This is a genomic window from Kitasatospora sp. NPDC058218, assembly GCF_042882445.1.
Classification (GTDB): Bacteria; Actinomycetota; Actinomycetes; order Streptomycetales; family Streptomycetaceae; genus Kitasatospora.
The window spans coordinates 1-51,807 of sequence record NZ_JBHVWC010000073.1 but is presented as its reverse complement, the minus strand read 5'-3'; the positions used below and the strand labels follow the sequence as shown (position 1 = coordinate 51,807).

40 protein-coding genes and 5 pseudogenes are annotated in these 51,807 nt (G+C 72.3%); 23 read left to right on the top strand and 22 right to left on the bottom strand.

Translation table 11 applies throughout. The features are described 5' to 3' along the window. Positions 1-101: 101 nt before the first annotated feature. Positions 102-1,341: pseudogene (locus tag ACFVYI_RS35710) on the bottom strand (IS110 family transposase). Between the two features lie 1,009 nt (positions 1,342-2,350). Here ACFVYI_RS35710 and ACFVYI_RS35705 point away from each other — a divergent pair. After that, entirely contained in the window at positions 2,351-2,488 is a 138-nt protein-coding gene (locus ACFVYI_RS35705; RefSeq protein ID WP_387893340.1) for a hypothetical protein, read from the top strand. 33 nt (positions 2,489-2,521) lie between these two features. Then, positions 2,522-2,887 (top strand): hypothetical protein, encoded by a 366-nt coding sequence (locus tag ACFVYI_RS35700; RefSeq protein ID WP_387893339.1) that lies wholly within the window; start codon positions 2,522-2,524, stop codon positions 2,885-2,887. Between the two features lie 281 nt (positions 2,888-3,168). Here the strand turns inward: ACFVYI_RS35700 and ACFVYI_RS35695 are convergent. Next, positions 3,169-4,249: pseudogene (locus ACFVYI_RS35695) on the bottom strand (serine hydrolase domain-containing protein). A 209-nt stretch (positions 4,250-4,458) separates the two neighbouring features. Between ACFVYI_RS35695 and ACFVYI_RS35690 the strand changes: the two are divergent. Continuing rightward, a complete protein-coding gene (locus ACFVYI_RS35690) occupies positions 4,459-5,178 on the top strand; it encodes a TetR/AcrR family transcriptional regulator (protein ID WP_387893337.1) in 720 nt (239 codons plus the stop codon). 370 nt (positions 5,179-5,548) lie between these two features. Here the strand turns inward: ACFVYI_RS35690 and ACFVYI_RS35685 are convergent, their stop codons facing one another. Then, positions 5,549-6,064: a hypothetical protein gene (locus ACFVYI_RS35685; RefSeq protein ID WP_387893335.1), complete on the bottom strand. Its 516-nt coding sequence runs from the start codon at positions 6,062-6,064 to the stop codon at positions 5,549-5,551. Positions 6,065-6,162: 98 nt separating this feature from the next. Continuing rightward, positions 6,163-6,663 (bottom strand): hypothetical protein, encoded by a 501-nt coding sequence (locus ACFVYI_RS35680; protein ID WP_387893334.1) that lies wholly within the window; start codon positions 6,661-6,663, stop codon positions 6,163-6,165. A gap of 315 nt (positions 6,664-6,978) precedes the next feature. On the opposite strand from ACFVYI_RS35680, the gene ACFVYI_RS35675 reads away from it, so the two are divergent. Together ACFVYI_RS35675 and ACFVYI_RS35670 are read left to right on the top strand one after the other, a co-directional pair. Then, entirely contained in the window at positions 6,979-11,238 is a 4,260-nt protein-coding gene (locus tag ACFVYI_RS35675; protein WP_387893333.1) for a polymorphic toxin-type HINT domain-containing protein, read from the top strand. A 32-nt stretch (positions 11,239-11,270) separates the two neighbouring features. Continuing rightward, positions 11,271-11,591 (top strand): hypothetical protein, encoded by a 321-nt coding sequence (locus ACFVYI_RS35670; protein ID WP_387893332.1) that lies wholly within the window; start codon positions 11,271-11,273, stop codon positions 11,589-11,591. Positions 11,592-11,697: 106 nt separating this feature from the next. Here ACFVYI_RS35670 and ACFVYI_RS35665 read toward each other — a convergent pair whose 3' ends face one another. Then, positions 11,698-12,156, bottom strand: coding sequence for a hydrolase (locus ACFVYI_RS35665; protein ID WP_387893331.1), 459 nt, complete (start codon positions 12,154-12,156; stop codon positions 11,698-11,700). Between the two features lie 1,377 nt (positions 12,157-13,533). Here ACFVYI_RS35665 and ACFVYI_RS35660 point away from each other — a divergent pair. Continuing rightward, entirely contained in the window at positions 13,534-13,680 is a 147-nt protein-coding gene (locus ACFVYI_RS35660; RefSeq protein WP_387893330.1) for a hypothetical protein, read from the top strand. Here the strand turns inward: ACFVYI_RS35660 and ACFVYI_RS35655 are convergent. Further along, positions 13,674-13,907, bottom strand: coding sequence for a hypothetical protein (locus tag ACFVYI_RS35655; RefSeq protein WP_387893328.1), 234 nt, complete (start codon positions 13,905-13,907; stop codon positions 13,674-13,676). The two genes, ACFVYI_RS35660 and ACFVYI_RS35655, sit on opposite strands and share 7 nt — an antisense overlap. 6 nt (positions 13,908-13,913) lie before the next feature. Here ACFVYI_RS35655 and ACFVYI_RS35650 point away from each other — a divergent pair, with 6 nt between their 5' ends. Beyond that, positions 13,914-14,495 carry a hypothetical protein gene (locus ACFVYI_RS35650; RefSeq protein WP_387893326.1) on the top strand — a complete coding sequence of 194 codons (582 nt, stop codon included), beginning with the start codon at positions 13,914-13,916 and terminating at the stop codon, positions 14,493-14,495. 122 nt (positions 14,496-14,617) lie between these two features. Here the strand turns inward: ACFVYI_RS35650 and ACFVYI_RS35645 are convergent, their stop codons facing one another. Continuing rightward, complete coding sequence (locus tag ACFVYI_RS35645) at positions 14,618-14,755, bottom strand: hypothetical protein (protein ID WP_387893324.1); 138 nt, start codon at positions 14,753-14,755, stop codon at positions 14,618-14,620. Positions 14,756-15,033: 278 nt separating this feature from the next. On the opposite strand from ACFVYI_RS35645, the gene ACFVYI_RS35640 reads away from it, so the two are divergent. After that, entirely contained in the window at positions 15,034-15,354 is a 321-nt protein-coding gene (locus tag ACFVYI_RS35640) for a hypothetical protein (protein WP_387893322.1), read from the top strand. Positions 15,355-15,416: 62 nt separating this feature from the next. On the opposite strand, the gene ACFVYI_RS35635 is transcribed toward ACFVYI_RS35640, so the two are convergent. The 5 genes from ACFVYI_RS35635 to ACFVYI_RS35615 form a co-directional block, all read right to left on the bottom strand. Then, positions 15,417-16,874, bottom strand: coding sequence for an RNA-guided endonuclease InsQ/TnpB family protein (locus ACFVYI_RS35635; protein WP_387893320.1), 1,458 nt, complete (start codon positions 16,872-16,874; stop codon positions 15,417-15,419). 476 nt (positions 16,875-17,350) lie between these two features. Next, a complete protein-coding gene (locus tag ACFVYI_RS35630; protein WP_387893319.1) occupies positions 17,351-17,815 on the bottom strand; it encodes a GNAT family N-acetyltransferase in 465 nt (154 codons plus the stop codon). A 263-nt stretch (positions 17,816-18,078) separates the two neighbouring features. Beyond that, positions 18,079-20,178, bottom strand: a complete 2,100-nt coding sequence (locus ACFVYI_RS35625; protein WP_387893317.1) for a hypothetical protein — start codon at positions 20,176-20,178, stop codon at positions 18,079-18,081. 56 nt (positions 20,179-20,234) lie between these two features. Further along, positions 20,235-20,894: a hypothetical protein gene (locus ACFVYI_RS35620; protein ID WP_387893315.1), complete on the bottom strand. Its 660-nt coding sequence runs from the start codon at positions 20,892-20,894 to the stop codon at positions 20,235-20,237. A 62-nt stretch (positions 20,895-20,956) separates the two neighbouring features. Continuing rightward, a complete protein-coding gene (locus ACFVYI_RS35615; protein ID WP_387893314.1) occupies positions 20,957-21,544 on the bottom strand; it encodes a hypothetical protein in 588 nt (195 codons plus the stop codon). 479 nt (positions 21,545-22,023) lie between these two features. Between ACFVYI_RS35615 and ACFVYI_RS35610 the strand changes: the two genes are divergently transcribed. From ACFVYI_RS35610 to ACFVYI_RS35600, 3 genes are all read left to right on the top strand, one after another. Then, complete coding sequence (locus tag ACFVYI_RS35610; RefSeq protein WP_387893313.1) at positions 22,024-23,253, top strand: MFS transporter; 1,230 nt, start codon at positions 22,024-22,026, stop codon at positions 23,251-23,253. A gap of 377 nt (positions 23,254-23,630) precedes the next feature. After that, positions 23,631-24,890 carry a pyroglutamyl peptidase gene (locus tag ACFVYI_RS35605; RefSeq protein WP_387893312.1) on the top strand — a complete coding sequence of 420 codons (1,260 nt, stop codon included), beginning with the start codon at positions 23,631-23,633 and terminating at the stop codon, positions 24,888-24,890. Between the two features lie 501 nt (positions 24,891-25,391). Beyond that, positions 25,392-26,768, top strand: a complete 1,377-nt coding sequence (locus tag ACFVYI_RS35600; protein ID WP_387893311.1) for a glucose-6-phosphate dehydrogenase — start codon at positions 25,392-25,394, stop codon at positions 26,766-26,768. A 365-nt stretch (positions 26,769-27,133) separates the two neighbouring features. On the opposite strand, the gene ACFVYI_RS35595 is transcribed toward ACFVYI_RS35600, so the two are convergent. From ACFVYI_RS35595 to ACFVYI_RS35585, 3 genes and pseudogenes are all read right to left on the bottom strand, one after another. Beyond that, complete coding sequence (locus tag ACFVYI_RS35595; RefSeq protein ID WP_387893341.1) at positions 27,134-27,949, bottom strand: class I SAM-dependent methyltransferase; 816 nt, start codon at positions 27,947-27,949, stop codon at positions 27,134-27,136. Positions 27,950-28,242: 293 nt separating this feature from the next. Next, positions 28,243-29,649, bottom strand: a pseudogene (locus ACFVYI_RS35590) (IS1380 family transposase). A gap of 386 nt (positions 29,650-30,035) precedes the next feature. After that, positions 30,036-30,596 carry a uridine kinase gene (locus ACFVYI_RS35585; protein ID WP_387893309.1) on the bottom strand — a complete coding sequence of 187 codons (561 nt, stop codon included), beginning with the start codon at positions 30,594-30,596 and terminating at the stop codon, positions 30,036-30,038. A 369-nt stretch (positions 30,597-30,965) separates the two neighbouring features. Here ACFVYI_RS35585 and ACFVYI_RS35580 point away from each other — a divergent pair, with 369 nt between their 5' ends. Next, on the top strand, positions 30,966-31,286 hold the full coding sequence (locus tag ACFVYI_RS35580) for a hypothetical protein (protein ID WP_387893307.1): 321 nt from the start codon (positions 30,966-30,968) through the stop codon (positions 31,284-31,286). Here ACFVYI_RS35580 and ACFVYI_RS35575 read toward each other — a convergent pair. The 3 genes from ACFVYI_RS35575 to ACFVYI_RS35565 are packed head-to-tail and all read right to left on the bottom strand — an operon-like array spanning position 31,279 to position 33,881. Beyond that, complete coding sequence (locus ACFVYI_RS35575) at positions 31,279-32,292, bottom strand: NAD(P)/FAD-dependent oxidoreductase (RefSeq protein ID WP_387893305.1); 1,014 nt, start codon at positions 32,290-32,292, stop codon at positions 31,279-31,281. The genes ACFVYI_RS35580 and ACFVYI_RS35575 overlap by 8 nt on opposite strands. After that, a complete protein-coding gene (locus tag ACFVYI_RS35570) occupies positions 32,289-32,810 on the bottom strand; it encodes an isoprenylcysteine carboxyl methyltransferase family protein (RefSeq protein WP_387893302.1) in 522 nt (173 codons plus the stop codon). Before ACFVYI_RS35570 ends, ACFVYI_RS35575 begins: the two co-directional genes overlap by 4 nt. 6 nt (positions 32,811-32,816) lie before the next feature. Further along, complete coding sequence (locus ACFVYI_RS35565) at positions 32,817-33,881, bottom strand: type III polyketide synthase (RefSeq protein WP_387893300.1); 1,065 nt, start codon at positions 33,879-33,881, stop codon at positions 32,817-32,819. Positions 33,882-33,960: 79 nt separating this feature from the next. On the opposite strand from ACFVYI_RS35565, the gene ACFVYI_RS35560 reads away from it, so the two are divergent. The 4 genes from ACFVYI_RS35560 to ACFVYI_RS35545 all read left to right on the top strand — a co-directional run bounded on the left by ACFVYI_RS35560 (position 33,961) and on the right by ACFVYI_RS35545 (position 37,357). After that, positions 33,961-34,851: a UbiA family prenyltransferase gene (locus tag ACFVYI_RS35560; protein WP_387893298.1), complete on the top strand. Its 891-nt coding sequence runs from the start codon at positions 33,961-33,963 to the stop codon at positions 34,849-34,851. Positions 34,852-35,066: 215 nt separating this feature from the next. Beyond that, positions 35,067-35,732 (top strand): hypothetical protein, encoded by a 666-nt coding sequence (locus ACFVYI_RS35555; RefSeq protein WP_387893296.1) that lies wholly within the window; start codon positions 35,067-35,069, stop codon positions 35,730-35,732. Further along, positions 35,729-36,976, top strand: a complete 1,248-nt coding sequence (locus tag ACFVYI_RS35550; RefSeq protein ID WP_387893295.1) for a PrsW family intramembrane metalloprotease — start codon at positions 35,729-35,731, stop codon at positions 36,974-36,976. The genes ACFVYI_RS35555 and ACFVYI_RS35550 overlap by 4 nt, the downstream gene beginning before the upstream one ends. A gap of 210 nt (positions 36,977-37,186) precedes the next feature. Beyond that, positions 37,187-37,357: a hypothetical protein gene (locus ACFVYI_RS35545; protein WP_387893293.1), complete on the top strand. Its 171-nt coding sequence runs from the start codon at positions 37,187-37,189 to the stop codon at positions 37,355-37,357. Positions 37,358-37,915: 558 nt separating this feature from the next. Here the strand turns inward: ACFVYI_RS35545 and ACFVYI_RS35540 are convergent. After that, the gene (locus ACFVYI_RS35540) at positions 37,916-38,779 is read right to left on the bottom strand and encodes a hypothetical protein (protein ID WP_387893291.1); all 864 of its coding nucleotides are present in this window, start codon (positions 38,777-38,779) and stop codon (positions 37,916-37,918) included. Positions 38,780-39,730: 951 nt separating this feature from the next. Between ACFVYI_RS35540 and ACFVYI_RS35535 the strand changes: the two genes are divergently transcribed. Continuing rightward, positions 39,731-40,984 (top strand): alpha/beta hydrolase family protein, encoded by a 1,254-nt coding sequence (locus tag ACFVYI_RS35535; RefSeq protein ID WP_387893289.1) that lies wholly within the window; start codon positions 39,731-39,733, stop codon positions 40,982-40,984. A gap of 63 nt (positions 40,985-41,047) precedes the next feature. On the opposite strand, the pseudogene ACFVYI_RS35530 reads toward ACFVYI_RS35535, so the two are convergent. After that, positions 41,048-41,554 (bottom strand): annotated as a pseudogene (locus tag ACFVYI_RS35530) (alpha/beta fold hydrolase); the annotation flags it as partial. Positions 41,555-42,004: 450 nt separating this feature from the next. On the opposite strand from ACFVYI_RS35530, the gene ACFVYI_RS35525 reads away from it, so the two are divergent. Further along, complete coding sequence (locus tag ACFVYI_RS35525) at positions 42,005-42,562, top strand: hypothetical protein (protein WP_387893287.1); 558 nt, start codon at positions 42,005-42,007, stop codon at positions 42,560-42,562. A gap of 435 nt (positions 42,563-42,997) precedes the next feature. Here the strand turns inward: ACFVYI_RS35525 and ACFVYI_RS35520 are convergent, their stop codons facing one another. Both ACFVYI_RS35520 and ACFVYI_RS35515 read right to left on the bottom strand, forming a co-directional pair. After that, positions 42,998-47,221, bottom strand: coding sequence for a hypothetical protein (locus ACFVYI_RS35520; RefSeq protein WP_387893286.1), 4,224 nt, complete (start codon positions 47,219-47,221; stop codon positions 42,998-43,000). Positions 47,222-47,265: 44 nt separating this feature from the next. Further along, the gene (locus ACFVYI_RS35515) at positions 47,266-47,580 is read right to left on the bottom strand and encodes a CU044_2847 family protein (RefSeq protein WP_387893284.1); all 315 of its coding nucleotides are present in this window, start codon (positions 47,578-47,580) and stop codon (positions 47,266-47,268) included. A 724-nt stretch (positions 47,581-48,304) separates the two neighbouring features. On the opposite strand from ACFVYI_RS35515, the gene ACFVYI_RS35510 reads away from it, so the two are divergent. From ACFVYI_RS35510 to ACFVYI_RS35490, 5 genes and pseudogenes are all read left to right on the top strand, one after another. After that, entirely contained in the window at positions 48,305-48,949 is a 645-nt protein-coding gene (locus tag ACFVYI_RS35510; protein WP_387893282.1) for a dihydrofolate reductase family protein, read from the top strand. A gap of 113 nt (positions 48,950-49,062) precedes the next feature. Further along, positions 49,063-49,905, top strand: a complete 843-nt coding sequence (locus tag ACFVYI_RS35505) for a MerR family transcriptional regulator (RefSeq protein ID WP_387893280.1) — start codon at positions 49,063-49,065, stop codon at positions 49,903-49,905. A 180-nt stretch (positions 49,906-50,085) separates the two neighbouring features. After that, positions 50,086-50,508 carry a cupredoxin domain-containing protein gene (locus ACFVYI_RS35500; RefSeq protein ID WP_387893279.1) on the top strand — a complete coding sequence of 141 codons (423 nt, stop codon included), beginning with the start codon at positions 50,086-50,088 and terminating at the stop codon, positions 50,506-50,508. A gap of 27 nt (positions 50,509-50,535) precedes the next feature. Further along, on the top strand, positions 50,536-51,006 hold the full coding sequence (locus tag ACFVYI_RS35495) for a hypothetical protein (RefSeq protein WP_387893277.1): 471 nt from the start codon (positions 50,536-50,538) through the stop codon (positions 51,004-51,006). 415 nt (positions 51,007-51,421) lie between these two features. Further along, positions 51,422-51,807, top strand: a pseudogene (locus ACFVYI_RS35490) (transposase); the annotation flags it as partial.

Here is a 51,807-nt window from a genome sequence, read left to right as displayed (position 1 = left end):
CCACGGCATGAGTATCGCCGAGCGGTAAGCAGGTCTGCATCGAACAAGAGCGGTTCAACGAGCCAGTTCGAGCAAGTGCTCACGAAACGCCCTCTAAGAAGTCAAGCCGCAACGGCCAGAGCCGCTGGTGAGGAGGTGAATGCATCGTGCTCGTCGAAGAGTCGTCTGGTCTGCAGGCAGTGGTAGAGCTGGCCGATCATGCGGTTGAACAGATGCCGCTGGGCCTGCGCGTGCCAGTCTCCCCGCTCGCGCCGGCGACGGTAGTGTGCGTCTGCTCCGGGCGAGGCCCTGAGGGCGGAGAAGGCCCACAGGAATCCCGCGTTGATCAGCCGGTCGTTCTTGATGAAGCGGCGTCCGACGTACCTCTTCTTGCCCGAGGCGCGGGTGATGGGAGCCGATCCCGCGTACGCCTTCAGCGCACGGGCGTCCGCGAAGCGGTCCCGGTCGTCTCCGGCCTCGGCGAGCACCCGGGCGGCGAGCTGCACTCCCAGGCCGGGGAAGCTGAGGAGGATCTCAGCATCCGGGTGCCGACGAAAGTGCTCCTCGACCGCCATGGCGAGTTCCTCGGCGGCCAGGCATGCCGCATCCAACTTCCTTATCAAGGACAAGCAGTTGATGGCCCATAGCGTCTTCTACGGCCTGTGGCTGATGGGCGTATTCACCGCGGAGAACTGTCCGCAGGCGATCGGCCTCGGCATCGATGCCACGGGTGCGGCCTGCGCGTTTGAGCGCCGCCCGCAGCTGGACCGGGGTGAGCTTGGCGGCCTTGGCCGGGGTCGGTGCCGCGGTCAGCACCGCGCGGGCTTCGGGCCGGGCCAGGCCGAACTGCTTGCCCAGGAAGGCGTCCAGGGCGGCAGGGAAGTAGTCACGCAGCAGCGAGCGGACCTGGTTGACCAGTTGCTGTCGGCTCCAGACCGCGTCCTGCTGGGCGCGGGCGAGGACGGTGATGGCCCTGGCGAGATCACTGTCGGCGGGAAGCGGCCGATGGGCGTGCAGGTCGGTGCGCAGGATGTTCGCCAGGACCAGGGCATCGCCGGGGTCGGACTTCTTGCGCGAGACGCTGTGCCGGTCGCGGTAGCGGGCGGCCGCGAGCGGGTTGATGGCGTAGACCGGCCGCGTTCCGGTACGCAGAGCAGCCACCAGCAGTCCGCGTCCGGTCTCGATGGCCACCGGTATCGGCTCGTCGGCGGTGTCGCCGTGCTCGGCGAGCAGGTCCAGCAGCAGCCGGTATCCGGCCGCGTCGTCGGTGATGCGGCGCTTGGCCAGCAGCTGGCCGGCGTCGTCGACCAGAGGTACGTCATGGTGGCTCTCGGCCCAGTCGATCCCGCAGAACACGATCACTCAGTTCTCCCATTCCTTGCCGTTCTCGCAGGTGGTGAGCCTGTGCGGGCCACGCGGCGACCTAATCCCAGGACTCTTCGGTCCGCCATCTCACCAGCCGTTCGCGGCACCAGCGCACCGCGGGGGCTCCGTCTTGCACAGAGCTCAACGGCTCGGGACCAAGCGAAGAGGTCGCCCTGCGGCGGACTCACACCACGAAGATCAACTCTTCAGAGCAGGGGTTGGGTTCCGTGGCGGCCCGAAGACGCCGGGCACTACCGGTCTCTCTCAAGGCCTCGACGGGCCGGGACACAACAGGAGTCCGCCCGGCGCCCACGTAACCACCACGAACCCCAACCCACTTCGACAGTCCAGCAGCCCACCCACGGGCTGACCTGGAACCACCTACTCACGGATTAGGACGAGTCGCCGTGGAAGTCGGTGCAATCGCGGTGTCCCCTGGTGAGGACTGCGGACATGGCGGCCTCGGACGAGTCGAGAGTCCGGCGCGCGGGTTCGCGGCGCGAGGTGGGGCGTTGATGCCGAAGGGACAGGTTCGTCCCTGCCGCCCTGAGGTGCAGCCTGGGGCCGGCCACGCCGGGGCGATTCGGGGGAGGCGGCAAGGGGTGGGGTGGGACGGGGCTGAGAGAGTTCTCGGCCGGGTGCGGACGGCTGTTCGCCGGGCTCCGTGGTGGAGTCCTCTGTTCCCGGCGGCGTCCGGGTGTGCGGTGCTGCGGGTGGCCGGCCCGTGGCAGGGCTGGGAGCCGGGCCTGTGGGCCGCCCTCATGTCCACCCTGGTCGTTGCGGCCCGGCAGTCGACAGCCGGACGCGCCGCCATGGACGCCGTGGTGCTCCTGGAGGCCCCGCGGTGGAGGGCCTTCGCCGAGCTGGACACCGACCTCACCGGGATCCCGGCCGCCCGACGCCACCACGCGATGCGCGAGGCTGCCGACCGGGTGCGCGAGTTCGCCGGGCTGCAAGGCTTCGACCAGGTGAGCGTCGGTATCCCTACCCGTCCGCGTCCGGGTACGTGGAGGCTTCCGCGATCCAGCACGGCCGCGGCCGGCATGTCTCGATCGGCCTCACCTGGCTGAACCGGGACGCCGAGCACCTGGCGATCGTGCTGGAGCACGAACTGGCCCACCTACGGCGCGCGCACGGCCCATGACGGCGGCTGCGGCGCGCCGCGGGCGCGGCCCCCATGGTAGCCGCGGCCTGGTACCTGCCCCCGCTGGAGGCCGCGCTTCTGGGTATCGCGCTGCTTGCATCCGGCACGGTGTGGAGCTGGGCGGAGGAGCTCGCCTGCGACCTCGACGCCCGGCGGCACTGCGGCGCGGCCGCCCAGGCCGCGATGTGGCGGGCGCAGATCGTCCGCGACCGCACCACGCCTCGGCTGCGGCGCTGGTGGGACGCTCTGGCCAGCACCCGCTCCCATCCGCCTGGGCGTCTGCGGATGCTGCTCGGCAGCGTGGCAGCGTTCAGCCCATCGCCCGGAGTTGGGGCAGAGAAGGACCCGGCCCGGGTGACACCAGGCCGCGCTCCGCAGGACGGCACGCTGTCGCCGTAGCGGGTTCACGTGAGGACGCCGCTGCCCGGCCCCCGAGACGATCGGCTCACGTGCTGAACGGATCCCTCCATTGTGTACTCGTACGGCAGCCGGGCAAGGAGCCCCGGGCACCCCGTACGAGGGCCGGCCACGCTCGGGGCCGATCGCTCAAGGCGCCCCTGGTCATGGACTAGGGCGTCCTCCCGTCCCGCCGGGCGCTCCGGTTCCTCGGGCTGGACGCGCCCCGGCGGGCAGCGGGCGGTGGGGCCGACCACACTCAACGGGTTCGGCAGGCGGCTCGGTCAGCCGTACATCGCCACGCGGTAGAGAGTCGCAAGCGCGTCGTCGATGGGGTGGGGCTGCGGCTTGCCGGAGGAGTCGAGCCTGTTCCACCTCTGCAGGTTCACCGCGACGGACATCTGCCGCTTGCCGTCGGCGCGGGTCATGGCCAGCGCTCCACCGCCCCAGACCGTGCCGCCATGGCCCCAGAAGGTACCCAGACCGGGATCCCCCATCGGGTACAGGCCGAGGCCGTAGTCGATCATCTTTCCCTCTTGGGAGATGATCGGGACGGTGCGTTGCATCTGCGCCAGCGACGACCGGCTGACGATCTCTCCGGCCAGCAGCAGGCCGAAGAAGCGGTTGAGGTCCGTGACGGTCGATATCAGCGAGGCCGACGGCCCCACCCATGACATGTCGTAGACGCTGTAGTCGCGCGGTGGGTCGATCATTCCGAACCACGCCTCGTAGAGCCGCGAGTGCGGCCCGTCGACGTACGGTCCGGCGGGGAGTTCGGTGTCCCGGAGCCCGGCGCGCTCGATGACGTTCCGGGTGATGTACCGCTCGGCCGTGGTGCCGGTCACCTGTTCCAGGAGTTCGCAGAGGAGCAGGTAGTTGGTGTTGGAGTACCCCCCCCGGAGCACCGCCCGGAGTGCCGACGGCAGGTGCGGTGACCCCCATCTCGATCAGTTCGGCGGGGTCGAACCGCGTGAGCCGGTGGTCGTCCAGGCTCTGGGGCCCGGTGTTCGCGAGGTCGGGGAACGCCTTGAGGGAGGGGTAGGCGTACGGGAGATACTCGGTGAGGCCGCTGGTGTGGTTGATCAGCATCCGGACCGTGATCGCGTCACCGCGTTCTCCGGGCACCAGCTTCGGAAGGTACCGGCCGATCGGTGTGTCGAGACCGATCCGACCGCTCTCGACCTGCTGCAGAACCGCGGCGGCGGTGAAGGTCTTGGTGATGCTGCCGACTCGGTGCCGCATGTCGGCGGTGACGGGACGACCGGTGACGACATCGGCGACCCCGGCGGCGCCGCGCCAGGCCTGGTCGCCGTCCCGCACCTCGGCGAACAGGCCCGGCATCCCGGCGCGGTGGACGTTCTCCATGGCGGCGTTCAGTGCCGCGCAATCCAGTGAGCTCTTCACGTCATGAGTCCCTTCGTCTTCCCCGGGTGAGTTCCGCGACGGTCGCCGACCCGGACACCAGGGCGCGAGTGGCATGGCGGCCCGCCCGGCGTACTCATGTCCTCATTATGCACGCAGTGCGTGCAACGCCAAGTGCATAGGTTAGGCTGAGATCCTGCGAGAGGAGCAAGATGGCAGGCCGAAGGCGTTGGTCAACCGAGGAGATCCTGGACACGGCAGCGGAACTGCTGCGCACGAGCGACGCGGATTCGTTCAGCGTGCGCAAGCTGGCCGCGGCCCTCGGGACGGATTCCTCCAGCCTCTACCGCCACTTCCGCAGCAAGACCGAGCTGCTGCGCGAGGTCGCCGACCGGATCCTCCTGGCCGCGATGGACGGCTACCGCCCCGAGGGCGACTGGAAGCAGCGAATCACCTCCCTGGCCCTGCGCGTGAGAGAGGCCTTCGGGCAGCAGCCCCAGCTCGCCGCGGTCTGGGGACGCTACGCATCAAGCGGCACCGGTTCCCGGCTGGTCATGGAAGAGGTGCTGCAGGCCCTGCGCGCGTCGGGGCTGCCCGACGAGGAGATCCCGACGCGCTACCACCGGATCGCGGTCCTCATCGCCGCGTTGATCGCCTCCGAGGCCGGGGTCAGCACCGTCACCCCCGGAGAGTACGAACAGGGCATGGAGCTGTTCCGCGTGGCGGTTCTGGGCGCCGACCCCGAACGCTTCCCGGCCCTGGCCCACTTCGCCCGCGACGTCCGTCCCCTCGGGGTGGATCGCCGCGCCGCGTTCGAAGAGATCCTCGCCGCCCAACTGGCCCACATCGAGGCCTCGGTCCGCCCGAGCCGGCCGACCGGCTCGGGAGTGTCGGCAGACGATCGAATGACGGACGCGACGGGCGACCGATAGAACAGGACCCTTCGGATCCTGCCGGTGCCGGAGCGCGGTTCAGGTGGCGTCGGCAGGGTGCGCAGGAGTGCATGTGATCTTCCCGTGCTGCCGGGGGCCGGCTCACGCCGGGCGTCGTCGCTCGCCGCCGGCCCGCGCACTTCGTCGTGCGCGTGCGGAACCTAGGCAGCCCGGCCGCGGGGCTCCACACCGCGCTGTGAGGCTTCTGGAGAGATGCCGCGTCAGCCGCCGAGGCGTCGCCGCACGGCGGGGCCGGGAGGCGTGCGACCGTACGGCCGATGCGCGCGGTCCGGTGCAAGCGGGCCGCCTCCCGCGCGGACACGACGGCCGGCCGGGGACACTCCCCCGGCCGGCCGGATCGTCCCGGGCGTCAGCCCGTGGCGCGGAGCTCGACCAGGACGGCGGGCGTGCCGCCCGTGCCCTCGCCGACGCCCTGGAAGCCGTCCTTGGCCACCTCCACGGTCTGGCTCGCGCCCTCGGCGGATATACCGGCGCGCACCGCCACGCCCACCGTCTGGACGGCGTACACGTCGGACAGCTCGACCGTGAGGAGCCCGCTGCTCCCGGTGACCCGGAAGCAGAAACGGCCGAAGGGGTTGACGGCGGACCGGCTCCACACCTGGATCTGGGTCTGGCCGGAGCAGTCGGCGAGGATGATCCGGCCGTCGCCGTGCTTCAGCTTGATCCCGGTGACGCCGTCGGCACCAGGGTGCTCGAAGTCCTCGACGGCGGGCGGGGCCGCCGCCGGATCGCCGGCCGGCGGGGTGTCGGCCGAGGCCAGTGCCCCGCCGGCGAACAGCGCGCCGGCCGCCGCCAGGGCGCCGGCCGCGAGCGCGGCGGGGAGCAGTCCGGACCGCCGGGCGCGCGGAGCGGGTGAGCGGGGCATGATGGTCGGTTCCTCGCTGTGAGTGCGGGACGGGGAGGAGGTGCGGTGCGCGCGGGGCGGACGGCCCCCGGCCCCGGACCGGCCGGGGCGGGGCCGGATCAGCCGGTGACGCGCAGCTCGACCAGGGTGGTCGCCTTCTGGCCCAGCCCCTCGCCGACGTTCCGGAAGCCGTCCTTGGCGATCTCCACCGTCTGGGTGACGCCCTCGGAGGTGACGCTCGCCTGAACAGCGCGGTCATCGGTCTGGATCATGAACGTCTGCGGGAGTTCCAGCGCGAGGTAGCCGGTCGTACCGGTGACCCGGAAGCAGACCGTGGGCCCACCGGTGGTGTTGGGGATCGCGCGGCTGAACACCTGGATCTGGGTGGCCGTGTTGCAGTCGGCGAGCTGGATGTGGCCGTCCCCGCGCAGCAGCTTCAGCGCCGGATGGGGCGAGTTCGGCGGGTGCACGAAGTCCTCGACGGCGGGCGGCGCGGTGTCCGCGTCACCTGCGGCCGCGGGCGGCACGGGAGCCTCGGCGGCGGCGAGCGAGGAACCGCCGAGAACGGCGGCCGTCGCGAACGAACCCGCCGCAATCCAGAGGGAAAGACGTTTAGTCATCTTCCGTTCCTTCGTGGTTGAACCGTGATTCCCCTCGGGAATCCTGGCAGATCAATACCGCACCCTAGGGCATGCCCCCACATCCCTGGGAAGGGATTTCCGGAAATCTTCCCAGCCGTCGACGGAGCGTCAACTCGGGCGTTCCGGGCTGGGATGACGAGGTTGTGAAGCGTCGCCCTATGTCCGACATGAGGGGGATTCGGCAGTCGAGAATGCGCCGCCGGGAATGGCTTGACCCAGTGCCTCATCCAATTCTCCGACAGATATGCTCCCGAACACCGGTGTTGGTCGTGAACGACTGGTGGAGGGGATTCGATGGGTGACATATCGTTCGGCCGGACACGGCGAGGGAGGTGGTGGCGCGACTCCGTCCTCGGTTCGGCGAGTCTGCGGCTGCTGCCGCTCGCGCTGGTGGCCGGCCTGGTGGGTGCGGTGGGCCCGGCGATGGCGGACGAACCGGCCGCCGAGCTGGTCCCGACGGAACGGGCCATGGTGCTCCGCCACTGGGAGAACGGCGGACCCGCGGTCAAGGCCGCCGCGGCCGCGGCGCTGCTCGCCGGTGACGCGGAGGTCACCGCCTTCCTCGCGTCGGGCCGACTGCCGGCCGAGGTGCAGGACAACCAGGTGCAGGTGGCGCGGATCCAGGCCGCGGCCGGCCCCGGGGTCCAGGAGGCCGCGCACGCGGCACTCAACGGCACCGCCGAGGACCTGCGGTACTTCCTTGGCGGGGGCTGGGAACAGGCCCTGGTGGGTGACCAGCAGCTCCAGGTGTCACAGATGCTGAACGGCGCCGACCCCGGCCTTCAGGCGGCCGGACGCAAGGCGCTCAACGGCAGTGTCGAGGAGCTGCGGAAGTTCCTGGCCGAGGGCCAGTTCGCGGCGCGCGACGCCGACGACCGGGTCAAGCTGGTCCAGCTCTTCAGCATCGGCGGGCCCAACACCCAGGCGGCCGCCAGGCTGGCGCTCAACGGCACCATCGACGACGTCCGCGAGTTCCTGAAGGTCGGCCAGCACGTCGCACGCGCCCGGGACGCCGAACGGACGAGCGTCGCGCAGCTCGTGCAGCAGGCCAAGGAGGCGTCGGCGCAGGCGGTCCGCGAGAACGAGGCCGCGAAGGCCGCCTCCGCGCAGGCCGTGGCCGCCGCGAAGCAGGCCAAGGAGGACGCGGCACTCGCCGCGGCCGAGACCCAGGCCGCGCAGCAGGACACCTCCAAGGCAGGCGCCGCCGCCGAGCGGGCCGCCGAGGCGTCCACCCGGGCGGCCGGGGCCGCCCAGACGGCGATCCAGGCGGCCCGGGCGGCCGGCAACACCGCCCGGACGGCGGCGAGTGCGGCCGCCCAGGCGGCGTACGCGGCCGGTGGCGCGGAGCAGGCGGCCGCACGGGCCCGCCGGGCCGCCGCAGCTGCGGCCACCGACCGCAGCAAGGCGGCGCTCGCGGCCGAGGCGGCCCGGGACGCCGAGGCCGTGGCGATCGCGGTCGAGACCGCCGGGAAGGCACTCGACGAGGCCGTCACGGCCAGTGCTCGCAGCGAGGACGCGGCGGACGCGGCGTACAACGCGGGCAGCCACGCCCTCGCGGCGGCCGGATCGGCCGAGCAGGCAGGAGGGTTCGCCTCGCAGGCGACCTCCCAGTCGGCGAAGGCCAAGCAGGCGGCGGCGGCGACGCGTCGGCACGCCCAGGAGGCGACCCGCTCCGCGACCGCGGCGAAGGCGCTGGCGAAGGACGCCGGGCAGGCCGCGGCCGAGTCGAAGACGTACGCGGTTTCGGCCGCGGCGCACGCGCGGGCCGCCGCTCAGGCGGCCGCCGACGCCGCCCAGCACGCGACGGAGGCCGGCCAGGCCGCGGCGGTGGCCAACGCCCATGCCACGGAGGCGAAGAACGCGGCGGCCAAGGCCAAGGAGGCCACCGAGCGAGCCACCCAGATCCAGGACCTCGCGCGGCGCGCCGAGGCGGAGGAGCTGGCGAGCCGCACGGCCGCCGCGGTCGAGAAGGCACGGGACGCCAAGGCCGCGTTCGAGGACGAGCGGGCCCGGGCCGGGCAGGCCGTCCAGGAGGTCCGCCAGGTCTCCGACGAGGCCGCCCGGCTCGCGGCGGCGCTGGCACAGCCGAACCCGGACAACGCCCGGATCGTCACCGACGGGCGCAAGCTGGCGCTGCTGTCGATGCAGATCGCCGGCACCTGGGAGGCCGCGGCCGCCCGGACCGCGTTGTCGGGTACGGACGCGGCGGTGCTGGAGTTCGTCCGCACCGGCCGCCAGAAGGGCATCGCCCTCGACGAGCGCGCCAGGGTGGCGTCGCTGGCGGGCGAGTCCGAGATGCCGGCGGTGCGTTCGGCCGCGGCGACCGCGCTGCAGGGCGACGGCGCGGCGGTCAGGACGTTCCTGGCGACCGGCCAGTACGCGGCGGCGACCGCCGACTACCAGGTGACCGTCGCACAGTCGATGAACGACGCCGGACCGGGCGTGCAGGCGGCGGCGCGGGCCGCGCTCAACGCGGGCACGGTGGACGCGCTGCGGGAGTACCTCGGCGGCGGCCGGTTCGCCGCGCAGATCGCCGACGACCAGGTCACGGCGGCCCAGCTGCGCAACGGCGCGGGCCCGGAACTGGACGCGGCCGCCCGGGTCGCGCTGGAGAGCCCGCCGCAGGCGCTGCACGCCTTCACCGCCACCGGGCAGTACATCGCCAACCGCAAGGACCAGCTCGCCGCCACGCACGTCGCGGACGTCCAGCGGCTGATCGCCGAGGGCGCGGCGGCGACGGCGCTGGCCGAGCAGGCCGCGGCGGAGGCCGCGTACGCGGCGGCGGAGGCCGACAACGCGCACCAGGAGGCGGCGAACTGGGCCGCCCAGGCCCAGCAGTCGGCGCAGACGGCGGCGACGTACTCGACCCAGGCGCAGGAGAAGGCCAGGCAGGCCGAGACCAGCGCGAACCAGGCCGCCCAGGCGGCCAAGTCGGCGACGGCGGCGCAGGAGTCGGCTCAGAAGGACGCGGCCAGGGCGGACTACTCGTCGTTCAAGGCCGAGAAGTCGGCGCAGGCCGCGCGTGGCTCCGCGAAGTCGGCTTACTCGGCCGCGGCCGCGGCCCGGGCCTCGGCCGCCGCGGCGGGCCAGGACGCGAAGGCCGCCGCGGAGGCGGCCATCGGCGCGTACGAGGCGTACGGCGCCAAGGCGCTGGCCGAGTACGTCGCGCAGATGCTGGCGCGCGAGCTGGAGCTGCGGGACCCGGTGAAGCAGGCCCAGCAGGAGGCGGACGACAAGAAGACCGTCGACGACGCCGCCAAGGGCAAGGGACGCCCGGGCGACAAGGACGGCTGGGACTGGAACGCCGACTGGGACTGGCTGTCACCGGTCCAGCGGGTGCTCGAGTTCTACGGCAACGCCTACCAGTGGATGTTCGACAAGTACACCGACTTCTACGGCACCCTCTTCCCCCTCCTCGGCTCGGTCGGTTCCTTCTTCTCGACGCTCGTCCTCGACACCGCCCCGACCCTCTTCGCCGAAGGCTCCCAGTGCCTCTGGGGCAAGATCACGGGTGACGCCAAGTCGAAGGCGCCGCAGTGCCAGAACGCCCGGGACGCGGTGGGCGAACAGATCGACAAGTTCCTCGACATCGGGGTGGGCGACAAGAGCGTCCGCGGCCTGATCGACAAGTTCGGGAAGTTCCTGAACGACCACCTCCCGGACGCGATCCGGTGCAGGATCCCGCACAGCTTCCCGGCCGGCACCGAGGTCCTGCTGGCCGACGGCTCCACCAGGCCGATCGAACTGGTCAGGACCGGCGACGAGGTCCTGGCGACCGACCCGGAGTCCGGCCGGACCGGGGGCAACCGGGTCGAGGCCACCATCCTGACCCCCGACGACCGCGACTTCACGGAACTGACGGTCCGCTCGCCCGGCCGCACGACCGGCACCCTCACCGCGACCGACAACCACCCGTTCTGGTCGGACAGCCGGAAGGCGTGGCTGGCCGCGGCCGACCTGAAGCCGGGCGACAGCCTCCGGACCACCGGCGGCCGGACCGCGACGGTCGACGGCGCCACCCACCGGCAGGCGCTCCAGCCCGCCTACAACCTGACCGTCCAGGACATCCACACGTACTACGTGCTGGCCGGCGGCACCCCGGTCCTGGTCCACAACCAGGGGCCGCCCCCGCCCCAGTGCGGCCCCCACTGGTACCGCCAGCCGTACGGGGGCAACCTCATGGAGCAGGGAACCACGGCGACGATCAACGACGACGGCGTGGTCGAGATGACGATCCGTGCACCGGACCGCCCCGGCGTGCCGGCGGGTGGCGACCAGTTCACGGCGGCCATGCAGTTCTTCGGCGACCAGGTGAAGGGCGTCCGGGGCCTCTGGGACGGCTCGCGCGACCTCCGGTCCAACCTGGACAAGTTCAACGAGCTGCTACGGAGCAATCCGCTCCTGTCCAACGGGGAAGCGGCGCGCGGTACGTTCACGGGCAAGATGGCGGGACGCGACGGCTGGCCGCACAAGTTCACGCGGGTCGAGGTCGTGGAACTCGTCGGCACCAGGGGCAACTACACCTCCGTCGAGGTGATCTTCTGGCCGGAATGACAAGTGACGGACCCATAGGAAGGAGCCACATCATGCCCGCGTTCCACGAGCCCGGTTTCGACCGCCGGGAGTTCATCCTGCGGCTGCGGGACCACGGCAGGGAGAGCGGATCGACGCTCGACACGCTGTGGTGGCTGTCCTCCGAGCTGGGCGCCGACGACGGCACCCCCCGGAAGACGTACTTCATGTTCGACATCCTCTACGAGGCATTCGAGATGAGGATCTCGGGTGCCTCGGCCGCGACAGCGTGGCACCGCCTCGACCTCGGGGGCTCGCTGTCGGACGAGCGTGTCCTGGCCCGGCTCGGGCCTCGGCTCGTGCCCAGGACGGTGGACATCGTCTTCGAGTCCTGAGCACGACCGGGTACTCGGCACGGAAAGGGGGCGCCCCTGCGGACATCGTCCGCGGGGGCGCCCCCTTCGCAACGCCCGCCGCCGTCCGGGCCCGGCGGGACCGCGGTCAGCCTCGCGCGGCGTCCGGACGCGGGCCCCGTACCCGCTTCACGCCGACCAGTACCCGGTAGCGCTCGCGCGCCGCGAACTCCGTCTGGTGCCACACCGCCGGGCGGCCGACCTCCTTGCACAGGTGCAGGACGGTGTCCGCGCCCGCGCAGACGCCGACGTGCGCCCCGTAGGCGTCGTCGGTGGCGTTGAACAGGAACAGGTCCAACGGGCGCGGGCTGGTCACCCGCAGGGTGACGTCCCGGTCCTCCCACAGGTCGCTGGAGCGCAGCGGGGGGACGGCGCAACCGAAGTGGGCGAGCACCGCGTAGGCGTAGAGCTGGCAGTTCGCCCCGGCCGCGAGACCGGGCCGCTCGGCGACGGCCGGTGAGCCGGGGTAACGGGCTCCGGCGTACGGGACGTCCCACAGGGACTCGGGGAGGGCGAACGCCGGCAGCGACGACGAGGCAGGGGGCACGGCGCACCAGCCTAGCCACCGCGTCACGCGGCGCGGGCGCCGACCGGGGTGGGCACCGGCCCGCCAACAGCCTCACGAAGGCCTGGCACCTCACCGAGCAGGGCGCGGCCACCGCCGCGACCTTCCCCGAGGCCCGCTGCCCGGACGGGCCGGCCGCACCCGAGCGGGTCACCCTGCGGTACGGGCGCGGCCACCTGCTCGACCTCGGCCGCGCGCACACCGCCTTCGTCAACGACGCCCGCGCCCGCGGCGAGAGCTGCGGGCCTCTCGACCTCGTCCCCGCCCCCGAGCACTCCACCGGCCCGAACGACGAGGCGCACCGGCCCGCCGCCGAGCTCGCGTACACCGCGACCGCCGACAGCCCGCGGGTGGTCAGCACGGAGCCGTGCCGTCCTCGCCGTCGGGCAGGACCGGCAGCGGCCAGGCCGGGTCGGGTGACCAGGCGGTCCAGGGGTCGGCGAACGGGCCGGCCCGTTCCGGGAGGAGGCCGAGCGCGCGCTGACGGGCCCGCTCGACCAGGGCGTGGAGGTCGTCGCCGACCAGGCCCAGGGCGCCGGCCTTGCGCGTACTCGTCCTCGTCCTTCCACGACCAGGCGCAGTCCAGGTTCGAGGTGGTGGCGCTGTAGGTCCAGCCGCGGGGGACGTCGCACGCCCACATGCCGTTGACCGGCGTGCGGAGGTGGAACTGCGGCGAGTTCCAGCTGCCGCCGCCACTACAGGTGCGGTCCGTGGACACCTGGTCGTAGACGTAGCCGGCCGGGACGTCACAGGCCCTCCGGCGCGGCCTCGCTGCGCAGTTCCCGCTTCGAGCCCTCCAGGCCGCCCAGGGGCCCTGGCAGGTCCAGCACGGCGGCCGCTTGGCGCGTGCGTGGCGCGGGCGCCCCCGGAGGGCGTCGGTGAGGCAGTGGAGGCCGTGGCGGCCGTAGCGCCACCACACGGGGCCCATCGGGCCGAGCCCGGCGAGCCTGTCGAGCGAGGCGCCAGGACGGGGACAGCGTCGGCGTAGTCCCGCCACCAGTAGTCCGGGTACCGGGTGCGGTGGCGCCGGCCGCGCCAGAACTCGGCGGCTGGTCGGCGGTGGCGACCTTCAGCACGCCGAGCGCGGTGAGAACGTCGGCACGCAGGACCCGCCAGATCGTGCGGAACGAGGAGGCCTCGATCTCGGTGTCGGGACCTCGGCGGGGTCGGCGGTGGCCGGGCCGGGACCGTCGGCCTGGTCGTGGTCCTCGGGGGCGGGCAGGTCGGGGCGCTGACGGGTGCTCACGGGCCCCTCCTCGCGGCGGGGGTCTTGCTGCTGCCTCTGCGGGACATCCGGCGCTCCTGGCCGCCGCCAAGCCCGTTCCGGCGCCGCGCGCCGCCCTGCTCAACCTGCTGTTCGTGCCGGCCCGCACAGGCGTCACACTCGACTCGGTGGTACTCATCCGCCGGATCGGCCACCGGGCCGACGACCCGCAGGACGCGCTGAGCCTGTGCCGTTCCGTCGAGTTCCACCTCAGGCAGAACCACGCCGCCGCCGCTCAGTAGCCGCCCGGGTAGGCAACCCCCACCTCCACCTGGTCCAGCAGCGCCAGACCCTCCGTCAGCAGCCCGTCCAGCTGCGGCAGGAAGCCCCGTACCCGCCGCGCCCCCGCTTCCGTCTGCCTCACGAACCCGACGGCGAGCAGCAGGCCGAGGTCGGGCCCGGCGGCGGCGTAGGCGGCACCCGGCGACGCGATATCGGCTTCGCGAACGCCGGCGGCGCGTGGCAGCATGCCGCCATGGTGACGAGCGAAGCCCCCGCAACGGCGGACGAGGCAGTGCGTGGGCTCCGGGGGCTGGCCCACGAGTGGGTCGACGACCGGCGTGCGGACCCGGACGTTCTGATCCAGGCCGCACTCCGCGCCCTGGTCGCCGGAGTCGACACACCGTCGCTGTGGCTCCTCGCCTGGCTGCTGGGTGGCGAGGAGGATCAGGCCTCGGAGCTGTTCGGCCAGGTGATGGACGAGCTCGGGTTCGGCTTCCACCCGCCCGAGGAATACTGGGAGGGCCGGCTGGCGCTCGCCCGCTGGTGGGCCGCCGAAATCGTCGGCGGATGGCTCGACCCCTTCGTGGGCGCCGAACTCATCATCGAGAACGTCGCGGAGGCTTACGGGCCGTCCGAGGAGTTGGCGCCCCTGCTCGACGCGCTGGAAGCGCTCTGGGACCGCGGGCCGCAGACGCCCCCGGACGAAGCCATCACCTACGTGACCCGGGCCGCCCGCGAACTCGTGGCCCGCATCCCGCTCCCTTCTTCCACCCCTTCTGACAGCGCGACGGCGCCAACAGTGCCGCGACCCGCTCCGTGCAGGACCCGGCCGTAACTCCCGCGCGGTCGCCCGCCTGCCGGCCCGGCCGTCTCCCCCGGCCGCCGGCGCAGCCCCGTCGTTCGGGCCGCTGCCCGGCCGTGGCTTCCCCAGGCATGCAACCACAACGGCGCGGCGGGTCAGCCGATGAGGACTTCGGAGGTCCGGTGGCCGGTGGGGGTCCGGATGCGGAGCTCCAGGTCGGCGATCTCGGCACGGCCGGTCTCCACCAGCCAGGCCCGCATCGCCTCGGTGAGGTCGCCGTGGTGGTCCGCCACGCGCCGGGGGACCACTCAGCGGCGTCGAACCCGCCGGTGGTGGCGGAGCCGTAGGTGCGCTCCTCGGTGCTGTCCGCGCGGGGGGGGTTGAAGCCGCGGTGCACCCCGCCGGAGTCCTTCTGCGACCCGGCCGAGCAGACGTACTGATCGGCCTTCATCTGGACGGTGAAGGCGAGGCGGCCGCCGGGCCGGCCGGTCGCTTGCACGACGGCGCCGCCGGGATCAAGCGGGCTTAGAAGCGGCTGACGCGGCTCCAGGCCGATGGCCTGGCGGAGTTCGTGACCCTGCCGCAGGCCGGCCGCGCGAAGGCCTGGCACCTCACCGCGGCCGGCTCCGCCGTGACGGCCACCTTCCCCGAAGCCCTGCGCCCGGCCGCGCCGGTGCCCGGCTCGGAGAAGCCGGCGGTGAGGCACAGGCGCGAGCACCTGCTCGACGTCGGCCGGATCCACGCCGCCTTCGTCACCGAAACCCGGGAGCGCGGCGAGGCCCGCAGCCCGCTCGCCCCCCGGAGCTGCCCGCCGGCGCCGAGGTGTACCGGCCCGCCGCCGAGCTCGCCTACACCGCGACCACCGACAGCGGGCGGCTGCGGGCGTTCGTAGAGCTCCACCGCCCCGGCCCTGGCGACGAGCACTGCGCGGCGCAGCTGGCGGCCTGCGCCCGGCTATGGGAGCAGCCGGGCCCCGGCCGGGTCGGGCCGGGCGTGGGAGCGGCGCTGGAGGGCCTTCCCACGCGTACTGATCGTCCTGGTCGGCACCCCGACCCCCTCGGTCGGCGCGGCGGTGACCGACCTGCAGCTCGCCGCCGACGAACTGCCGGCCCTCGCCGAACCGCTCGCCGCCGTCCCGGCCGGCGCCGCCCGGATCGAGGACCTGATCCAGTCCGGGCCGTCCGCGCCCGTCTGGCACTCGCTCGGTGCCCGGCGCGGGCGGACGTGCGGGTGGACGGAGCTGTAGGCAGCCAACGGATGGCCAACCAGCTGGTCCCACGAGCCGGTCGAGGACGCGGTCCCGTGGTTGACATCCTCCCCGCGCTGAAGCACGGGGATTCCGGCCGCGTCTGCGGCACGGGGCTTGCGCCCGGTGCGGCCGGCGTTCCGGTGGGTTCCTGTTTCAACGGGCCGTGCCCGGCGTGGGATCGCCACACCGGGTCCTACCGGCCCTCCGCAGGCGTTTAGCCTGTCCGCCCGCCCGGCGGCCAGGATGTTCCGAGCAGCATCGAGGTCACGATCGTGAGAGGTGCCGCACGGGCCGCACGCCCACGTGCGGATGCCGAGCGGCTTGGGTCCGTCCAGGACCCCGCACGCGGAGCACACCTGCGACGTGGGCTCGTACCGGCCGATCACGCCGACGTCCCGTCCGTACCGTGCGGCCTTCTCTTCGAGCAGCCGCCGGAAGGTGGACCATCCGGCATCGTGGACGGACTTGGCCAGGCGAGTGCGGGCCAGGCCGCGCACGTTCAGGTCCTCCAGGTAGATCGCTTGGGTCTCGCGGATCAGCCTGGTCGTCTGCTTGTGCAGCCAGTCCATGCGGGTGTCGGCCACCTTGGCGTGCGCCCTGGCAACCTTCCTGCGGGCCTTCGCCCGGTTCTTCGACCCCTTCGCCTTCCGGGACAGCGCCCGCTGCGCGGCCTTGAGCCTCTTCTCCGCCTTCCGCAGGAAACGCGGGTTGTCGATCACCGTGCCGTCGGAGCAGACGGCGTAGGTGGTCAGGCCGAGGTCGATGCCGATCTCGGTGTCCAGCTCGGCGAGATGGTCCGGCTCGACGTCCACCACGAACGAAGCGAAGTACCGGCCGGACGGGTCCAGCACGATCGTCACCGACGACGGATCGGCCGGCAGCGCCCGCGACCACTTCACCCGCACATCACCGATCCTGGCAAGGTTCAACTTGCCATTGGACCGCAGCCGGAAGCCGTTGCGGGAGAACCGCAACGACTGCCGGTTGTCCTTCCGCGACTTGAACACCGGAAGGCCCACCCGGCGACCGGACCGCTTACCCGACACGCTGTCGAAGAAGTTCCGGTAGGCCGTGTCCAGGTCACGAAGGGACGACTGCAAAGCGTCCACCGACACCGACCCCAGCCACGACCGGGCGTCCGTCTTCTTCGCATCGGTGATCACCGCCTTGGCCAGAACACCCGTCGGGATCCTCGACCGGTCCGCCGTCAGAAACAGTCATGCGCCCACTGTCGCCGCCGGCACCCCCCGGCGGATTGGACGAATGTTCCCCCGGCCGGCTCACGTAGCACGGGAGGGTGCGGACTTTCAGGCACGGCGCGGCGTTGTGGGACGAGGCAGCCAGCTTGGCCAACCACGGTGCGCCGTTTGACCACCTGGCGCGCAAGGCAGACGATCTGGGTCGGTTCGTGCCAGGACAGGTCGTGCTTCCGCCCGGCGCCGACCTCTCCCCACCACTCGGCACCATGACACTCACGGAACGCCGACTCGCACCGGGCAAGCCACCGGTCTGCCACCTCTCCGGTCAAATTGCCGAGATGTGCACGGGAGACGCCGCAGAAGACCGGAAAGGTCAATACCGCACGGGCCAGTTCCTGGTCACAGTCGAAGAACCCGCGCGGCCACCGTCACGTCACGGGTCACAGGTGCACCGTCCCGAGCTGCGTCCGGCAGAGGTAGAACAGTTCGGGGTCACCCTCATCAAGGCCGTGGAGAAGGCCGACCGGCCTCCACCCTGCTCGATGCAGCAGCCGCTGCATCGACTGATTGGAGACGTTCGTCGAGGTGAACAGTTTCGGGGTCTCGCACGAGGCCGCCACGGCGTCCAGCAACCGTCGGCCAACGCTTCTGCCACGAGCGGATGGTGCGACCATCAGCATCGTGACGAAGCCCTGCTCGAAGAACGTGTACTCAACTACGCAGTAGCCGAGCAGGCCAGACGCACCTTCCGCTACGACCACCAGGCCCTGCCGGCACCACCTTCGGATACTCGCCTCCCGCTCCCCGTCCCCTTCAAGCGCGACGGAGTCGATACCAACCAGCGCGTCCGCCTCCGACTCTCCGACGCGACGCACAACGAGTTCGCCAAAGTCCACTGCATCCATGGGGCCATGCTGTCAGTTCGCACAGGTGGCCGGCTCTGGACGGGAATGCCGCGCAGCTCGGCGACCGTGGTGTGCGGTTCGGCGATTGCACGGGCCTGGACAGCGACCAGCGCGGCCGGCTCCTCGTACGACGGCCGCAACGACACAACCGGCAACCCACCGGAGTGACAGGCAGCCACGGGCGACTTCTGATGATCTTCCAGATTCGGACCTTGGCGCTCACGAGGACGTCGCACCGTCCACGCTCAGCCGCCACGTCACACTTATCCGGCCCCGTACTGCTCAACCGGTCCACCGTCGTTGCAGAGGGACAGCAGGACACCGAGGACGGTCGCGGTGGTGAGGATGCCCCGGTGGTCCAGATGGACGGTACCGGCGTCCACGACGTTCCACGGCTCATGGACGGTCGGCGTGGTCAGCCGCAGGTGGGCCGAGGCGGGCCAGGAGCCGTCGCGGTTCTGCCGGTCGAGGAGGCTCCTGAGCGGCTCGTGCGGTGCGGGGACGCGCAGGGCGAGCCGGCAGCGCAGGAGGAGCGCGGTCTCGAAGGCGCCGTCGGGCACGTAGTGGCGCACCGCCGCGCGGGTCGGTTCGAGGATTCGGTCCGCCACCGGCCGGCGGTGCGGCCCGGTGAGGAGGTCGAGGGACGACGCTGTCGGGTAGAGCGGTGTCAGCCACCAGTACGGACTCCACAGGCCGTTGTCACCGCGCTGTCCGAGGAGCCAGGAGACCGCCCGGGCCGCTCCCGTGCCGAGGCCCGCGACCGCTGTCGCGGTCACGTCGGCGGTCGGCGCGGCCCACGCCCCGCCGGGTAGCGAGCCCGGCGGGTAGGTCGCGACGCCACCGTCGGGGTGGCGGCACCGCTGGAGCACGGCCAGGGCCTCGGGCGGGACGGGCAGACCGCGCGAGCGCAGCGCCCGCAGCGCCAGACCCGTGGAGTCCGCGTCGTCGTCGCAGGTCCCGTTGTAGCCCCACCCTCCCCCCGGGGTTCGCGCGGACAGCAGCCACCGGAGTGCGGCGTCGGCGGGACGTCGTGACGGCCCGGCGGGAAGGCCCGGCAACTGGGCGAGGACGTAGGCCGTCACCCACGCGTCGGCGGTGCCGACCGGCAGCGAGTAGTCGCTCCAACAGCCCTGCCGCTGCGCCCGGTTCAGCCACCGCAGGCCGCGCCCAACGGCGGCGGCGACGTCCGCGGCGGACGGTTGCCCGGCCGCCCGTCGGCGTGCTCCGCCCGGGGGCCGGTCGCGACGGGGCTCCCCTGCCGTGGTGGCCGACGGCGGTTCGAGGTAGACGTTGACGTGGTGCGAGCCGTCGGGTTCGTAGCCGAGCCCGACGAAGCGGACGACGTCGCTGCGGTCCTGCGCCGGTGGCGGTGTGCCGAGGGCCGCAAGGGTGGCGTCGAGTCCGTCGGGATCCAGGCCGAGGCGGCCGAGCAACCGGGCGGTGCCCCGCGTGGCGGGCGCATCGCCCGCGGTCCACCGGGTGACGGCGAGATCGGTCTTGAGCGTGAGTACGCCGTCGGCGGGATGCGCTTCGAGGGTGAGGACGAACGCCCCGTCGGGGTAGGCGACCCGGTCCGGGTGGGGGAAGGCGTCGAGCAGCTCGCGCACGGCCGGAAGGTGGGCCGCTGCGCCGAGGGCCGTGTACCAGCGCTGCAGCCAGGCTGCGGTCACGCTCTCCGATCTGAAGTACGTCTTCACCCGCCCCGGTTCACCCGTGGGCGTGATGTCGACGGCGAGACCGACCGGCCACGACCCGGCCGACACCTGTGAGGACAGCTCACACAGCCGCTCAAGGGCGCGCTCGCGGCCCAGTGATCTGAGGACTCGGCCGACGCGCCGCCACCTGTCGAGCGGCCGGTCCCGGCAGAGGTTGAGGTAGGGCTTGAGCGCGACGGTGGCCCCTGCCGCACCGACCCCGGTCCACAGGGCGCTGCGCCAGTGCCCCGGAAGGTTCCCGCCGTCCGGCAGGACGGTCGGCAGTACGTCCTGCGCGAACCAGCGCGGGACGCCGGGCAGGCCGAGGATGCGGCAGGCCTGCCCGAGCCGGTCCAGCGACATCTCCAGCCGTTCACACGCCGCGGTGCCCGGCGTGCCGGTCTCGCACAGGAACCGCACCGCCCCTGGTGGGCCCACGGTGCTGAAGCAGGCCGACCACTGGAAGGGCAGGCCGTTGGCGTTGATGCGGGACAGGCCCGGATAGGCCTCGGCGGCCGTACGGTCGAGCGATTCCCGGGTCAGGGCGTCGAACACCTCGCCGAGCCGCTCGGTCGTCGCGTGCGGAAGGCGGGCAGCCGCGGCGAGTGATCGCAGCTGCCCGCCGACCAAGCGGTCCAGCCGGGTGGGATCGGGGGTCAGGACCGGCATGGCCCTCCTGTCAGGGTGGGGATCCGCTCGATTCAGGGAGTGGGGATTCGCTCGCTTCAGGGGGTGGGGACTCGCTCGATGATGGCGACGGAACCGTCCGCCCCACTGGTGCCGGACGCGCCGGTCTCGCCGGTGGCACCGGGGCTGCCCTGGGCGCCGGCGTTGGTACCGGTGCCCGGCTCCCCGCCCCTCCCGCCGGCACCGGCGGCGCCGCCGAGTCCGCCCGGGCCGCCGGCCGAGGTCCCACTGACCGTTCCGGTCGTGATGGTGTTGGCCACGATCGTGATGTTGCCGCCGTTGCCGCCGTTGCCACCACGGCCGCCGTCACCACCGCCACCACCACGACCGCCGTCACCGCCGTCACCGTCCGGATCGCCGTCGTGCGCGGGCTCCCCGCCGCCGCCGCCGAAGCCCCCGTCGCCACCGCGTCCGCCGTCACCTCCGCGGCCGCCGCGGCCACCGCCCGTGTTGACGTTGAAGCCGACGACGAAGTCGTCCACCTCCAGGACGATGTTGCTGCCGTTCCGGCCGTCGCCCCCGGCGGTGCCGTCGGCCCCGCTCACACCGTTGCCGCCGGCACCACCGTCGCCCGGCGGATCGCTGCCGACCCAGTGGTCGACGCCGGCATCGCCGACCTGGCCGGTCGCGCCGGTGCCCCCGGACGTCCCGGCGAGTCCGTCGACGCCGTCCGAGCCGCCGCTGTTGATGTCAGGCATGGTTCTTCACCTCTCGTTGTACGTTTCCCGTTACGGGTACCGACCGGATCGAGTCACCGCCACTACGCCGGCGTGCCCTCGACCGAGACGGCGCTGATCTTCACGTTCCCCAGGCAGACGATGCGACCACTGCCGTGCATCCGAACGCGACGGGCGACGAGTCCCTGCGTGTTGGCCGACAGGGTGAGCGTCGCACCGTCCGCGATGTCGATGTCCCCCGCGGTGAAGATGTGGAGGATCGGCCGCACGTCGGCGAGCCAGCGGTCGATCGCCGGACGCCACTGCTTCAACGTCGCCGTACTGGCCGCATGGACATACTCACGAGCGGCCAGGTAGACGAGGTTGCGCGCCTCGCCACGGGCGATCGGATCCTTGACCTCCAGGTCCTCGGGCCGCAGCAGACGTTTCGTCAGCTCGTTGGTGCGCAAGCGCAGGTGGTCTGCACGGAGGGCGCTGTCGGGTACGTTGCCGGGGCCGAGCAGCTTGCGCACCTCGTCGATCGACCGCGGACGCACCTCGCGGTAGCCCGCGGCGAACCGCGGCGAGTCCGGCGAGACGACAAGCCTCTCGTTCGCCTCCAGCCGGAGGTTCTGGGGTTGGGCGGTCGCGGCTTCGGGATCACCGGGCGATGCGTTGGTGGATGACGTCATGAGGTCCTCCCTCGGAGTTCGGGACGTGGCCAGGGCCTGAGGTTCGGGGTTCGACCCGGTCCTGGTCAGCCGCTCGCTGTACCGGAGCTCGAACCTCGGGCATGGTCCGCCGCCGGCAGCCACAGAGGACGCCGACGGCCTCCGCAGGAACGGTCCCCGCGGCCGGGCCGTGGCCACAGCCAGCTTGCACCTGTCCGCCTCGTCGCGCAGCGCCGGACGGCAGCGGAACGGGCCGCAGCGGCGCCGGTCGGCACCGGCTCCGGCCGCCGGATCGGGCCCCACTGCGGGAGCCGCTCCACCTACGGGGCGCAGTCGTACCCGCGCCACTCGACGCTGCTCCTCGCGAGTGACGCACCTCGCGCGCCCCGGGAGCAGTCCGACCGCCGGGCACCGACGCCTCCCCGACGTCATACGAGTCCCATGGGGTGCGGTTTGCGGTTCAATGCAGTCGACGTCCCTTCGAGAAGGGCCCCTGTCGCATGACCGCTGGACGTGTCCGAGTCCTCGCCGCCTTCCTCTCGTTCGGCGCGTTCTGGGGTGCTTGGGGTGTACTCGTCCCCGAGTTGCAGCACCAGGCCCACGTCGACGATGGCGAACTCGGCGTGGCTGTGCTGATGATCGGGGTCGGCGCGCTCTGCTCCATGCGGATCGCCGGCACGGTCGTCGACCGCTTGGGCAGGCCGGCGACCACCTGGTGCGTGGCGGTCATGGCCGCGGCCGGATTCCTGCCGTCGCTGGCGACTTCAGGGGCGTCGCTGATCGGTCTGCTGGCGCTGACCGGCGCCGCCTCCGGCGCGATGGACGTCGCCGTCAACGCCTTGGCGGTGGACGAGGAGGCCCGCACCGGGTCGATCATGAACGCTGCCCACGCGTGCTTCTCGACCGCGGTCGTGATCTCCGCCATGACCACCGGTGTCGTGCTCGGAAGCGGGGTCGGCCCGCACGGCGTGCTCGCCGGAGTGTCCGTGATCATCCTCGCCGCAGCCATCACCGTGCACGTCCTCGACCGGGACGCCACCGTGACGGCGAGACAATCCCAGGGCCCCGGGCCGCGAGCTGCTGCGTGGAACCGCCCCCTGCTACTGCTCGGGGGGCTCTGCGCCCTGGCCTATCTGGTGGAGAACGCCTGGCAGAGCTGGGCCGCCGTTCTCCTGCGCTCGGCCTTCGGCACCAGCGCCGAAGTCTCCGCCCTCGGCCCCGCGATGTTCGCCGCGTCCGCCGCCGTCGGCCGTGCATGGGGGCACCGGATGCTCGCCGGCAAGCCGGAGCGCGACGTACTCATGGGCGGCGCACTCGTCGGCGCCACCGGGACGTTGCTCGCCGCACTCGCGCCCAGCGCCGCGCTCACGTTGGCGGGTGTCGTGATCGCCGGCCTCGGCACGTCCGTGTGCGCCCCGACCATCCTCTCGCTGGCCGGCGCGAGCACCGACCGCCGTTCACGGGCATCTGCGATCTCGGTGGTGACGACCCTGGGCTATTCCGGATTCCTGGTGGGTCCGGCCGCCGTCGGTCTCGCCGCGACGGCGACGAGTCTGCGAACCTCCCTGGTCGGGGTGGGAGTTGTCGCCGTCATCCTGGCGGCCTGCGCTGCCCTGATCCGAACAGGCACGTTCGACCGGCCTCAGCCCGATCCGACCATGCCTGCGTGCGCCACGCCCGAGGAGGACGGGGACACCAGCGCTCTGAACGGCACCCACCCCCCGTCCTGAGTGGTCAAGGACTCGGCAGCGGCCCGCCTGGCGGGCCGCTGTCTCGTGAGTAGCGCTCAGCTCGGGTGCTCCCGACCGGGACCCGGATCACCTTTGTGCGCCAGGCGGGCACCTCCGCCGTGAAGGCCCCGGCCGCCCGCCGCCGTCGTCCACGGACCTGACCTCGTCGAACCCGTCCAGGGCCGACGCTGCCGGACAACAGCGAACTGTTCGCATTCCCGCCCCGTCGTACACCGTGATCGATAGGGTGCGGAGCGTGATGATCCTGACGGGCGGCAGGCACGACCCGGACCGTGCGGGTGCCCCGTAGAGCGGTGAAACCGGTCTCCTCAAGGCGATCTGGCGGCCCGTCAGCAGTCGATGTAATGTCACACTTTATGACATTCACCCGCTACGCCGTGGCCGCGAGCCTCGTCGGCGCGCTCGCCGTGCCACTGTTCCCGGACAGCGCGACGGCCCAGGCCCAGCCCGCCTGCCGCACCGCCACCGCACCCCCGGTCGACGCCGAGCAGGCCCGCCTGGCGGACCCGAGGGCGGCTGCCTTCACCGAGCGCGCCGGCCTCGGCGACTTCGTCAGTCGCTTCCCCGCCGCCCTGTGCACCGCCCGCAACGCCGCCGAGGCCCGGGAACTCGTGGACGCCTGGGGCCGGGCGCTCTGGCGGGCGGCGGTGGACCGCGCGCAGGACCGGCGCCCCGGCGGCGATCTGCCCGCCCGGGACGACCGCCCCCTCTACTGGACCCGGCTGGCCATGACCGTCCGCCTCGCCCAGTGGCAGCCCGCCTTCCCCGTCGACACCGGCGCCCTGCGGGCACGGTTCGAGGACGCCTCCCGCGGACTGCTGGACAACGAGTTCAGCGGGGCACCGGGCCTGCGGCGGGTGTTCGTCAGCGGCTTCGACCCCTTCGGCCTCGACGGCGAGCTCCGCCGCGCCAACCCCTCCGGAGCCGCCGCCCTGCGACTGAACGGCCTGCGGATCACCCTGGCCGACGGCACCCGGGCCGAGATCAGGGCCGCCCTGCTCCCCGTCCGCTACGCCGACTTCGACCACGGCATCGTCGAGCGCGCCTTCGGTCCGCGCCTGTCCCCCGGCCCCCGCCGCGCCGACCAGATCACCACCATCAGCCAGGGCTACCCCGGGCTGTTCACCGTGGAGGCCTGGGCCGGCCGCAACCGCTCCGCCGACCCGTACCCCGACAACACCCGCACGCTCTCCGGCGGCACCCGGGAACACCCGGTGACCGCCCCGGGCCTCGGCCCCGGCGCCGAGTTCATCCCCACCACCCTGCCCGCCGCGGCCATGACCGCCGTCCAACAGCCCTACCCCGTTGAGCTGAACACCGCCGTCACCGAGATCCCCGCCGGAAGCGACGAACCGGTGGACCGCGAGAACGGACCCACCCCCGGCTCCCGGGCCGTCGAGGGCGGAGGCGGCGGGTACCTGTCCAACGAGGTGGCCTACCGCTCCAACCGACTGCGGCTCGAACTCGCCCCGCAGTTGCCCGGCGGACACCTCCACACCCCCGTCCTCGCCGGCCTCCCCGAACGCTCCGACCAACTCACCGGCCCGGACCTGGAACACAACGAGGCCGCCATCACCGACGAGGTCCTCGACATCCTGCGCCACGCCACCCCCTGACACCGCGCATCCTCCCGAGGAGCGGGGCATGGGTGTTCTCCTCGACAAACGGCGGTGGTGGGGGACGGACCACCCGGTGCTGGCGCCAGCACAACACGCCGGGCGGCCTGCCGGCGGCACTTCACCGCCGCGCCACCGGGAGGCCCCCACCCGGACCGCCCACATACGAAGGACCGCCTGCGCCCGGCACGCGAGGCGGCCCGGCGACGCGAGTCGCGGCGCCAACAAGACAGATACTTTGGGTTATATCGTCCCATTCATGAGTAATCGTCTACCTGGATGGGCTCGCGCACACCCGTTGGACCCCGGCAGTGTTCCCACCGAGACGGGCACGGCGCCGGCCCCGAAGCGCAGCGAGCCGTTCGACGCCCACGCGTGGTCACGGGCCGAGCTGTGGGCGGCCTTCGGCCCCGCGCCGGGCCACGACGGCCGCGTCGGCACAGCCACGGCGCGCCCCGGCCGGGCGGGCGGGCGTGGATCCGTGCGGCCGGAAGCCCAGCGGTGAGCGCCGATGCCCTGGTGATCTTCGGTATCACCGGCGACCTCGCGCGCAAGATGACCTTCCGGTCGCTCTACCGTCTGGAGGCGGCCGCCCTCCTGGACTGCCCGATCATCGGCGTCGCGCTCGAGGACTGGTCGCACGACCACCTGGTCTCCGCCCTGCGCGAAGCACTGCGCACGACCGGCGAGAGCGTGTCGGCCGAGCCCTTCGAGCGGCTGGCCCGGCGGCTGTCCTACCTGCAGGGAGACTTCACCGACCCGGCCACCTACCAGGCACTGAGCGGGCTGCTGGAAGGCGCCGAGAAGCCGCTCTTCTACCTGGAGATCCCGCCCTCGCTGTTCGCCCCGGTCGTGGAAGCCCTGGCCGCGGCACACCTCACCCCGCACGCCACGGTGATGCTCGAGAAGCCCTTCGGTCACGACCTCGCCTCCGCCAGGGCCCTCAACGCGCGGCTCCACCGGGTCCTCGCCGAGGATCAGATCCTGCGCATCGACCACTTCCTCGGCAAGCAGCCCGTACTGGACATCCAGTTCCTGCGGTTCGCCAACGCGCTCCTCGAACCGGTCTGGAACCGCGACCACGTGGCGGCCGTGCAGATCACCATGGCCGAGGACTTCGGCGTCGAGGACCGAGGAGCGTTCTACGACCCGGTGGGCGCGCTGCGCGACGTGGTCCAGAACCACCTCCTGCAGGTACTCGCCCTGATCGCGATGGAAGCACCCGTCGGCCCCGGCCCGGACGCGCTGTGGGACCGCAGGGTCGACGTCTTCCGAGCGATGGCCGAAGCCGACCCGGCCCACTGCCTGCGCGGCCAGTACGAGGGCTACCTGGACGTTCCCGGCGTCAAGCCCGGATCGGTGACCGAGACCTACGTCGAACTCGGCCTGGAGGTGGACAACTGGCGCTGGAGCGGAGTGCCGTTCTCCATCAGAGCCGGCAAGGCACTCGCCACCAGCGCCACCGAGGTACGGGTGGTCTTCAAACGCCCGCCCCGGCTCGCCTTCCTGGACGAGCCCGAACACCCCGACGCCAACGAACTGGTCCTACGGATCGACCCCGACCCGGGCCTGCGCCTCAGCATGCTCTCCAAAGAGGCATCCGGTCACTCCGCCCAGAACATCCACCTGAACCTGTCCTTCGCCGCCGAACTCGGCAAGCCCCCCGAGCCCTACGAACGACTCCTCAACGACGCCCTCACCGGCAACCGGTCCCTGTTCACCCGCCAGGACGTCGTGGAGGAAACCTGGCGCGTGATCCAACCCCTCGTCGACCACCCACCCACACCGGTGCCCTACAAACGCGGGACCTGGGGACCCACACACATCCCCGCCCGCACCACCTGGCACCAACCCTGGCTCCCGAACCCCCACGACTAGGGACAAGGAGGACCGCGACACGTCACCCCGATACAGCCCGGCCGGACCGGCCCCGCCCGCACGGACCCCGGCATCACCCGCCGTCCGATCCACAAACGCGTAGCGCACGACACGAGCACCGAGGCCGTCGCGACCGGCCTCGGGTGCGCCCCGGCCGGCCGGACACCCGGCGCGGCGGGGCGGGGTCGAGGTGGCGGGTGAGTTCGTGGACGGACGGACCGGAGACTACCCGGCGACGGACTGTCAGTGGCCCGGTCAGATTCCCACCGGCGGCCACCTGACCGGGGGCTATCCGGCCGTGTCTCTGTCACTTTCCGTGACCAGCGGATCTGGGCCATGTCGTGTCCGATGAAGAACGAGGCGCTCTACCGGCGGACCGCCGAGATCAATCCGCCGGGCCGCTCCTCGCCCTGCGGCGGGGTGCTGATCGGGCGGCCGTAGGCGGCACCGCACTCGCGCAGGGTGTGACTGGTGGCCTCCCAGCCGTGCCCGGCCAGCCAGCCCACCGGGTCGTCGGGCATCTCCGAAACCCACATGGACGCCGCCGATCCCTGCACGGCGTCCACGCCGAAGCGCTCGATCACGCCGCGCGAGCCCAGCGTCAGCCCCATCCGACTGCCTGCCGCCGACTGCGCGCCGACCCGGGCCAGCATCAGCTCCACCGCGTCCTCGGGCAGATAGATCAGCAGTCCCTCGGCGATCCACACGGTCGGCACCGCCGGGTCGTGTCCGGCGGCGGCCAGCGCGGCCGGCCAGTCCTCACGCAGATCCGCCGCGACGGTGATCCGCTCGCAGCGTGCGACGGCCCGCTCCTGGCGCAGCACCGAAGCCTTGAAGTCCAGTGGCGCGGCGGTGTCGATCTCGAACAGCCGGGTGCCCTCGGGCCAGTCCATCCGGAAGGCCCGGCTGTCCATGCCGGCGCCGAGCAGCACAACCTGTCGGACCCCGGACACGGAGGCCTGCTGCAACAGGTCGTCGAGGAACTTCGTCCTGATGACGATGGAGAACGACACGGCCAGCCGGCGGCGTCGCGCGGCCTCGTCACCGGGCAGCGACGGCGAGGAGGGCCACAGGCCGCCGGCGGTGGCGAAGGCCTGTGCCAGTGGGTCGCGGAACAGCGCGTTCTCCCGCTCGGTCTCCAGCGCCCGCACCCTGGCCACCCCCACCGCCGTGGCCCACACTCCCGACGGCTGCACCCGCTCCTGCTCATCAGTCACCGCGCCAGCCTAGATGATCGAGTCCAAGGGGCCTGATGAACGGAGCCTGGTTCATGTGCGGCCAGCCAGTCATGCGCGCACCGACCGCCTACGACCGCTAGCCTCCGCGTTTCAGCTGGGTCTGGCTGAGTCGGGTTGATCTTGCTGGAGGCAGTGGTCGGCCTGTTCGCGGCGGGGTGGGCAGGCCGAGGGCCCGACGCGTGGTCGGGTGCTCCGTGGTCGTCGGGTCGTGGGCGGTCTGTGGCAGTGTCGTCGGGTCAGGTCGCCGGGCGGGGCAGTGCCGCGAGGCGGGCGAAGGCGAGTGTGAGTTCGTGTCGCCAGGGCAGGTGGAGGCGATTCGCAGGTGGATGCGTCGTGCGGCGCGGGTGGTCCGGGCGGCGGCGTGCAGGATCCGGTAGCGGAGCTTCTTCGGCTCGACGGTGGCCAGTTCGCCGTCCAGCAGCAGGGTCCGGGCCCACACAAGCAGGTCGACGGCGGTCAGGGACAGCTCCAGCCGGGCGACGTTGATCGCGAAGTGGCGGGAGCGGAAGCGGCCGAAGCCGGTGGTCTTGCCGCAGCGAATGTGGTCCTCGACCCGGGCGTGGGCGCGGTGGCGGACCTCCAGATGTTGCAGCGACCCGCCGCCGGCGACGGACGGATCGGTGAGGAAGACCTGGTGACGCATTCCTTCGTCCTGGTCGAAGAGCGAGAGCTGGGCGCCGGGGTGGGGCGCTCGCGCCGCACGATGGCCCGGGTGCCGTCCGGGTGGCCGGCGAGGTCGACCAGGTCGGTGAGTTCGGCGACCTCGGCCCCGGTGCGGAGGGCATCGTGCTGTTCCAGGGCCGGGTGCCAGAGGTGCTCGGGCAGGGCACGGATGGCTTTGCGGAACTCGGCGGTGACGGCGTGTCCGACGGAGAACGTGGTCTGGATGCCGCGCTGTCGCAGGCCGCGCAGGTGGGCCAGGATCGCCTTGGCGCCGCCCGCGCTGTCGGCGCGGATGAGGATCGGGGTGCCGTGCCGGTGGGCGTCGGGGATCTGCGCGAGGGCCGCGTCGATGACCGCGATGTGGTCTGCGGCATGTTCGCTCCGGCGTTGCCGGGTCGCAGGATGCCGGCGAGGGCTTCGCCGGTGTTGCGAGGAAGCAGAGCGTCGGGTGGTAGCCGAAGCCGCGATTGCAGGTGGCGGCGGCCTGTTCCTTCTCGGAGTGGCAGGTGACCAGGGTGGCGTCGATGTCCAGGACCAGGCCCGGCAGTTCCCGTCCTCCGGCGCGGGCCGACGGCATGCCGTCCCTGGTCTCGGCGGCCCGCAGCCAGGCGACCTCGCGGGCGGCGGCCCGGGCCGCCGCCCGCAGCGCATCGAGCACTGTCGTGTCGATGCCGGCCAGTACGCGCCAGGGCGGTCGGAGTGGAGGCGACGGGACCGAACACGTCGCGCTGGTCGCGGAGCACGGCCAGGTCCCCGATCGCCCCGCCGCCGTCGGCGAGCATCACTGCCGGGTCAACCGCGACGCGGCCGGGGTCGTGCCCGGTCCCGCGCGGTCGCAGCCGGCGCAGGGCGTCGGAGAAGGTACTGGTCAGGGTGGTGGCATCGGCCAGATCCGCGAGTAGACGCGAGCCGGCGTGGCTGACCACCCCGGGCCCGTCGGCGCCGACGACGAGCTGGGGGCGTGAGCGGGTAGGGCACACGCAGAAAGTGCCTTCCCTGCTGGTACGACTGGGACCTTAGGCAAGCCTCATCGTTGCAGCTCAGAAGCACTTTCACCTTTCCGATCATGATCCGGACGCAACCCCAGATGAAGCGCGCAGGCTAGTCATGGCGACGGCGGACTGGAGATCCGTACCGGACTGCGGCACTTCGCTCCTGGGGGCCAAGGTCTGAATCGCACCGCTGAGGTGGGACGGAGGCAGCCCGAGCGTGCCTGTCGTCGGCCGGCGCCGGGGCAGCAGCGGGCGCCGAGGCAACAGCCGCCGCTACAACGCGATGGTAATCCCGCGCCGGTTCCTGGAGAACTTTCGGGTCCGTGCCGTGTACAGCTCAGCACTGCTGAGCGCGGGGGGCTCGGGAGTAATCGTCAAGAGTTGTGGATCGGTTCCTTGTCGGCGATCGCTGTCCAGACCAGTTGAGCAAGCACCTCGGCGGGGAGGCTCCCGTCCACGACCAGGTCGCAGTCGTCGCGCAGGGGTTCGATGTGCTGGTCGTGGGCGGCGCGTCGGTGGTTGAGGTAGTTCCGGAGGAGGACATCGAGGGGGAAGCCATCCCGTAGACACTTGCGCTCGATCTTCCGGGCCAGGCGGAGATCGGCGGGCAGGTCGACGAACACATCAAAGCGCGCCCTTGCGGTCTGCGGTGCGACGTGGCGGGCGAACAGTCCGTCGACGATGACGACGGGCGAGTCGGCCAGGGCGGCATCGGTGTCCTGGGCGAGGCCTTCGAGGTTCAGCGAGTGGGGGTCGCCGACATCCAGTCGCGGGACCCCGGACTCATCGGGTGCCCACACCCCGTGCTCGGGAGTCTGGAAGTAGTAGTCGTCGCCGTGGAGAACCCGTGCAGGCGTTTGGGGCGTGGTGGCCGCCAGCGCCGCGGCGAGTGTCGTCTTCCCTGCTCCGGCTCCTCCGGTGAGCGTGACCAGCATGTTTCCTCCCAGCCATCGTGTGACGGCCCGAGGATCGCATACAGCGTGGGCGGTCATGCCACGAGGTCCGAGGAGCGTTCGACGAGGACACCGTTGTCGAACCTGGCGCCGGCCCGGACAGTGCGACGAGATGGGCTCCGGTGATCGCGCGCCAGCGGGCCTGGGCGGACTCCACCCGTCCGAAATCGCCAGATCACGCCCTCGAACTGCCGGCGCAGCCGCTCGGGGTACGGGCCGTACTCGCCGATCGGAAGGTACGGCCCGATCCTCGCCCTGGTCCTGGACTCTTCGTTCATCCACAGCACCGACCAGAGGTTCGATGGGCAACGCTTTCTGACGGCCTGTGGCCGCGCGCATCTCGCCGTCCTCGTGGAGAGGTACGAGCGTCGTCCCTTCGTCGAGGAGGAGTTGTGGGCTGGCCAGGTCGTGAGCGGGGCCGAGTGGCTCAGTCGCGCGGGCACCCCCTTCGACCTCGAATCCCTGGCACAGGCGGCGGGCGTGACGCTGGCAGAACTCCTGCGTGCCGCCCTCTGGACGGTGGACCAGGGCGGGCGGCAATCCGATCACGAGCCGGACTTCGTCCTCAGCCAGGGCGGCGGCACCGCGCGAGTGCGGCCGGTCCCCATCTGCTGGCCGGATCAAGGAACAGGCAAAGACCGGGCAGCGGCCGAAGCCGCCATGGTCAGGTGAGGTGGTTGACGAGCGCGGTGAACAGCGCGGGAGCGCGGGTGGCCAGCGGGACGATCCCCGGGGCCAGCAGAGAGCTGGAGCGGATGCGGACCAGCGCGTCGGTGAGCAGGCGGTGGCGCCGGGTGGTGCGCCGCCACGCCTGCTCGTAGTCCTGCGGTCGTTCGGCGCGCAGGCAGCGCACCAAGTGGGCGGCGCCGGTGAGGGCGAGGGAGATGCCCTCACCGGTGAGGGCGTCGATGTAGCCGGCGGCGTCACCGACCAGCAGGACGCGCCCGGCCACCCGGGCCCGGACCCGTCGGCGCATCGGTCCGGCGCCACGAACGGTGGAGGCGGCGAGCACGGGGAGGCGGTGGCGGAGCGCAGGGAAGGCGGTCAGCGCCGTGTCGAACGGCATGCGCTCACCGGTGAGGACAGCCACGCCGATCAGGTCCGGTCCCAGCGGGGTGACGTACGCCTCGCCGAATGCGGACCAGTGGACCTCGACACAGTCGGTCCAGGGCGCCACCTCGAAGTGCTGCCGCAGCCCGTATCGCGCCCGCCGGCGGTCAGGGCGGTCCAGGCCCAACTGCCGTCTGATGGGCGAGTGGAGGCCGTCTGCCGCGACCAGATAGCGGGCGGTGAGGCCGGCGGTGGTGACGCTGTCGCCGTGCTGACGAATCTCGGTGGCCTTGGTCGCCAGCACGGGCACGCCGAGCTCGGCCGCCCGGCGGAACAGCGCCGCGTGCAGGACGGTGCGCCGCACGCCTAGGCCCGCCTCGTGCCGGAACCTGCCCTCGGCGAGGCGCTGCTCGTCCAGGTACCGGATGCCGTGGATCGGGTGCCCGCCGAGTGTGACGCCGAGGGCGGCCAGGGCACGGACAGCCCCGGGCATCAGGCCCTCGCCGCACGCTTTGTCGATCGGGGCCGGGCGTGGTTCGAGGACCACCGCGTCGAGTCCGGCGGTGGTGGCGTGGATCGCGGTGGCCAGACCGGCGGGTCCGCCGCCGACGATCAGGATGTCGATCACGCCCGCACCGGCGCGCAGCGGGTCAGGGCGGCGTTCTCGCACCGCAGGCGGGCGGCGAGCAGCGGCAGGTTGAGCAGGGTGAAGGCGGTCGCGGTGAGCCAGGCGCTGTGGACGAGTGGCAGTGCGGCGCCTTCGAGGATGACTGCGAGGTAGTTGGGGTGGCTGAGCAGCCGGTACGGTCCGGCCGTGACCAGGGGCAGGTCGGGCACCACGATGACCCGGGTGTTCCAACGCGGCCCGAGCGTGCGGATGCACCACCAGCGCAGTGCCTGGGCGGCGAGCACGAGGGTGAGCATGGGCCAGCCGAGGGCGGGCAGGAACGGGCGGTGGGCGAGGTGGACCTCGGCCAGGCAGCCGGCCAGCAGCCCGGTGTGGAGCAGGACCATCATGGGGTAGTGGCCGCGGCCGTACTCGACGCCGCCGCGCGCCCGGCTCCAGGCGGCATTGCGGCGAGCGACGACGAGTTCAGCTAGGCGTTCGGCGGCGACCAGGACGATCAGCAGGGTGTAGGGGAGCATGTCGATCTACCAGCGGAGCAGGACGAGTTCGGAGCAGAAACCCGGCCCCATGGCGAGGAGCAGACCGGGCGTTCCGGGCGATGGCGGGCGCAGGGCGAGGGTGTCGCGCAGGATGTGCAGGACCGAGGCGGAGGAGAGGTTGCCGACCTGGGTCAGCGAACGCCGTGTCAGCTCCAGGGCCTGGGGCGGCAGTCCGAGGGTCTCCACCAGGGCGTCCAGGACCTTGGGCCCGCCCGGGTGGGCGACCCAGCCAGTGATGTCCGGCGGCTTCAGGTCGTGCTCGGCGAGGAAGGAGCGGACGTCCTCGCCGAGGTGCAGGCGGACCAGTTCGGGCAGTTCGGCGCCGAGCACGATCTTGAAGCCGGTGTCGCCGATGTCCCAGCCCAGCGCCCGTTCGGTGCCTGGGTACAGTCGGCCGTGGGTGGCCACCACCTGCGGGCCTGCGAACTCGTGGCGGCGCGGGTGCTCCCGGCCGACGGCCACCAGGGCGGCGGCACCGTCGCCGAAGAGCGCGCCGGCCACCATGTTCTGCACGGAGGTGTCGGTGCGCTGCAGGGTGAGCGAGCACAGTTCGACCGAGAGCAGCACCGCGACCTGCCCGGGATGGCCTTCAAGGTAATCGTGCAACCGGGCCAGGCCGGCGGCGCCGGCGACGCAGCCGAGGCCGAAGATCGGCACGCGCTTCACATCCGGTCGCAGGCCCATGCGCCCGGCCAGCCGGGCCTCCAGCGAGGGCGCGGCGATGCCCGTCACGGAGGTGGAGATCACCAGGTCCACGTCCTCTGCTCCCAGCGCGGCCGTTGCCAGGGCGCCGGTCAGGGCCTGCTCGGCCAGTTGCACCCCGGCTTCGATGAATAGGTCGTTGGCCTTCCCGAACCCGTTCAACTCGCGGTAGTTCTCCAGCGGCAGCACCAGGTGGCGGGTGTCGACTGTGGAGGTGGCGTGCAGCCGCTCCAGGACCCCGCGCTCGGCGTCCCGCTGCGGGCGCATCGCTGCGAGAGCGTCGGTGATCTCGCCCTGCTCGTACCGGTGCGGAGGGAGCACCCCGTGGACAGCCGCGACTCTGGTCATCGAGCCAGAATAGGTTCCTTATGACTATTCGTCATCAAATGACCCCTATTCGGCGGTTCGCCCGATCTAGCATGAGGCCGTGGACACAGTCGGAGCCCAGCGAGCACCCGCAGCGACAGCTGCGCGGTCGCGTCCCGGTGTGGGCGGGTCGGGCCGGGGGTTGCTGGCCGCCTCCCACGCCGCCCCGTCGATCGCCGTCACCGCCGTGATCACCGCGCTGGCCGCCGCCTCGGGGCGGGGAGCTGCGGGAAGCGCACTGGTGGCCTCGGCGGTGCTGACGGGGCAGCTGTCGGTGGGCTGGTGCAACGACCGGGTCGATCTGCGCCGCGACCTCGCCACCGGCCGGGCCGACAAGCCGCTGGTCAGCGGTGCGGTGCGCCCGCGGAGCGTGGCGGTGGCCGGCGGGTGCGCACTCGCGCTGTGCGTCCCGCTGTCGCTGGCCAACGGGCTTGCGGCAGGCGCGGCCCACCTGACCGGGGTCGCCGCGGCCTGGTCGTACAACCTAGGCGTCAAGCGCACCGCGCTGTCCTGGCTGCCGTATGCCGCGGCATTCGGGCTGCTGCCCGCCTTCGTCACCCTCGCGCTGCCCGGCCATCCCTGGCCAGCCGGGTGGGTAACGGCCGGCGGCGCGCTGCTCGGCACGGGCGCCCACGTCACCAATGTCCTGCCCGACATCGACGGCGACGTGCGGACCGGCGTGCGCGGTCTTCCCCAGCGTCTCGGGCCACGCCGTGCGCGGGTCCTGGCCGCCGTCCTACTGCTGGCTGGGGCGATCGTCCTGGTCCTGGGGCCGGCCGGGCGGATCGGCGCCGTCGGCTGGGCCTCGCTCGCCGTTACCGGCACCCTGGCGCTCGCCGTCGCGCTGCCGGCCCGCGCCGACCCGCGAAGCCGGCTGCCCTTCCTGGCCACCCTCGCCCTGGCGGCACTCGACGTCGCTCTGCTCCTGCTGCGCGGCACTGCCCTCGTCTGACGTGAGATCGCTCTCCATTGCGAACACGCGGCATGGAGGCCGAGCCGCTCCGCGTCCATCGGGCCCCTCCGGCCCATACTCAGGACGACTCCGTCCGCCGCCACCGCGCTGGCTCTCCTTCGAGGCATCCCCCTTTGGCGGACGTCGTCGCTCGAGATCGCCCACCTCGGAACCAACTTGACGTTATGAGACATGACTCTAGGTCATCTCCTTTGGTGGTAGGGAACCGTACGAAGGCCTGGCTCCGAAACGGCCTGACGTCGGCGGCCGCAATGCTCTTCGGCGTCTCGGCACCGGCTGGAGCCGCCGGCGGCGAGCCGTTCCTCGGGGCGCTGAACACGGTCACGACGGTGGCCTCCACCGTCCCCGCCAACGGGGACGTGAACCCGTACGGCACCGCCGTGGCCCGGCATAGCGTCGGTGACCCGCACCGAGGCAACGTGCTGATCAGCAACTTCAACAACGCGCGCAACCAGCAGGGCACCGGCTCCACCCTGGTCCGGATCAGCCCGGACGGCCACGTCAGCCAGTTCGCCCAGATCGACCCGGCGCACCTTCCCGGACCGTGCCCCGGCGGCATCGGCCTCACCACAGCCCTGTCGATCCAGCCGGACGGCTGGATCGTGGTCGGCAGCCTGCCCACCGCGGACGGCACCTCGGCCACCGCGCAGGCCGGCTGCCTGCTGGTGCTGGACAGCCACGGCACCGTGCGCGTCTCCTACTTCACCTCCGGCGTGGAGGGCATCCTGTGGATCGCCTACGACCCCGGGGCGAAGGCCGTGGTCACGCTCAACGGCCAGAGCGCCTCCGGTGCTCTGCCCTCCGCAGCGGGCGAGTTCCAGCAGATGGTCGACAGCGTCAGGACAGGAGCCCGGGCATGACCGCACCGCACGACCTGCTGACCGCGCACCGCAGGCTGAAGGGCGGCGCTCTGGTCGACCAACGCGCGCCGCTCGGCGTGGACGGCTTCTTCCAGCCCCGGCGCGCCGCGTTCTGGCTGTTCCTGTTCTTCCTCGCCAACGGCGTCTTCTCGATGGTGTCCAACTTCTACACCGGCTACCGCGTCGTGCCGACCGCCGTGGTGTTCGCCACCCTGCTCTGGGCGCTGTACGCGGTGCCGTTCCTGCTGTTCTTCCGCTCCCTCGACCTGTTCGAGCAGCACCCGCCGCTGGGCTTCGCGATGGCCTTCGCCTGGGGCGGCTTCGCGGCCTGCTACCTGGCGATCCCCGTCAACTCAGCTGTTGAGTCGATCTCCGCCAAACTCTTCGGACCGCAGTTCACCGCGGACTGGGGACCGGCGCTGGCCGGGCCGATCAACGAGGAGATCCTCAAGCTGCTCGGCGTCGTCGTGCTGATCATGATCGCCCGCACCCAGTTCCGGACGATCCTCTCCGTCGTGGTCGTCGGCGCGATGATCGGCCTCGGCTTCCAGATCGTCGAGGACCTCCTCTACTCGGTCAACACCGCCATCCAGTTCCCCTACACCAACCAGATCGCCCCGGTCGGGCTGATGTTCCTGGTGCGCGGAGTGATCACCGGCATCTGGAGCCACGCCCTCTACACCTCGGTCTCCGCCTTCGGCATCGGATACTTCGTCACCCGCCGCCACGAACCCCTGATCCGGCGCACCTCCGTCGCCGTCGGCGCGTTCGCCCCGGCCTGGTCCATGCACTTCTTCTGGAACTCCCCCTGGATGCAGGACGTCGGAGGCGGCGGCGTGGGCGGCATGGTCGTCCTCTCCCTGGTCAAGGGCCTGCCGATCCTCGCCGCCGGCTACCTGATGTGGAAACTGGCCGGCCGCGAGGAAGGCACCCAGATCCGCGCCGTCGCCGACCATTACCTCGACGACGACCTCATGACTCCCGAGGAGCGCGACGCCCTCGGCTCCCTGCACCAGCGCCGCCACCTGCGCACCCACATGCGCAGGGCCCACGGACGCAAGGCCGCCCGCACCCTCCACCGGCTCCAGCGCGCCCAACTGCACCTGATCCGGGTCTGCGAGGAGAACGGCACCGGCATCCCCGCCGCCCGCGCCGCCCAGGACGTCACCGCTCTGCGCGCCGACCTCGCAGCCACCCACACTCCCGCCACGACAGGGGCCACCGCGACCCCGAACGCCGGGTAGACCCCCAGCTCCGGCCCCGACGCCCTGAGCCCGGGGCGGCAACGGGGCGACCGGCAGTTACGCCGCCACCGCGCATCCTCGACGACCGCAGAACCGTGCGGCTGTCGAGGATGCGGCACACCGAGGCGGCCGAGCGGCGTCGGCGGGGCGATCGGCCCCCTCACCGACGCCGCTCGGCATCTCCGCACCCGGCGGGGAGACCGGACGGGGGTGGTCACACCGCCCGCGCACCGCGTCGCCTTACGCGACGCGTACCAGTGGCGGTCGCATGTCGTGGAGCTGTGCGCCGCGGAGCAGCTCGCCAAGCCGGGCCGGTCGGTGCATCCGACCCGGTCCACCGTCCGCGCGCCCCTGCCGCTGCCGGGCGACGGCGAACGCTGACCCCGCACCTGTGGGCACCATCGAGAAGCGGGCCTCCACGGCCGCGGCCCTCGAAGAGCCCGGCAGCGCCGCCCCGGCCACTACCGCGCCCTGGCTGCGGCGGCGCCGCCCCCTTTCTACCGGCCCTGCAGCAGTCCCCGGGCGTGGCCGACCGGCTCGACCCGCAGCCGGGCGGGACAGGTATTGCCGGAGGCTCCGGCCCGGGAATACCGCACGTCTGGAATGACGCTCCCTGCCAGTCGGTGCCTCCGCTTGGAGTGCCGCGGAGCGCCAGGCCTATGCCAACGACCTGGACGAGCCCCGCGATCTCGTCGCCGTCACCACACGCTCCAACCGCTCCAAGGCCGACCAGGACATCGCCCAGTGGCCGCCGCGGACCGCCGGCCGCCCGCGCACCTACCTCACCCGCTGGGCCCTCGCCGCCGACCCCGCTGCAAGGCCACCCTGCGCGACCTCGCCACCGGCTGCACCAATGAGCCGATCGCCCTCACCCACACCCGCTGACCGCCCTGCGCGCCGCATCCCCGCCGGTACGGCGCAGGGCGGTTTGAGAGGAACTCAGACCGCCGCCCTCGCGGGGTCGTCGGCCGGGGAGTCGTGCGCCGTGTGGATCCGGTTGTCCGCGCTCAGGACATCGCCGGTCAGGGGTGATCCGGATGCGCGTCGGAGCGCGCCGACCGCGGGGTCGGAGACGGAGACGGTGAGCCGGTACGGCGGGTCGCCGATAATGGTGTTCGACGAGTCGGTCGGTGCCACGAGCACCGACTGGAGGGCGAAGCCGTCGTACCCCGGGCACAGCGCCTGCGCGGGGAGCGTGGCCACCGCCGATCCGCCGCTGCCCGGCGTGATGCGGATCTTGCCCTCCGGGGACCTGGCACCGTCGTCGGAGAGCGTGACCGGCAGGCCGTACGCGCCACCGACGATCCCCTCCGGTCCCTCGATCTCCACGGCCACACCCTCCGGGCCGAGCGGGCCCGACAGTTCGAGCACTCGCTCCGTGCCGGGGCCCAGCAGCAGGCCGATGGTGAACTCTCCCTGGTCGTGGACCCCGTTTCGCCCGAAGCCGTAGGAGCCGAGGACCAGCTGCGGGCCTGGTGTGCCGCGACCGCGCCGTTCACCCCGGCCGGTGGGAGCGGGGACGGATGTGACCGGCGGCGTGAAGTGGTGGAAGCCCTTGGCACCGCACCGGCTTCCGATGAACGTACCGCCGCCCGGCAGCGCCGCGTCGGCCGTCGCCCTCGGCTGGGTCGTGGGCAGAGCCGGGGCCGGAGGCCAGGCCGAGTAGGCGGGCCTGGACGCGGTCGCCGGTCCCGGGGGCTCCGATCGGCTCGGGTCGAGCCACGGATTCCGGTAGGTGACCAGGCCGCCGACCGCGGCCACGAGCACTACCCACGGGATGAGACTCCGCGTCTTGTCGTTCATCTACGCCCTCCCAGACAGCGGGTCACCTTATCGGACTCCCACACCATCCGATCAGTTGCCTGAACGCGTTGGGACTTGCTCCGCACGACCGCCCGGGCCGCTACCCTCGTCCGAGGTCAAGCCCCTTGAGGCTCAGGATTGCGTGAACTCACGTGCCTTGGCCCAAGCGCGCCAAGACCCCGGAAACCTGGCACCCACCGGCCACTCGTGCACCACAGCCGCGCCTGGGCCGACACCAGGCACGTCTACGGCCTCTCCGTCACCGCACCCGAGAAGACCGCGCTCACCAACCATCCTCGACACCTGCCCGTAGAGCGGCAACAGTCGGCCTCCCCGGTGCGGCCGTCGTCCCTCATCCCCGGGACGACGGCCGTCCGCATGCCCCGGACCTGGTCAAACCCGGTCCCGGGCGCAGGGTTGACCAGCGGTCTGAGGGGCGTATCGTCTGCCGGTCCGGCATCCTCACCGGGCCGGCGGCCCCGGTGAAATCGGTGCCCCGAACCCCCTTCACTCGCCGCCTCCCCCGCCTGACGTCCGGCACCACGGACCGCCGGGAGCGGGCCCGTGTCGCCCCGTTGCGTCCCGGCCCACCCAGCCCGCGGCCTGTACTCACCACACACGACGCAGGAGGAGATGGGCATGAACGAGCCGAGGCCGCGCGCCGAGGAGCCTGACACGGCGGGGTGGGGCGGCGTCGCTGGACAGCGAGTGCCGCGTGGCCGACTTGGCGCACCAGCCTGGGCGCTGACGACGACAGGTGTCCCTGCGCGACCCGGCACCGCCGGCACCCGGGTTCGTCCGTTCCTCCGGCTGTCCGTTGGCCGGGGCCGGGGCCGCAGCGGACCCCGCCCGCACCGTTCCGCATCAGCCCGGGGATGTAGATACGAGGTGACGGAGGATCAATCGGTGGGCTGATGCCGCCCACCCGCCCCGCGTGACAGCGTTCCGCACATGGACACCACGCCGATGGACGCCACGCCAGTCGCACGCCGTACCGGACTGACCCGCCGCCGCGTGCTGGGCGCCACCCTCGCCCTGGGCGCCGTCGCGCCGCTGGGCCTGGCCCGCACCGCCTCGGCCGCTCCCGCTCCCGCCTCCTCCGGCACCGGCACCGGCTCCCCCGCACGGCTCACCCTGCCCGCTCCCACCGGCCCCTTCCCGGTGGGCATGGTGCCGCTGCACCTGCGCGACGAGTCCCGGCTCGACCCGAACGCCAGGCCCGGACGGTTCCGCGAGCTGATGGCCACCGTCTGGTACCCGGCCCGGTCCGCGAACGCCGACGTGTACCCGCTCGCACCCTGGATGACCGAGGGCGCCCTGAAGGCCTTCCTCGACGACGTCGGCTTCCCGCTCCCTCCCGCGCTCGCCCCGCTCACCGCCGGCCGGGAGGGCGCGCCCGTCCACCGGACCGGCCGGCCGCTGCCCGTCGTCCTCTACTCGCACGGCGCGGGCAGCCACCGCGCCGACCACACCATCATGGTCCAGGAGTTGGCCAGCCACGGCTTCGCCGTCGTCACCGTCGACCACACCCACGACGGCATCACCGAGTTCCCGGACGGGACCGTCGTCACCCGGGACGGCGTCGCCCCGGGACTGGCCCCGAAGGACTACGCCGCCGACCTGCTCTTCCTGCTCGAACGCGTCATCGACCTCGCCAACGGACGCAACCCCGACGTCGACGGCCGCACCCTGCCGGTCGGCCTGCTCGGCGGCCTGGACGCGCGGAACATCGGCGTCTCCGGCTGGTCCAAGGGCGGCACCGCCGCCGCCCTCGCCATGGTCGCCGACCAGCGCATCCGCGCCGGCCTCACCCTGGACGGCCGGATGGAGTCGAACCCCGCCATCACCACCGACATCGACCGGCCGTTCATGATGATGACCGCCACCTACACACGGGCCGCCAGCCCGTACGTCGAAACCTTCTGGGGCCACCTGCGCGGCTGGCGCCTCGACGTCCAGGCCACCGGCGCCGTGCACTCCTCGTACGGCGACAACATGACGCTGATCCCCCAGGCGGGCCGGCTGCTCGGCATGACCGAGCAGCAGATCCAGTCCCAGGTCGGCACCATCGACCCCGACCGCGGCGTCCTCATCCAGCAGGCCTACCCACGCGCCTTCTTCGACCTCCACCTGCGCAACCGGCACTGCGGCAACCTGCTCAACGGACCGACGAAGGCCTTCCCGGAGGTCGTCTACCACCCGTAGGCCCAGTGCGGCGGCGAGCGGCCGCCACCTGCGGGTGACGTCGGGGTCGCAGATCCGGCGCAGGGTCAGGGAGATCTGCTGGGCACCGGGGCGGGCCAGCGGGTCGAAGGCGAGCGGGTAGGCACCGGAGAGCACCATCGACTCGACGCGCTCGGGGTGGCGGTCGGCGTAGACCGGCATCAGGTAGGTGCCGTACGACAGGCCGTACAGGACCAGCTTGGGGGCTCCCAGGCGGGCCCGGTCGGCGTCGATGTCGTCGGCGGTGGCGGTGGCGGTGGCGGCACTGGTGTAGCCGCGGGCGCGCGGTCCCAACTGCTCGGCGCAGCGGGCGACGGCCTCGTGCTGACCGGCGCGCGGGGCGAGCTTGAAGTCGGCGTCGGTGACCCCGCACGGCACCCGGCCGGAGAAGCCGGTGCCGCGCGGGTCCAGCAGGAGCAGGTCGTGGTCGTCGAGGACGTCCCGCAGGGCCTGAGCGAGTTGCTCGGCGCGGCTGATGGCGGTCTCGCCGGGGCCACCCGGGTTGAGCGCGATGGTGCCCTTGGCCGGGCCGGGGCGGGTGTGGCGGACCACGGCGTGGGCGACGTCGACCGTCCCCGGGCGCGGTTCGCCGTCCACCAGGGGGCGGGCGCACCGGCGGCCAGGGCGGTCCGCCGGACCCGGGTGCCGGGCGTGGGCGGGGGCCGGGTGCTGGTGATGGTCGTCATCAGTCTGCCTTCCGTGCGTTCTTGGTGTCCGCGAGTGCGCGTGTCACCGTCTCCGTCTGGCCGTCTGTTCGGCGGTCGGTGCGAGGACGACACTGCACGGCACGGGTCAGTCGTTCGACAGAGCAGCGGCAAAGGCGTGTAAGAACAGGTCCGGGGACATCGAGCGCCCCGAGAACCGACCCCCGCCGCAACCGCCACACCATCCGATGAACGACCGCCGGCTCCTCGACGTGGTCGGCCGCTCCGGCGGCGGACCCGGCGCTGGTCACCCCGGGCGTAGGCTCTCGCCTGACTGCAGCCGTCAAGAGAGGTAGAGATGGGCCAGAAGATCATCCGGTTCTCGGACCTGACCGGCACACACGTGGACAACGACGACGACCTGGTGCGCATCGTGGTTCGCCAGCACCCCGACCTGACGGACGGTCCGGTCGAGATCGAGGCGCTCGGCAGCGAGCTCGCCGCGGTGGAGGAACTCGCGCTCGATCTGGTGACGATAGAGCTCCACTACCCGGACGCCGACGAACCGGAGACGGTCGTCATGGAGGCCGAGGCGTTCAACCAGCTGGCCTCCGCCACCCCGATGACCGAGGTGCTGCGCGGTGCCAAGCGGGTGGCCCCGACCGTCCCCAGCCAGTCGCAGCCGCCGGCCGGGGCCAAGGAGCGGGTCAACTACGCGAGCCCGGAGCACGCCGGCAGGCCGCACAAGGGCCGCACCACCGACGCCGAGAAGCAGGTCGTCCGGCAGCGTCTGGATGAGATCAACGAGCGGCTGGCCACCGAGGGCGTCCGCACGATCGACCTCGGCAACGCGGAACACGTGGCCCGGTACGGCTTGGAGGCCCTGGCCCAGGAGCGCGGCCTCACCCTCGGCTGACCGCCCGGAGCCGTGACCGCCTGACCGCGGCCGGGGCCGGCGCCACCACCACGGCGTCGGCCCCGGCCGCGTCGTCGGTGCGCTCCGGGAGGACCGATCGCCTCGGTCATCCCGACGAGCGGCGGGGACTCCGCGAGGACGCCGGCGAACTCGGACTCAGGTCATCGCGGGTGAGCCGAACCGGTCCGGCCACCAGGGCGCATCGGTGCCGACGTGAGCACCACCACTCGGCGGGCCACCCCGACGCAGCTCCCGCAGCCCCGATGCAAAGGGGCATCCGGGAGTATCCCGGCGGTGGAGCAGCCAGGCCCGCACGGATCTCGGAGCGGAGCTCCAGGCATTCCGACCCGTGCGGGTGGGATCGAGGCGCCAGTGGCAGCACGGACACGGCCGGGACGGGGAGATCGTGCCCGGCCGTGAGACGCCCGTCGACGATCATGGGCAGATCCGTCGGTACTTCACCCCGGCGGGCACGTACTGCTGCCACTCCTCCGGGGAGAGAGGGCGGCCCGCGATCGCGCAGACCTTGCCGATGAGGGCATCGAGACCGGAATACATTCCGGTCTCCCAAAGCCGCACCGTGTCATCGCCGCCGGCCGTCGCCAGTCGCGTCCCGTCCGGGCTGAACACCGCCGACCACACCTCGCCGGTGTGACCGGTGAGGGCAGCCAGACGTTGGTGGGTCCGCACGTCCCACAGCCGTACCGTGCCGTCCCGACCGCTGCTGGCGAGGGTATTGCCGTCCGGGCTGAACACCACCGACCACACGATGTCGGTGTGGCCGGTGAGGGCGGCCAGCTGGGCGCGGGTCCGCACGTCCCACAGCCGTACCGTGCCGTCCCGACCGCTGCTGGCCAGGGTATTGCCGTCCGGGCTGAACACCACCGACTGCGTCGAGCCGGTGTGACCGGTGAGGGTGGCCAGCGGTTGGTGGGTCCGCACGTCCCACAGCCGTACCGTGCCGTCCCAGCTGCCGGTGGCCAGGAGGTCTCCGTCCGGGCTGAACGCCGCCGACCCCACCAGCGCGGTGTGACCGGTGAGGGTAGCCAGCTGGGTGTGGGTCCGCACGTCCCACAGCTTCGCCGTGGGCGCGGTGAGGCCGCCGCCGGTTACGAGGGTGTTGCCGTCCGGGCTGAAGACCACGGGGCTCGACGTGTTGCCGAGGGTGACCAGGTGGCGGTGGGACGGCACGTCCCACAAGCGCACCGTCTGGTCGACGTAGCTGCCGGTGGCCAGGGTCCGCCCGTCCGGGCTGAAGGCCAGCGCGCCCACCAGACCGGTGTGGCCGGTAAGGGTGGCCAGTGGGTTGTGGGTCCACCCGTCCCACAGCCATACCGTCCGGTCGTCGCTGCCGGTGGCCACCGTCCTCCCGTCCGGGCTGAACGCCACGGCCAGTATCGTGCCGCCCTGCCCGGTGAGGGCGGCCAGCCGGCGATAGGTCCGCGCATCCCACACTTGCGCCGGCTGATCCGGGCCACCGGTGGCCAGCGTCCGACCGTCCGGGCTGAACGCCACCGGGCGCATCGCCCCGCCTTGCCCCGCGAAGGTGGCCAACGGGCGGGCCGCCCGCATGTCCCACAGCCGCACCGTGCTGTCGCCCCCGCCGCTCGCCAGGGTGTTCCCGTCGGGACTGAAGGCCACCGAACTCACGTCGAGCGTATGGCCGTTGAGCGTGACGAGAGCGCGGCGGGCCGCCACGTCCCACAGCCGCACCGTCCGGTCGTCACCGCCGGTGGCCAAGGTCTGCCCGTCCGGGCTGAACGCCGCCTTCCACACCGTGCCCCGGTGGCCAGTGAGCGTGGCCAGCTGCTGGTGGGTCCGCAGGTCCCACAGACACACCGTGGCATCGCTACCGGTGCTGGCGAGGGTGCTTCCGTCCGGGCTGACGGCCAGCGACTGCACCCCGCCGGTGTGGCCGGTGAGGGTGGCCAGCTGGGTGTGCGTCGCCACGTCCCACAGCCACACCGGCTGGTCACCACTGCCGCTCGTGGCGAGGGTCCTTCCATCCGCGCTGAACACCGCCGACACCGCCGACGAGACCTTGGCGCCGGCGAGGGAGGCCAGCTGACGGCTGGTCGCCACGTCCCACAGCAGCACCGTCCCGGCGCCGCCGCCGGTGGCCAGGGTGCGTCCGTCGGGACTGAAGACCACGGGGCTGATCGCGCCGGCGAGGTCGGCCAGCCGGCCGCGGGTGCGGGTGTCCCACAGCCGTACCGACTTGTCGCCGAAGTCGAAGGTCGCCAAGGTCCGCCCGTCCGGACTGAAGGCCACCGCATAGAGGTTCCGGCCGGGCAGGGTGGTCATCTGACGGCGCGCCGCCACGTCCCACAGCCGCGCCGTAGCGTCCTCACTTCCGGTCGCCAGGGTCGCTCCGTCCGGGCTGAAGGCCACCGATCGCACCGGGCCGGTGTGGCCGGTGAGCGTGCTGATCAAAGGGGAGGCGGCAGCGGTGAGAAGCCGGGCCCGGGTGTCGACGGTCGGGTGGATGAGCTGCGCGGCCAGAGCCAGGCGGGCGGCGGCGGCCGGGTCCTCGGCGGCCAGACTCTGACTACGCGCGATCAGTCGCTGGCCGGCGGCCAGGTCCCGCTGTTCGCCGCCGGCCCGGGCGTTCAGGAAGGCCAGGCCGGAGGCGGCGACGATGAGGGCGGCCAGGAGGGCGAAGCCGCCCCGGACGAGGCGGCGCCGGCGGGCGAGGCGGTTTTGGGCTCGGGCACTGGCGGCGACGAATTCCGTTTCCTCTACGGAGACTTCGCCCGCACGATCCGAGATCCGCCGCTTCGCCTCCTCGACGTCTCGCCGACCCAGGAGAAGCTCGGTCGACCGGCCCTGTTCCTGCCAGGCGCGCAACGCACGACGCAGCCGCTCCTGCCAACCGCGGAAAGCGCGGTTGGCCTCGACCCAGCTCCGCAGTCGCGGCCAGCTCTCCACCAGCGCCTGGTGGGCGAGTTCGGCCGTGTCCGGCCCGTTCGGACGGCGGGTCACGACGACCAGCCGGGTGCTGGCCAACCGGTGGACGAGCGACCAGTCGGGTTCGGAGAACTGGGTGCGATCGGCGACCCTGCGAGTGTCTGGGCCTCGTTCCCCGGCATCCAGTTGTTCGGCGGGGCGGACCAGCTGGATGAAGATCCTTTCCAGCGCCGCGCGCTCCGATTCGTCCGCCCACTCCCACAGGGTGCGCTCCGCGTTTCCGACCAGCGCTCCTTCGACCCCGCCGAGCTCCTGGTAGGAGGCGGCGCCGAGGACGCCGTGCTCCTGCCGTGCCCACAGCTGACTCAGGGTGTACTCCAGCATCGGCAGCGCGGCCGCGCCCGGCGGGGTGTCGCGCAGCAGTTGTGCGACCAGACCATCGGCGTAGCGGATTCCGGCGTGCGCCTCCAACGGGCGGGTGACGGCCGCGTGCAGCTGATCCCGAGTCATCGGCGGCACGACGACGTGGGTCGCCTCCCAGGCGGCGCGTAGCACAGGAAGTTGCTCGATCTGGGACAGGAAGTCGATCCGGGCGACGACGACGGCCTGGGCCGGCCTGCTGCCGTCCGTCCGCCGGGCGGTCAGGGCGCCCAGAATCGTGTCCAGCTTGCGCGCGGTCTCCGGCGCGTCCGCGAGCAGGGTCTCGAACTGATCGACGACGAGTAGTAGCTTGGTCACTCCATCGCGCCGGGCCAAGATCTGTTCGACCGCGGTGCGCAGTCCGTCCTCATCCGCCAGCTGACGGGCCAGGGCGGTCCACCGGTCGTACCACTGCGGCGTGCTCGTGTCCACTTCGCCCGCCGACGCCAGTGCCCAGGCGAGCAGCTCCTCGGCGGTCATCCGCAGCCCATGGGGCAGCCGGGCGATCAGGTACTCCCGGGCGTCGAGTCGTGCCAGCAGACCGGCACTGGTCAGCGAGGACTTGCCTACTCCGGAGGCGCCGAGTACCGGTAGTACCGGGACCTGTTGTTCCCGAAGGAGCTCAAGCAGGCGGCGCGTCTCGTGGTCGCGGCCGTGGAACACCGCCGCGTCCTGCTCAGTGAACGCCAGCAGCTCGCGGAAGGGACTGTCGGCCAGCAACCAGGAGCGCAACTGCGGCCATTCACGGGCCAGCGACTCCACGGTCAGCGCATAGCCGGTCCGCCGCCGCTGGTCCCCTTCTACGGCGACGACGACACCGATCACGCCGCGGAACTCCTCGTCCCACACGGGTGCCCCGCTGAATCCGCCGGCCAGCCGGAAACCGGCGTGCGCGTCGCACGTCAGCTGCCACCAGCCGGTTCCCTCCCGGCCCTCGATGGTGCCGCCGGTCCAGATCCCGCCGTCCTTGCTGCCGTTCGGCCCCGCATACCTCGGGAACCCGAACGCCCGCCAGCGGTGTCCGGCAAGTTGGTCCGACTCCAGGATCCGCAGGGCGACTGCGCCCTCCGGAGGCCGGTCGGCCAATCGCAGCACAGCGACGTCGCCACTGTTGTCGGCGGCCACCGGCACGCTGAAGTGCACTGTGGCCGCTGCGACGGGGCAGCCGGGAAGCAGGGGGAAATCGACGGTGACGGGAAGGTCCCCAGGCAGGGGTTGGTCATCCGGGAGGCCCGCGACGGCGGCGACGACGTGAGAGCAGGTGAGCATGAGCTGACCGGAGATCAGGAAGGCCGCCCCCACCGGGCGTCCGCCGTTGAGGACGCGTGCCACCCCGCGCTCCCAGGCCGGACCATCCGGCCCGTCCGGCGACCGGCTCACCCGTCACTCTCGCGACGGCTCCACTCCAGCTCCAAGGTGAAGTGCGCGTCACCGGCTGCCTTGGCCACGACGAGCCCCGCCTCGGTCGTCATCTTGATCCCGAACTCGGCCCGGATGTGGTCGGGCCGCCTGGGCAGGTCGGCCAGCCGTTCCAGCAGGGCCCCGGCGACCTGCCGCACCCGGGCCAAGCCGGACTCGAAGGTCTCGGCCGACGACTCGATCAGCGCCTCTCCCCTGGTCGCCCGGAGGACTCCGGAGCCCTCCCCTTCAGGCAGTTCCACGACGAAGGTCTCGCCATTGTCGAAGGGCACGCTCAGGAACATACGACCGCCTTCACGCCGTTTCGGAAATTCGCCGAACCCGTCTGCCAGTTGGACGTCGCTCAGCCCCGCTGCCGGGCCATGGTAGGCCGAACGGTTGGCGCAGGTGGAGAGAACGGTGAAGTTGCGGCCGGGATCGTAGCGCGTCTACCACCTCGGCGCCGTACCGGGTGACCCAAGCCCATCGTTGGAGGTCCGGTGCGTTCTGCGGCACCTCTGCAGCACCGTGACCGCGGCCGGGCGCCCAGTCGCCCGGCCGCCCGCTCCCGGCCCAATGCCGCTCCCGAAGGACGGGGCACCGAGCCGGGCGGCCTGCGGGGGCCGGCCGCACCGGCCCTGCGAATCCTTCGCCGGGTCAGTCGGCGAGGCCGAAGCCCCTGCCCACCGGAGCGACGATCTTGTCGGGCGCCGGTCAGCGCGGTGAGGCTGGTCACCGGGCTGCTGCTGTCGATGGTGGTCCGGGAGGCCGTCCAGCACCCGCCGTCACCGGTCACGGCGGTGTCGCCGGCGACGGCTGCGAGGCCGGTGACGGCCCGGCCGGACACCGTTTGTCAGTGCCGGATGAGACGGTGGTGGATCCGCAACCAATCGGGGAGGTCGAGAGGATGACGGGACGTCGGCCCGGGGCCGCGGTGGTGCCCAGGCGCCGCCCGCCGGCCGCGGGAGTCCCTGCGAACCTCCCCGAGCCCCCCGAGGATCAGCACAGGAGGACCATGTGACACAGCTGTTGAAAGTCCAGAACTTCAACGTCTCCAGTGACGGCATCGGTGCCGGCGAGGACCAGACTCTCGAACGGCCCTTCGGTCATGTCGATCCCGAGCGGCTGTTCGCCTGGGCCGGCGCCACGGCGAGCTGGCCCAGGCGCACCGAGCCCGGAGGGAGCCGGGGCCTGGACGACTACCTCACGCGGGACTTCGACCACAACATCGGCGCCGAGATCATGGGCCGCAACAAGTTCGGCCCCCAGCGCGGGCCCTGGCGCGACCACGAGTGGCGCGGCTGGTGGGGCGAGGAGCCCCCGTTCCGCACGCCGGTGTTCGTCCTGACCCACCACGAGCGGCCTTCGTTCACGCTCTCCGACACCACGTTCCACTTCGTCGACGGCGACCCGGCCACCGTTCTCGCCCAGGCCCGGGAGGCGGCGCAGGGCAAGGACGTGCGGCTGGGCGGCGGTGCCAGCACCATTCGGGAGTTCCTCGACGCCGATCTCGTCGACACCCTGCACGTGGCGGTCTCGCCGGTGAAGCTCGGGTCCGGCGTACGGCTCTGGGAGTCCCCCGACGAGCTGCTCGACCGGTTCCACCTGGACGTCGTGCCCAGCCCGAGCGGGGTGACGCACCACCTGTTCTGGCGGAAGTGACCACAGCTCGGGCCCGGTCGGGCGGCGGACGTCTCCCCCGGCCGACCCCGTCCGGGCCCGAGCCGCGCCACCGCGCTTGCGCCTCCCCCTGGGGCAGGGCCGAGGATCGGCACATGCGAGATCTGATGGTCATCGGGGAGTTCGCCGCCCGCAGCCGGCTGAGTCACAAGGCGCTCCGGCTCTACGCGGACCGGAGCCTGTTGGAGCCGGCCCATGTCGACCCCCGTACACGGGTGCGTTACTACCGGTCCGAGCAGGTGGAGAAGGCCCGGCTGATCACCCTGCTGCGGGCCATCGGGATGCCACTGCGCCTGATCGGGCCCGTCCTCGACGCGGAGGGCGGACCGGCCGCCGACCTCGTCGCCGCCTACTGGCAGGGCTGTGACCGGGAGCATCGCGCCCGCCGGCCGCTCGCCGTCCGCCTCCAGAGCCTCCTGAACGGGACGACGACGGCGAGCGGGACGACGGCCCTGTACCCGATCGCCGAACGCGACGTCCGGCAACAACAGGTCGTCTTCGTCCAGCACCACGTGACGGCGGACCGCCTGCCGGCGTTTCTCGGTGAAGCCGTGGAGCAGCTGTTCGCCCACCTTCGCGCGGCCGGCGCGCCTCTGTCGGGACCGGTGTTCGCACTCCACCACGGAGTCGTCGACCAGGACGGCAACGGCCCGATCGAGGTGTGCGCTCCGACCGACGCCCCGGTCGGGCCCGCCGGGCACATCGGTGTGCGCCTGGAGCCCGCGCACCGGCAGGCGTACACCGAGCTGAGCAAGGGGCTCAGTGGATACGCGACGATGGCGGGGGCCTTCGAGGCGCTGGCCGCCTGGCTCGACGAGCGGGGTCTGCGCCCGAGCGCCTCCGCCCGCGAGATCTACTACCCGAACTGGTCCGACGCCGGTCCGGACGAGCACGTGGTGGATGTCGCGGTGCCGTTTCGGACCGGCCACACCGGCTGACGTGAAACTCACCCCGGAGGGTGAATTCACCGTCCGTTGGGAGCGTGCCACCGGACAGCTCCCCACCGGGTGTCGAAGGTGGGTCGTGAATGCCCGACATCCGGCCGGGCCGCAGGGTGCCCACCGTCCGACCACCACCCCGAGCGGGGCGCGCGCCCTCCCTACGAACGGAGCGCCGCCATGGCCGTCCCCACCTTCACCCGGATCTGCGGCGCCCTGCTGCTCGCCGGGGCCCTCGCCGCCTGCTCCAGCACCTCGACCAGCAGCGGGCAGCCGACCCAGAGCGCGGGGTCCGCGACAGTCGGCACCTCCTCGCCCTCCGCCGGCAGCTCCTCCTCCGGCGCGGCCGAGGGCACGACCCACGTCGACATCAGGAACTTCCTCTTCGAACCCGCCGCACTGACGCTGAGCCCCGGCGCCACCCTCACCGTCACCAACCAGGACTCCACCGCCCACACCCTCACGGCCGACGACAAGAGCTTCGACACCGGCACGATCGCCCCGGGCGCCACCGCCACTATCACCGCGCCCCAGCAGTCCGGCCCGCACGCCTACATCTGCACCATCCACCCGTTCATGCACGGCACCCTCACCGTCTCCTGAGCCTGGCCCGGAAGGACCCCCACCACCGTGGCCACCCCCAGCCCTCCCCCGGCCGGACGGCAGCGGCACATCGCCGTGCTCCTGCTTCGTCTGATCGCCGCCGCCGGTCTCGCCGTCGACGCCGTCGTCCATCTCCACCTCGCCGGCCGGTACGACGCCGTCGGCGCCACCATCAGCCAGGGCACCCTGTTCCGGTTCGAGGCCGCCGCCGCCGGTCTCGCCGTCCTGCTCGTCCTGCTGTGGCGACGGCGGCTCGGGGACCTCTACGCCTTCGCCGTGGCCGCCGGCGGGCTCGCCCTGCTCCTGCTCTACCGCTACGTCGACGTCGGAGCCCTCGGCCCGCTGCCCGACATGTACGAACCCGTCTGGTTCACCGACAAGACCCTCACCGCCTGGGCCCAGGGCATCGCGGCGGTCGCCCTCGCGGCCCTGCTCGTCGGTCACCGCGGATCGCACGGGCAACCGGCGGGTCGCGAGGACGCCCCGGGCGTCGGCTGAGCCAGTGCGGCGGCGGCCGTGCCCTCCTCGCCCGGGGCCCCTTCTCCAGGACACCCAGGCCTGCACCATGGCCGGCGACCACACGATCGTCACCGGATCCGCGACTGGCTCTCCGCGCCACCACCCCACCGCGCCCCGGGCCGGCCGGTACCGAGCCCGCCGATCGGGCCGGTGGCGCGGAGTTTGCCGCCGGAGTCGATGTACCGGGGGCGGCAGCCAGGGCGCGGAAGACCACCTTGCTGTTGAAGAGTTCTGCACCTCCGACCACTTCGAAAGAAGAGCCGGCCGGCGGACCGATCGCCCGTACCACGGCTGCGGCACCGCGATCCGGCAGGTAGCCGCGGACCTCCCACCCGCCGGGTTCCGCCACCAGGTGCCGCATCCGCTCCAGCACGGCCGGGCGGTGCAGCACCTCCTGGTGAACGCGATCCTCTACCAGGCCCGCACCGGCTGCCAGTGGCGCTACCTGCCGCACGACCTGCCGCCGAAGAGCGCGGTGTACTACTACTTCGCACTGTGTCGCGACGACGGCACCGCCGAGACCGTCCACGACCTGATGCGATGGCAGGTCCTCGAAATGCGCAGACGTCACGAGGACCCCACCGCTGTCGTCCTGGACTCGCAGACCGTGCGGGCCTCGACGAACGCACCCAAAGACACCACCGGACTGGACCCGGGCAAGAAGAGCCCGGGCCGCAAACGGGGCATCGCCACCGACGTCCTGGGCCTGATCATCGCCGTCGTGGTGGTCGCCGCCAGCGTGCACGACAACGCCATCGGAACCACGCTGCTGGACAAGGT

What these genes read in the sequence shown, in the direction of transcription:
- ACFVYI_RS35700 (WP_387893339.1), top strand. Translation starts at nt 2,522, where the DNA reads ATGGTAGCCGCGGCCTGGTACCTGCCCCCGCTGGAGGCCGCGCTTCTG.
- ACFVYI_RS35690 (WP_387893337.1), top strand. Translation starts at nt 4,459, where the DNA reads ATGGCAGGCCGAAGGCGTTGGTCAACCGAGGAGATCCTGGACACGGCA.
- ACFVYI_RS35685 (WP_387893335.1), bottom strand. Translation starts at nt 6,064, where the DNA reads ATGCCCCGCTCACCCGCTCCGCGCGCCCGGCGGTCCGGACTGCTCCCC.
- ACFVYI_RS35680 (WP_387893334.1), bottom strand. Translation starts at nt 6,663, where the DNA reads ATGACTAAACGTCTTTCCCTCTGGATTGCGGCGGGTTCGTTCGCGACG.
- ACFVYI_RS35675 (WP_387893333.1), top strand. Translation starts at nt 6,979, where the DNA reads ATGGGTGACATATCGTTCGGCCGGACACGGCGAGGGAGGTGGTGGCGC.
- ACFVYI_RS35670 (WP_387893332.1), top strand. Translation starts at nt 11,271, where the DNA reads ATGCCCGCGTTCCACGAGCCCGGTTTCGACCGCCGGGAGTTCATCCTG.
- ACFVYI_RS35655 (WP_387893328.1), bottom strand. Translation starts at nt 13,907, where the DNA reads ATGCTGCCACGCGCCGCCGGCGTTCGCGAAGCCGATATCGCGTCGCCG.
- ACFVYI_RS35650 (WP_387893326.1), top strand. Translation starts at nt 13,914, where the DNA reads ATGGTGACGAGCGAAGCCCCCGCAACGGCGGACGAGGCAGTGCGTGGG.
- ACFVYI_RS35630 (WP_387893319.1), bottom strand. Translation starts at nt 17,815, where the DNA reads ATGGATGCAGTGGACTTTGGCGAACTCGTTGTGCGTCGCGTCGGAGAG.
- ACFVYI_RS35625 (WP_387893317.1), bottom strand. Translation starts at nt 20,178, where the DNA reads ATGCCGGTCCTGACCCCCGATCCCACCCGGCTGGACCGCTTGGTCGGC.
- ACFVYI_RS35620 (WP_387893315.1), bottom strand. Translation starts at nt 20,894, where the DNA reads ATGCCTGACATCAACAGCGGCGGCTCGGACGGCGTCGACGGACTCGCC.
- ACFVYI_RS35615 (WP_387893314.1), bottom strand. Translation starts at nt 21,544, where the DNA reads ATGACGTCATCCACCAACGCATCGCCCGGTGATCCCGAAGCCGCGACC.
- ACFVYI_RS35610 (WP_387893313.1), top strand. Translation starts at nt 22,024, where the DNA reads ATGACCGCTGGACGTGTCCGAGTCCTCGCCGCCTTCCTCTCGTTCGGC.
- ACFVYI_RS35605 (WP_387893312.1), top strand. Translation starts at nt 23,631, where the DNA reads ATGACATTCACCCGCTACGCCGTGGCCGCGAGCCTCGTCGGCGCGCTC.
- ACFVYI_RS35585 (WP_387893309.1), bottom strand. Translation starts at nt 30,596, where the DNA reads ATGCTGGTCACGCTCACCGGAGGAGCCGGAGCAGGGAAGACGACACTC.
- ACFVYI_RS35570 (WP_387893302.1), bottom strand. Translation starts at nt 32,810, where the DNA reads ATGCTCCCCTACACCCTGCTGATCGTCCTGGTCGCCGCCGAACGCCTA.
- ACFVYI_RS35565 (WP_387893300.1), bottom strand. Translation starts at nt 33,881, where the DNA reads ATGACCAGAGTCGCGGCTGTCCACGGGGTGCTCCCTCCGCACCGGTAC.
- ACFVYI_RS35550 (WP_387893295.1), top strand. Translation starts at nt 35,729, where the DNA reads ATGACCGCACCGCACGACCTGCTGACCGCGCACCGCAGGCTGAAGGGC.
- ACFVYI_RS35540 (WP_387893291.1), bottom strand. Translation starts at nt 38,779, where the DNA reads ATGAACGACAAGACGCGGAGTCTCATCCCGTGGGTAGTGCTCGTGGCC.
- ACFVYI_RS35535 (WP_387893289.1), top strand. Translation starts at nt 39,731, where the DNA reads ATGGACACCACGCCGATGGACGCCACGCCAGTCGCACGCCGTACCGGA.
- ACFVYI_RS35525 (WP_387893287.1), top strand. Translation starts at nt 42,005, where the DNA reads ATGGGCCAGAAGATCATCCGGTTCTCGGACCTGACCGGCACACACGTG.
- ACFVYI_RS35505 (WP_387893280.1), top strand. Translation starts at nt 49,063, where the DNA reads ATGCGAGATCTGATGGTCATCGGGGAGTTCGCCGCCCGCAGCCGGCTG.
- ACFVYI_RS35500 (WP_387893279.1), top strand. Translation starts at nt 50,086, where the DNA reads ATGGCCGTCCCCACCTTCACCCGGATCTGCGGCGCCCTGCTGCTCGCC.